The organism is Paenibacillus sp. FSL H7-0331, assembly GCF_001956045.1.
Window position 1 is genome coordinate 57,672 of record NZ_MRTH01000022.1, and the last position, 57,671, is coordinate 115,342.

Annotated in this window: 54 protein-coding genes and 2 riboswitches (1 of these 56 only partly in view); of the genes, 40 read left to right on the forward strand and 14 right to left on the reverse strand. The window is 44.8% G+C overall.

What is annotated here, in order from left to right; genetic code table 11:
• Nucleotides 1-366: 366 nt before the first annotated feature.
• From BK127_RS26905 to BK127_RS26930, 6 genes are all read left to right on the forward strand, one after another.
• Nucleotides 367-1,275, forward strand: a complete 909-nt coding sequence (locus tag BK127_RS26905) for an NUDIX hydrolase (protein WP_076234804.1) — start codon at nucleotides 367-369, stop codon at nucleotides 1,273-1,275.
• A gap of 20 nt (nucleotides 1,276-1,295) precedes the next feature.
• Nucleotides 1,296-1,778 carry a riboflavin biosynthesis intermediates N-glycosidase gene (locus BK127_RS26910; protein ID WP_076234807.1) on the forward strand — a complete coding sequence of 161 codons (483 nt, stop codon included), beginning with the start codon at nucleotides 1,296-1,298 and terminating at the stop codon, nucleotides 1,776-1,778.
• A gap of 30 nt (nucleotides 1,779-1,808) precedes the next feature.
• Nucleotides 1,809-2,270 (forward strand): macro domain-containing protein, encoded by a 462-nt coding sequence (locus BK127_RS26915; RefSeq protein WP_076234955.1) that lies wholly within the window; start codon nucleotides 1,809-1,811, stop codon nucleotides 2,268-2,270.
• On the forward strand, nucleotides 2,236-2,493 hold the full coding sequence (locus BK127_RS26920) for a TIGR02452 family protein (RefSeq protein ID WP_076234809.1): 258 nt from the start codon (nucleotides 2,236-2,238) through the stop codon (nucleotides 2,491-2,493). Before BK127_RS26915 ends, BK127_RS26920 begins: the two co-directional genes overlap by 35 nt.
• 103 nt (nucleotides 2,494-2,596) lie before the next feature.
• A complete protein-coding gene (locus BK127_RS26925) occupies nucleotides 2,597-3,019 on the forward strand; it encodes a hypothetical protein (protein WP_256711469.1) in 423 nt (140 codons plus the stop codon).
• 11 nt (nucleotides 3,020-3,030) lie between these two features.
• Nucleotides 3,031-7,974, forward strand: coding sequence for a DUF4132 domain-containing protein (locus BK127_RS26930; RefSeq protein ID WP_076234812.1), 4,944 nt, complete (start codon nucleotides 3,031-3,033; stop codon nucleotides 7,972-7,974).
• 253 nt (nucleotides 7,975-8,227) lie between these two features.
• Here the strand turns inward: BK127_RS26930 and BK127_RS26935 are convergent, their stop codons facing one another.
• On the reverse strand, nucleotides 8,228-8,731 hold the full coding sequence (locus BK127_RS26935; RefSeq protein WP_179097615.1) for a C40 family peptidase: 504 nt from the start codon (nucleotides 8,729-8,731) through the stop codon (nucleotides 8,228-8,230).
• 363 nt (nucleotides 8,732-9,094) lie between these two features.
• On the opposite strand from BK127_RS26935, the gene BK127_RS26940 reads away from it, so the two are divergent.
• The 5 genes from BK127_RS26940 (at nucleotide 9,095) to BK127_RS26960 (ending at nucleotide 14,073) form a co-directional block, all read left to right on the forward strand.
• Nucleotides 9,095-10,558, forward strand: coding sequence for a hypothetical protein (locus tag BK127_RS26940; protein WP_144026570.1), 1,464 nt, complete (start codon nucleotides 9,095-9,097; stop codon nucleotides 10,556-10,558).
• 44 nt (nucleotides 10,559-10,602) lie between these two features.
• Nucleotides 10,603-11,259 (forward strand): GNAT family N-acetyltransferase, encoded by a 657-nt coding sequence (locus BK127_RS26945; RefSeq protein ID WP_076234817.1) that lies wholly within the window; start codon nucleotides 10,603-10,605, stop codon nucleotides 11,257-11,259.
• Between the two features lie 59 nt (nucleotides 11,260-11,318).
• Nucleotides 11,319-11,882, forward strand: coding sequence for an LOG family protein (locus tag BK127_RS26950; RefSeq protein ID WP_076234820.1), 564 nt, complete (start codon nucleotides 11,319-11,321; stop codon nucleotides 11,880-11,882).
• 86 nt (nucleotides 11,883-11,968) lie between these two features.
• A riboswitch (purine riboswitch) is annotated at nucleotides 11,969-12,068 on the forward strand.
• 74 nt (nucleotides 12,069-12,142) lie between these two features.
• The gene (locus BK127_RS26955) at nucleotides 12,143-13,096 is read left to right on the forward strand and encodes an EamA family transporter (RefSeq protein ID WP_076234823.1); all 954 of its coding nucleotides are present in this window, start codon (nucleotides 12,143-12,145) and stop codon (nucleotides 13,094-13,096) included.
• Nucleotides 13,097-13,275: 179 nt separating this feature from the next.
• A complete protein-coding gene (locus tag BK127_RS26960; RefSeq protein WP_076234826.1) occupies nucleotides 13,276-14,073 on the forward strand; it encodes a protein-glutamine gamma-glutamyltransferase in 798 nt (265 codons plus the stop codon).
• Nucleotides 14,074-14,210: 137 nt separating this feature from the next.
• On the opposite strand, the gene BK127_RS26965 is transcribed toward BK127_RS26960, so the two are convergent.
• The gene (locus tag BK127_RS26965) at nucleotides 14,211-15,272 is read right to left on the reverse strand and encodes a copper amine oxidase N-terminal domain-containing protein (protein ID WP_076234828.1); all 1,062 of its coding nucleotides are present in this window, start codon (nucleotides 15,270-15,272) and stop codon (nucleotides 14,211-14,213) included.
• 359 nt (nucleotides 15,273-15,631) lie between these two features.
• Between BK127_RS26965 and blaOXA the strand changes: the two genes are divergently transcribed.
• From blaOXA to BK127_RS26985, 4 genes are all read left to right on the forward strand, one after another.
• A complete protein-coding gene (gene blaOXA / locus BK127_RS26970) occupies nucleotides 15,632-16,417 on the forward strand; it encodes a class D beta-lactamase (protein WP_256711474.1) in 786 nt (261 codons plus the stop codon).
• A 24-nt stretch (nucleotides 16,418-16,441) separates the two neighbouring features.
• On the forward strand, nucleotides 16,442-17,170 hold the full coding sequence (locus BK127_RS26975) for an FHA domain-containing protein (protein WP_076234831.1): 729 nt from the start codon (nucleotides 16,442-16,444) through the stop codon (nucleotides 17,168-17,170).
• Between the two features lie 23 nt (nucleotides 17,171-17,193).
• On the forward strand, nucleotides 17,194-17,601 hold the full coding sequence (locus BK127_RS26980; protein ID WP_076234833.1) for an NUDIX hydrolase: 408 nt from the start codon (nucleotides 17,194-17,196) through the stop codon (nucleotides 17,599-17,601).
• A gap of 278 nt (nucleotides 17,602-17,879) precedes the next feature.
• Nucleotides 17,880-18,209, forward strand: a complete 330-nt coding sequence (locus BK127_RS26985; protein WP_083689614.1) for a hypothetical protein — start codon at nucleotides 17,880-17,882, stop codon at nucleotides 18,207-18,209.
• 52 nt (nucleotides 18,210-18,261) lie between these two features.
• Here BK127_RS26985 and BK127_RS26990 read toward each other — a convergent pair whose 3' ends face one another.
• Nucleotides 18,262-18,879 (reverse strand): SCO family protein, encoded by a 618-nt coding sequence (locus BK127_RS26990; protein WP_083689615.1) that lies wholly within the window; start codon nucleotides 18,877-18,879, stop codon nucleotides 18,262-18,264.
• Between the two features lie 21 nt (nucleotides 18,880-18,900).
• Nucleotides 18,901-19,266 (reverse strand): c-type cytochrome, encoded by a 366-nt coding sequence (locus tag BK127_RS26995; protein ID WP_076234839.1) that lies wholly within the window; start codon nucleotides 19,264-19,266, stop codon nucleotides 18,901-18,903.
• Nucleotides 19,267-19,487: 221 nt separating this feature from the next.
• Between BK127_RS26995 and BK127_RS27000 the strand changes: the two genes are divergently transcribed.
• The gene (locus tag BK127_RS27000; protein WP_076234842.1) at nucleotides 19,488-20,150 is read left to right on the forward strand and encodes a response regulator; all 663 of its coding nucleotides are present in this window, start codon (nucleotides 19,488-19,490) and stop codon (nucleotides 20,148-20,150) included.
• 49 nt (nucleotides 20,151-20,199) lie between these two features.
• Here BK127_RS27000 and cydC read toward each other — a convergent pair whose 3' ends face one another.
• The 5 genes from cydC to BK127_RS27025 form a co-directional block, all read right to left on the reverse strand.
• Nucleotides 20,200-21,999 (reverse strand): thiol reductant ABC exporter subunit CydC, encoded by a 1,800-nt coding sequence (gene cydC, locus BK127_RS27005; protein ID WP_256711470.1) that lies wholly within the window; start codon nucleotides 21,997-21,999, stop codon nucleotides 20,200-20,202.
• Complete coding sequence (gene cydD / locus BK127_RS27010; protein ID WP_305954327.1) at nucleotides 21,996-23,690, reverse strand: thiol reductant ABC exporter subunit CydD; 1,695 nt, start codon at nucleotides 23,688-23,690, stop codon at nucleotides 21,996-21,998. The genes cydC and cydD overlap by 4 nt, the downstream gene beginning before the upstream one ends.
• Nucleotides 23,691-23,731: 41 nt before the next feature.
• Nucleotides 23,732-24,748: a cytochrome d ubiquinol oxidase subunit II gene (cydB, locus tag BK127_RS27015; RefSeq protein WP_076234848.1), complete on the reverse strand. Its 1,017-nt coding sequence runs from the start codon at nucleotides 24,746-24,748 to the stop codon at nucleotides 23,732-23,734.
• Nucleotides 24,732-26,135: a cytochrome ubiquinol oxidase subunit I gene (locus BK127_RS27020; protein WP_076234850.1), complete on the reverse strand. Its 1,404-nt coding sequence runs from the start codon at nucleotides 26,133-26,135 to the stop codon at nucleotides 24,732-24,734. Before BK127_RS27020 ends, cydB begins: the two co-directional genes overlap by 17 nt.
• Nucleotides 26,136-26,317: 182 nt before the next feature.
• The gene (locus BK127_RS27025) at nucleotides 26,318-27,034 is read right to left on the reverse strand and encodes a response regulator transcription factor (RefSeq protein ID WP_076234853.1); all 717 of its coding nucleotides are present in this window, start codon (nucleotides 27,032-27,034) and stop codon (nucleotides 26,318-26,320) included.
• Nucleotides 27,035-27,257: 223 nt separating this feature from the next.
• Nucleotides 27,258-27,390: riboswitch (cyclic di-AMP (ydaO/yuaA leader) on the forward strand.
• Between the two features lie 8 nt (nucleotides 27,391-27,398).
• On the opposite strand from BK127_RS27025, the gene BK127_RS27035 reads away from it, so the two are divergent.
• On the forward strand, nucleotides 27,399-28,037 hold the full coding sequence (locus BK127_RS27035; protein ID WP_076234967.1) for a CAP domain-containing protein: 639 nt from the start codon (nucleotides 27,399-27,401) through the stop codon (nucleotides 28,035-28,037).
• A 106-nt stretch (nucleotides 28,038-28,143) separates the two neighbouring features.
• Here the strand turns inward: BK127_RS27035 and BK127_RS44545 are convergent, their stop codons facing one another.
• On the reverse strand, nucleotides 28,144-28,269 hold the full coding sequence (locus tag BK127_RS44545) for a YjcZ family sporulation protein (protein WP_218639044.1): 126 nt from the start codon (nucleotides 28,267-28,269) through the stop codon (nucleotides 28,144-28,146).
• Nucleotides 28,270-28,619: 350 nt separating this feature from the next.
• On the opposite strand from BK127_RS44545, the gene BK127_RS27040 reads away from it, so the two are divergent.
• From BK127_RS27040 to BK127_RS27095, 12 genes are all read left to right on the forward strand, one after another.
• Entirely contained in the window at nucleotides 28,620-30,662 is a 2,043-nt protein-coding gene (locus BK127_RS27040; protein ID WP_076234858.1) for a penicillin-binding transpeptidase domain-containing protein, read from the forward strand.
• Between the two features lie 172 nt (nucleotides 30,663-30,834).
• Entirely contained in the window at nucleotides 30,835-31,602 is a 768-nt protein-coding gene (locus BK127_RS27045) for a hypothetical protein (protein WP_076234861.1), read from the forward strand.
• Nucleotides 31,603-31,683: 81 nt separating this feature from the next.
• Nucleotides 31,684-32,274 (forward strand): chloramphenicol phosphotransferase CPT family protein, encoded by a 591-nt coding sequence (locus tag BK127_RS27050; RefSeq protein WP_076234864.1) that lies wholly within the window; start codon nucleotides 31,684-31,686, stop codon nucleotides 32,272-32,274.
• A gap of 1 nt (nucleotide 32,275) precedes the next feature.
• On the forward strand, nucleotides 32,276-32,869 hold the full coding sequence (locus BK127_RS27055) for a kinase (RefSeq protein WP_076234866.1): 594 nt from the start codon (nucleotides 32,276-32,278) through the stop codon (nucleotides 32,867-32,869).
• A 296-nt stretch (nucleotides 32,870-33,165) separates the two neighbouring features.
• The gene (locus BK127_RS27060) at nucleotides 33,166-33,978 is read left to right on the forward strand and encodes a TrmB family transcriptional regulator (protein WP_076234869.1); all 813 of its coding nucleotides are present in this window, start codon (nucleotides 33,166-33,168) and stop codon (nucleotides 33,976-33,978) included.
• Between the two features lie 77 nt (nucleotides 33,979-34,055).
• The gene (locus tag BK127_RS27065; RefSeq protein ID WP_076234872.1) at nucleotides 34,056-34,730 is read left to right on the forward strand and encodes a class I SAM-dependent methyltransferase; all 675 of its coding nucleotides are present in this window, start codon (nucleotides 34,056-34,058) and stop codon (nucleotides 34,728-34,730) included.
• A 64-nt stretch (nucleotides 34,731-34,794) separates the two neighbouring features.
• Nucleotides 34,795-36,372, forward strand: a complete 1,578-nt coding sequence (locus tag BK127_RS27070; RefSeq protein WP_076234875.1) for an ABC transporter substrate-binding protein — start codon at nucleotides 34,795-34,797, stop codon at nucleotides 36,370-36,372.
• 1 nt (nucleotide 36,373) lies between these two features.
• Complete coding sequence (locus BK127_RS27075; protein ID WP_076234878.1) at nucleotides 36,374-37,318, forward strand: ABC transporter permease; 945 nt, start codon at nucleotides 36,374-36,376, stop codon at nucleotides 37,316-37,318.
• 23 nt (nucleotides 37,319-37,341) lie between these two features.
• Nucleotides 37,342-38,181 (forward strand): ABC transporter permease, encoded by an 840-nt coding sequence (locus tag BK127_RS27080; RefSeq protein WP_179097616.1) that lies wholly within the window; start codon nucleotides 37,342-37,344, stop codon nucleotides 38,179-38,181.
• The gene (locus BK127_RS27085) at nucleotides 38,153-39,013 is read left to right on the forward strand and encodes an ABC transporter ATP-binding protein (RefSeq protein WP_076234883.1); all 861 of its coding nucleotides are present in this window, start codon (nucleotides 38,153-38,155) and stop codon (nucleotides 39,011-39,013) included. The genes BK127_RS27080 and BK127_RS27085 overlap by 29 nt, the downstream gene beginning before the upstream one ends.
• A gap of 43 nt (nucleotides 39,014-39,056) precedes the next feature.
• On the forward strand, nucleotides 39,057-39,842 hold the full coding sequence (locus BK127_RS27090; protein ID WP_076234886.1) for an ATP-binding cassette domain-containing protein: 786 nt from the start codon (nucleotides 39,057-39,059) through the stop codon (nucleotides 39,840-39,842).
• Nucleotides 39,843-40,126: 284 nt separating this feature from the next.
• Nucleotides 40,127-41,695: an MDR family MFS transporter gene (locus tag BK127_RS27095; RefSeq protein ID WP_256711471.1), complete on the forward strand. Its 1,569-nt coding sequence runs from the start codon at nucleotides 40,127-40,129 to the stop codon at nucleotides 41,693-41,695.
• Between the two features lie 171 nt (nucleotides 41,696-41,866).
• On the opposite strand, the gene BK127_RS27100 is transcribed toward BK127_RS27095, so the two are convergent.
• The 3 genes from BK127_RS27100 to BK127_RS27110 form a co-directional block, all read right to left on the reverse strand.
• The gene (locus BK127_RS27100) at nucleotides 41,867-42,382 is read right to left on the reverse strand and encodes an SRPBCC domain-containing protein (protein WP_076234888.1); all 516 of its coding nucleotides are present in this window, start codon (nucleotides 42,380-42,382) and stop codon (nucleotides 41,867-41,869) included.
• A gap of 56 nt (nucleotides 42,383-42,438) precedes the next feature.
• Nucleotides 42,439-42,825: a DoxX family protein gene (locus tag BK127_RS27105; RefSeq protein WP_076234890.1), complete on the reverse strand. Its 387-nt coding sequence runs from the start codon at nucleotides 42,823-42,825 to the stop codon at nucleotides 42,439-42,441.
• A 164-nt stretch (nucleotides 42,826-42,989) separates the two neighbouring features.
• Nucleotides 42,990-43,325 carry an ArsR/SmtB family transcription factor gene (locus BK127_RS27110; RefSeq protein WP_076234892.1) on the reverse strand — a complete coding sequence of 112 codons (336 nt, stop codon included), beginning with the start codon at nucleotides 43,323-43,325 and terminating at the stop codon, nucleotides 42,990-42,992.
• A 102-nt stretch (nucleotides 43,326-43,427) separates the two neighbouring features.
• Here BK127_RS27110 and BK127_RS27115 point away from each other — a divergent pair, with 102 nt between their 5' ends.
• Nucleotides 43,428-43,682: a hypothetical protein gene (locus BK127_RS27115; RefSeq protein WP_083689617.1), complete on the forward strand. Its 255-nt coding sequence runs from the start codon at nucleotides 43,428-43,430 to the stop codon at nucleotides 43,680-43,682.
• Nucleotides 43,683-43,815: 133 nt separating this feature from the next.
• Here BK127_RS27115 and BK127_RS27120 read toward each other — a convergent pair whose 3' ends face one another.
• Nucleotides 43,816-44,859, reverse strand: a complete 1,044-nt coding sequence (locus BK127_RS27120; RefSeq protein WP_076234897.1) for a glycoside hydrolase family 113 protein — start codon at nucleotides 44,857-44,859, stop codon at nucleotides 43,816-43,818.
• 202 nt (nucleotides 44,860-45,061) lie between these two features.
• On the opposite strand from BK127_RS27120, the gene BK127_RS27125 reads away from it, so the two are divergent.
• The 10 genes from BK127_RS27125 to BK127_RS27170 form a co-directional block, all read left to right on the forward strand.
• Complete coding sequence (locus tag BK127_RS27125) at nucleotides 45,062-46,903, forward strand: sensor histidine kinase (RefSeq protein ID WP_076234899.1); 1,842 nt, start codon at nucleotides 45,062-45,064, stop codon at nucleotides 46,901-46,903.
• Nucleotides 46,890-48,500, forward strand: coding sequence for a response regulator (locus tag BK127_RS27130; protein ID WP_256711475.1), 1,611 nt, complete (start codon nucleotides 46,890-46,892; stop codon nucleotides 48,498-48,500). The genes BK127_RS27125 and BK127_RS27130 overlap by 14 nt, the downstream gene beginning before the upstream one ends.
• A 167-nt stretch (nucleotides 48,501-48,667) precedes the next feature.
• Nucleotides 48,668-50,050, forward strand: coding sequence for an ABC transporter substrate-binding protein (locus tag BK127_RS27135; protein WP_179097618.1), 1,383 nt, complete (start codon nucleotides 48,668-48,670; stop codon nucleotides 50,048-50,050).
• A 28-nt stretch (nucleotides 50,051-50,078) separates the two neighbouring features.
• Complete coding sequence (locus tag BK127_RS27140; RefSeq protein WP_076234905.1) at nucleotides 50,079-51,020, forward strand: carbohydrate ABC transporter permease; 942 nt, start codon at nucleotides 50,079-50,081, stop codon at nucleotides 51,018-51,020.
• Nucleotides 51,021-51,058: 38 nt separating this feature from the next.
• The gene (locus BK127_RS27145) at nucleotides 51,059-51,901 is read left to right on the forward strand and encodes a carbohydrate ABC transporter permease (RefSeq protein WP_076234907.1); all 843 of its coding nucleotides are present in this window, start codon (nucleotides 51,059-51,061) and stop codon (nucleotides 51,899-51,901) included.
• 40 nt (nucleotides 51,902-51,941) lie between these two features.
• Nucleotides 51,942-52,859, forward strand: a complete 918-nt coding sequence (locus BK127_RS27150) for a dihydrodipicolinate synthase family protein (RefSeq protein WP_076234909.1) — start codon at nucleotides 51,942-51,944, stop codon at nucleotides 52,857-52,859.
• 50 nt (nucleotides 52,860-52,909) lie between these two features.
• Nucleotides 52,910-53,887, forward strand: coding sequence for an aldo/keto reductase (locus tag BK127_RS27155; protein ID WP_076234911.1), 978 nt, complete (start codon nucleotides 52,910-52,912; stop codon nucleotides 53,885-53,887).
• 17 nt (nucleotides 53,888-53,904) lie between these two features.
• Complete coding sequence (locus tag BK127_RS27160) at nucleotides 53,905-54,822, forward strand: dihydrodipicolinate synthase family protein (RefSeq protein ID WP_076234913.1); 918 nt, start codon at nucleotides 53,905-53,907, stop codon at nucleotides 54,820-54,822.
• 262 nt (nucleotides 54,823-55,084) lie between these two features.
• Nucleotides 55,085-56,830 (forward strand): sensor histidine kinase, encoded by a 1,746-nt coding sequence (locus BK127_RS27165; protein WP_076234915.1) that lies wholly within the window; start codon nucleotides 55,085-55,087, stop codon nucleotides 56,828-56,830.
• Between the two features lies 1 nt (nucleotide 56,831).
• A protein-coding gene (locus BK127_RS27170; RefSeq protein WP_076234917.1) for a response regulator transcription factor crosses the window boundary here: on the forward strand, nucleotides 56,832-57,671 show its 5' portion. 735 nt of this gene lie beyond the right edge of the window; only the first 840 of its 1,575 coding nucleotides appear in the window; the start codon lies at nucleotides 56,832-56,834; the stop codon falls past the right edge of the window.

The following is a 57,671-nucleotide window of genomic DNA, read 5'->3' on the forward strand; positions in this document are numbered from 1 at the left end:
GTTCGTTTTCTCCTTTATTCGTCGGATTGTCCACTCAATCCCATGAACAGTTTTGATCATCAACATCTACTCATCTTTATCTGAAAGCGCTGTCATGGAGAAGGGAGGATGTATACCCTCCTAACCTCTAGTCTATCACGTGCCCTCGGATTCCCGCTAGACAATTCCAGATCCAGTGGCACAACTGCTCAATTAGATACAGGTGGGAATGGTATGCCAAACAGCCGTGATAATTTAAGGTTGGTGCCTTCGAGAATTATCAGTATGTTTATTTGGAATGTATTGACATTAGGTAATGGAGTTGGTATATAATAATAAGTAGATAATAACACTTTGATAATATCAATATATAAACGGGGGATTACTATGACTGAACCTTCATCCATCCGTGACCGGAATGGTCTGACCGAGCAAGAATACTTACAGGCTTATGATGCAAGTATATATGAGCGACCTTCTGTTACTGTGGATATGCTCATTTTCACCGTCATGAATAAAGAGCAGGATAATTACAGGAAGCTCCCTGAGAAATCTTTACAGCTTCTGCTTATTAAAAGAGGAGAACACCCCTTTATAGGTCAATGGGCTTTGCCTGGAGGCTTTGTATCTGTACACGAGCGAGTAGAGGATGCAGCTCTAAGGGAATTGAAGAGTGAAACCAACATCGAGAACATTTACATGGAGCAATTGTTTACGTGGGGTGATGTCGAACGTGATCCAAGGACGCGTGTTATTAGCTGCTCGTATATGGCGCTTGTGGACCGTACGTCTTTAGATATTCAGGCGGGAGATGATGCTGCTGACGCTAAATGGTTCGAGGTGGCATACCATGTTTTTCAAGAGAAGAAAACTAACCTGGATCATGGTTATGAACTTGAAAAGCTTTTGAAAATAACGCTTCGAAATGGTTTAGAGACTGTGTCCGCAACCGTAAAAATTGTAGAGGTTGTGAGCGGCCGATCAACAAGAGTAAGCCGTGAGGTTGTAGACTCACAAGGAATCGCTTTCGACCACGCGAAAATCATCGAATATGCTATAGAAAGGCTGCGAAACAAGATTGAGTATACAGACATCGCTTTTAATCTTATGCCGCCATTATTTACATTATCCGAGCTTCAGCAAGTCTATGAGGTGTTACTTGGAAAAGAACTCTTAGCGGCAGCATTTCGGAGAAAAATGGCATCCATGGTCATCGAAACAAATGAATTTACGAAGGATGCAGGGCACCGTCCCTCCAAGTTGTACCGATTTAATCCAAATTGGAATCGAAATTAAATAAGTTAGGATTGATTAATATGGAGAAATTCACCTTTTTTTACCGGACGGAGTCACCCTTTTCACAGTGGCACCCGGCAGAATTTGTTGTAAGTAGAGTACCATTCAACTGCTCAGAGCAGTTCATGATGTACCAAAAGGCTAGACTATTTAAGGATGAAGAGATGGCAGAGAAAATTCTGCTAGCCAAGTCACCAGTTGAACAGAAACAACTTGGAAGAATGATTAGAAAGTTTCATAAAGAGGAGTGGGAAATGCACTGCAAGCAATTTGTGTATGAAGGAAACTATGCGAAATTTACTCAAAATCAACATCTGCTGGAAAGATTACTGGAAACTAAAGGAACAACATTAGTTGAAGCAAGCCCTACGGATCGAATATGGGGTGTAGGTTTGTTGGAGAGTAGTCCAAAAATTAGGAACCGTAAGACATGGAGAGGAACAAATTGGTTAGGAGAAGTGTTGACAAATCTGAGGGAGGACCTCATCTTGCAGATGGAATAGTAGTGTGATAAAGAAAGCGAAGTGATGATAATGACGGTTCGTATTATTAAAAAAGATATACTGCGTGCATCAGAAAACATTATTGCTCATCAAGTAAATTGTCAAGCAGTGATGAGTTCAGGTGTAGCTAAACAGATTAAACAACTTTATCCCAAGGTGTATACAGAATATTTACAGTTTTGCCTTCAAAATAAAGAGAGTCTACTCGGAAAAATTCAATTAGTTGAAATTGGTCGGGGAACTAATAAATATGTAGCAAATCTATTCGGACAGCAAGACTTCGGTGGTGATGGTAAGAAATATACAAACGATGATGCTCTGAGAAATGCTCTGAATGAACTGTGTAAGTTCGCCCAAACCAATCATTACTCAATTGCACTTCCATATCGTATCGGTTGTGATCGTGGGGGCGGAGACTGGAACGTAGTCTCAAAAATGATAAATGATATATTCAAAGATGAGGAAGTTACACTTTATAAATTTACACCCTAGTATTCTTTCAGTCGCAGCCCTCCATGGAAATAAATCAATTATACTCGGAGCTTATGGCTGCGGAGTCTTCAAAAATGATCCCAATGACGTTGCGCAACTATTTAAGCAGGTGCTCATTGAAGAGGGATACCATACTATGTTTGATAAGATTGTTTTTGCAATTATAGACAAATCAGATGCTAAACGTACCTTGAATATTTTTAAAAAGCATTTAATAGGCTAATTGTGATAGATGTATATATAGAATAAAAATCATTACAATTGTTTCTAACTGGAAGGCATTGGGTAAGGGTATTAAGAGTAATGTCACGTATTGGGGGCGCTTTGTGTTGATCGTGTTCATAACGGTAAAAAGCCTGGGCAAAAAAAATACAGTATTGGACAAAAAAGAGTGGCAGCTAAGTGGGGTACCCGAGAGCTTACGATCCTTGCTTGTCGATGTGGTCACCACCAATGTCAGGCAGTTTAATGACCGCGAAGCCGGGGTGACGTTGGTTCCGTATTTGACTCAGGGTGAAATCGACGTACAGAGCCGTACGGGGAAAGTTGGCTTTGGAGCTATATATAACGAACAGAAGGCTAATTTGGAGGAAGCCGTGAAGACGGCTATTTCCGCTTATGAGGATGGCTTGTATAAGGTGTTTATTAACGGCGTTGAAATCGAGCTGTTGGATGAACCCTTGGTCGTGCAGGAAAGAGACGATATCGCATTGATCCGGTTTACGATGTTGGCAGGAAGATTATGGTAGGGGGCGATTGAATGGATAGAGAAGAGCAGCAGCTTTATTTTACAAGGCTGGAGGAACGGGTGCAGGAATTGGAATTGACCGATACCCAGCGTCAATTAGCCGTTATACTCGTTAAGAGTGCCAGATCCGGTTATAACGACGATGAGTCCAACAAACAAATTTACGCACTTTTACATACAATTTCGAATGGGCAAGACAGCCTTATATACGAACCGCTCGAAGTGATCATGCAGCTGCTGGTTGATGAATACCAGGCAAATATTTTCCGATATATAGTCAGGCATGCGGTTGAATTTCCATACAGCAGCGGATATAGCAGAAGACCCTTTCGCTCAGCCGAGCTCAGTGTACATAAGGACCGGATCCTTCTCAAATTTATATCCTTGCTTCATTTACAAAGCTGCGAATTTTCAGTCATCGATTATTTGACCAAACCGAACTATTTGTCGGAGCACGAGTTCTGGGTTCCACTTTGGGCTATCGGCGATACCGTGGCTTATGAAATCGATCACCATAATGAAGCGGTTCTTCAAGCCTTAAAGGAGATTATCTACGGCGATAATAATACAGCGCTGCTGTCTGCGCCTATGATATCCGGTGTGTTTTTAAGCCATAGTGAGGAAGCTTACCGGATGATCGGGGAGCTGCTGGTCGCTGCGCGGCTTCAAGAGGGACTAAGGCAAAGCATTGTTGAAAAAATGGATGAAGGCACCTTGAGTGCTATGGTATATATGCTGAAAGTGATCTCCGAGCATAATCTAATCCGCTACAGTTCAGTAGTCCGCGCACTGGATGTATGGACGGGATTGGGGCTTGAAGCTGCAGACAACCGTGTCGCTAAGCAGTGTTTGGAATACGCGGTACTGTGTCTGGGTGACAAGTTGCAGCGGGATGAGTGGCTGCAGAGCAGTAATGTGATCCAAATTTACATGAGTCTGTGGGCGACAGCCGTACATGAGGAAAAGGAACTTGACGAAAAAATCCGTTATCTGATGCAGGATAAGGAAACATATCGGAAGGTTGTCGCTCAATATGTGTTGGCGCAGAGTCAGAATACAGAAGTGAAGTTCGATATCGCCCATGAATGGCTTGAAGTACAGGACCCAGAGCTGCAATACTGGATTATATCTAACTATTCCTATAGCTATGGTTACACCTGGCAGCTCCAAGATGGAGAAAATATTCGGAAAATTCAGGTGCAGCGTAACCCTCTGTTAGAAAATAAGACGGTAAGAAGGCAGCAGTTCGAGCAGTTGGCAGCGATGGCCAAGGCTATGCCGCAGAAAGTAATTCATGTGACCTCAAGGGTATTCGATTGGATGGCCGTTACGCATACTGTCGATTCCATAGTCAAAAAGATGATGTATTTAACCGCTTACGATATGGATGAGGAATGGATTGCAGAGCTAATCGCACTTAAGGATACCACAAGTCCCGACCTTAGAGGGGATCTGCTTAAAGACTTCACGAATGATCCTATGAATCCTGTGCAGCGCGAATTTATTCTTGCAAGTCTGGCTGATAAAAGCATGAGCAATCGCGAAATTGCGCTTAGACAAGCGGCCAAGTTCGATTTGAATGATAATGAAATCGAACAAATGTCAGGAATATTGAAGCTGAAGACAGGAACACTCAGGCAGAGCGCGATCCAAATCCTGCTGAAGCAGCCTGCCGAGAAGCTGGAAAGTGCGGTAGACCTCCTGCTGAATAGTCGTGATGAGCTCCAGCGCCTGGCCGCATTGGAGATGCTGACAGAATTGAAAGCAGAGGCGGCTCATGTGGGGCTATACACGCGTCTGAAAGAAAAAACTTCACTCATCAAAGCACCTACGGACAAAGAGAGGCTTCTGTTGAATAAGCTGGAGCAAGCGGATGCGTACACCGAAGCTAATGGTTATGGCCTGTTTGATCCTGCCATCAGTACGGAATCGTTGACTACGGTGAAACAGGTACCACTCTCCCAACTGGCTGCTGTAAAAAACCTGTTTACATTGTCCTTGCAGCAGATGGAACAATTTCTTCAAGGATTGAGTGACCTGATTCATGATCATCGTCATTATGAATATGAGTTCGAGGATTATTCGAATGCCAAGCAAGCAGTTCTCCTGGGTACAAATTTGAGCACCTTAAAGTGGAGGTACGAAGAGGATGATCTGACTCCTTCTATCGAACGTTATCCAATTGCCCAAGTATGGAAAGATTATTGGCAAGCCAGTGGATTTGGCACCGCAGAGCTGATCCAGCTTGAATTTTATCGCAGAGCAGATGAGCTGTACCGCTATTATTCTGGTGGATTAAGAAGCTGGGAGGCCAATTATTATGAAGCTCCTGAAGGTTGGCGGACCGAGTTCCTGGAACACTTGTATCCCATGGAAATCGTCAAGGAAATGATCGATTTCTATAAGCGTATTCCCTACGCGGATCAGGTCAAGCAGCTTGTAGGAGCCTACCTGGATGATTGCCCCAAATCAGAGAAGTTTAAGGTCGCCGATCAAGTAGCGAATCTGATCGTGGGTGCTTTTCCAGAGGAACGTTTGAAGGAAGAGAAGGAAGTGAAGCTGCTCGATCTGTATACCGCTATCTGGCACCGCTGGCAGCACGCGTATGTATATGATGATGCATCGTTTATCGCATTTTTTCGCCTACACTATATGTTGTATCACATCCATGAGTACGAGTATAACCACTTATCGATTGAGGATTTTGCTCGCGCGTACGAGCTGTCGGTTATTGATGATAACATCGTATTCAGGGAGCTGCTGATAAGGCCGAGAAGCGACAATCATATCAACAGAATTACCCATCCTAACTTTAAAATTGTTGAGAAGCATCCATCCTTGACTGTATTTAAGGAGCAAGTGCTGGAGCGTATTCTGGAGATCGAGTTGAACCGGGGCGATCTGTCGACAGAGGTTACACGGCTTGCCAATAGTATCCGACATATGGAAGGCATGGACTATTTTATCCGTATTTTATCTGGGCTTGATAAGGAAAGCTTCGTACGTGGATATATATATAGTTATGGTCGCGATGTCACGAAAAAAGAAACGTTCAGCAACCTGCTCAAAGTATGCCATCCGCAAGCTGGAGAAGACAAGGTTCTGCTGAAGCAGCTGCTGGAGAACAGGAAGATTTCCGAACAAAGACTGCTGGAAGCAGCGATGTATGCGCCGCAGTGGGTCGAGATCGTGTCCGATTATTTGGGATGGAGCGGTCTTCGGAGCGCAGCCTGGTATTTTCACGCCCATATTAATGAATCCTTTTCTGCAGAAAAGGAAACGATTGTGGCGCATTATTCGCCTATTTCACCGCAGGATTTCAATGATGGAGCCTTCGATATTCGTTGGTTTCAGGAGGCTTACGAAGAGCTGGGAGCACAGAAGTTCCAGATTCTGTACCAATGCGCCAAATATATATCTGCCGGATCGAATCACAGGCGCTCACAGCTGTTTGCCGATGCCGTGCTTGGCAGTCTGAAGCTTGAGGAGATGAAGAACTCCATCAAGGATAAGCGAAATAAAGACCATCTGCTAACCTACAGTCTGATTCCTCTCGGTAAGAATCGTGACCGCGATATTCGGGAGCGTTATGAATTTATTCATCAATTTTTGAAGGAAAGCAAAACTTTCGGTGCGCAGCGAAGAGTCAGCGAAGCGAAGACGGCAAACATTGCTCTGGATAATCTGGCGAGAAATGGCGGCTATGCGGATGTGATTCGAATGACATGGGACATGGAAGGCAGAAAGCTTGATGATCTGCTGCATTATTTGGAACCCAAGGAACTTGACGATCTGACTGCACAGCTGGTCATTCAAGATAACGGTAAGTCCGAAATTCGCTTTACACGTAAAGGGAAGGAGCTTAAATCGCTACCGGCTAGCTATAAGAATCATGAATATATAACGGCTCTTAAGGAAACAAAATCCGAGCTTACGGATCAATACAAGAGAGCGAAGGCAGAGTTGGAACGTTCGATGGAGGCAGGCAGTGTCTTTACCTTAAACGAAATCAGTTTGTTAATGCGAAATCCGGTGATTGCTCCATTGGTGAGTGCGTTGGTGTTAAAGGCGGGTGAACATCTGGGTTATTTCTCCAATCATGAACTGTTAGGGGTTAACGGGGAACGGTATACGATTGGTGACGAGGACCAGCTGCTGATCGCACATCCGCTGCATTTTGCCGAAAGTGGTTTGTGGAGCCCGTACCAAAAGGATTTGTTCGACCGTCAGCTGAAGCAGCCGTTTAAGCAGATTTTTAGAGAATTGTATGTGCCTAATGCCGATGAGCTCGCGAGCGGAACGCTTTCCCGCAGATACGCAGGGCATCAGGTGCAGCCACGTAAAACCGTAGCTCTGCTCAAAAGCCGGATGTGGACAGTCAGCTATGAGGAAGGCTTGCAAAAAGTATATTACAAAGAAAACGTGGTTGCGAGTATTTACGCATTGGCGGATTGGTTCTCACCATCGGATGTGGAATGTCCGACTTTGGAGACGGTTCGTTTCTTCGACAGAAAAACGTACGAGAGCTTGAACCTCAGCCAGGTACCGCCTATTATTTTCTCGGAAGTTATGCGTGATGTGGATTTGGTTGTAAGTGTGGCCCATGTGGGTGGCGTTGATCCGGAAGCGAGTCTGACCACGATACATATGCGTACAGCTATCGTGCGTGAGTCGCTGCGTTTATTGAAGATAGATAATGTGGAGCTGGAAGGAAATCATGCACGTATTACTGGTAAGCTGGGCGAATACAGTGTTCACCTTGGTAGTGGCATTGTGCATAAACAGGCAGCAGGCGCATTGGCGATCATCCCGGTTCATTCACAGCATAGAGGCAAGCTATTCTTGCCATTCATGGATGAAGACCCTAAAACTGCGGAAATTTTGTCCAAAATCGTTCTGCTGGCTCAGGATACCAAAATTAAGGACCCACAGATTTTATTACAGCTTCAGGCTTAGGTCAGTGATTTAACGGAAAAATAAAAGGCAGGGACATCTGTAGCAGCTACTAAGCGCACAAATGTCCCTTTTTATGATCGTAATGGATTCAATTGTATTGTATGTATCACTCGTACAGCTCACCTAATGAGGTATACCGAGACGTTCGAGTTTGCATTGACGAATACAATTGTATCCGGAATTTTCAATACGCGAAGCCTAACGGTTCATGCTACAAGAGCTGGTTAACATCATTAAATAATTGTATATGTTATTATAGAACACGGCGTGCTGTTACGTAAGTCTTGTCCCATGTACTGCCAGAAAAATTGGAAATCGTAACCCCTACGCCGACTTTATAAGTATGAAGTAATTTATTATTGCCCATATAGATGCTGACATGGTTGATTTTACCGTCTCTGTTTGTGTCAGAGAATATTAAATCACCTGGCTTAAGCTGGCTTTTTGAGACATATTTTCCTACTTTGGATTGCTGCACTGAAGAACGAGGTAAATTAATCCCGTTTTTCTTATATACATATTGTGTAAATGAAGAGCAGTCGAATGCCGAAGTGATGCCCGAGGATGCTCCGAATTTATAAGGGACTCCTAAGTATTTTTTGCCTGTGGCAAATATCTTGTTAGCCGTGGAAGTGCTGGAAGCTGTAGCTGCATATGCCGATTGTGGTGTGACGACGAGACTACCTGAAAAAAAGATTGAGAGACTGAGACCAATACCGACAATAGTTTTACCGTAGCGTTTATTCATGCTGTTCATGTTTCCTCCTAAGGTAAGTTTTGGACGGGTGATTTACCCAAAACCACCATACCACAAATAAAACTTCCACTATTTACTAGAGACCTCTGAAAGTCTTGCCCCGCATGGTATAGATCCTCTTTATTAGAAATTAATGAGAAAATTTTAATCTAAATCCCCTTGACGAAATATTTCCCATGGAAAACAAATCTTTTTGTTAATGAGTTCGAGCTGTTGTTTGATGCTTGAGCGTCAAGAATAAGAGAAATGGCACCTATACAGAAACAATGAATTGATGTATGCTTTTTAAGGAAATATATCCCATTAGATCGATTGAATCTATCATGTGCTGTAGTTGCTATATTGATGCTTGGGGTGAACAAGATGTTCGATTTTCACAAAATCAGAAGAACAAGCGTTAATTCGCAGCAGTCGACGTCAACGCGGCGATCACAGGTACCATCAACAATAGATCATTTGCAGCAGACCATTGGTAATCGTGCGTTAGGCCGTATGATACAGTCCCACGAGTCAGTAGAGAGAACAGGTTCAACAACTGCTATGGATATGCCGGTAGGTGGAATAACCGTACAACGAATGATTGACAAAACTAACGGACAACTGGTACATATCGACTGGGATCACATAGCGGAAGATGAACTTCAAATCGTGCTCAATCATGTTCATGATGGTAACTACGAACTGGAGGCGGGAGATCAGGAACGGCTGCGTGGTGTCATTTCCCGTCATGCACAGGTCAATTCAGAGACACAGACGAATAGGGAGGAAGAGGAAAAAGAAGCTTCATCCGAAGATGAAGAGCACCTTGTTGATGATGCATACATGGATTTTATCCATCATACGATTGATGAAAATGAGGAAGCGGAGAAGGAAGATCCCAATTACGATTTTGAGAAAGAATTCAGTCCGGAGCAGCAGGAAATCTATGATAAGTTCCACCCGATGTATGAAGCAAGAATGGAGGAAAAGGGCAAGAGGTTTCCTGGGAAATCGGCACAGGGCAATATGCTCGAGCATAACTTCTCTGCGTTCAGCAGCAATATGGGCTTCCAGGAAATCGATGGTAATGCGGCTGCGAAGAATATTCCCGGCATCGATCATTTTGTCGATATGCCCTCGTATCTGTTTGTGCAGGATAAGCTTCATTTATCCGCTCATACGGCAAAACCCGAGACTTATCGTAAGCACTATAAGAATCGGCCCAAAATGGCCAAAAACTTCCTTAAATCGATGGCCAGCGATGGTAAGAGAGGTGAGAGTCTGCGGACAACGATGAAATCGATTGTCGACAACCCGGACTGGACCCATAAGGAAAGTGCTGCGTCGATCCATGGCGGAGTTGAGAAGCACCGCAAGGAATATAAAGAAGCGGTTGATGACGATGAAGCACAGACGCTGCCAAGCATAGAAGATAATAAAGAGCTTGTTGATCAAATCACGAGCAATATCGCTTTTTCCATCCCATCCGATATGTGGGAGAAGCTGAAAGCGGACGAAACGATCTCAAAGGAGGAGATGAGTGCCTATCTCCGGCTTGATCTGAGTACGAGTGATTTCAAAAAAATCCTGGATCGTATGCAGGATGTAGTTGCACCCTGGAATGAAGTTGGGGCCAATTCTGACGATGAAGCTTATATCGGCTCGGATGACGAGGAAGAGGAAAAAGAAGCTCGGGGTCAGGAGGAGGAAGAGGGTTCATCGGATGAAGAGGAAGAGTTAGGCGAGCGACCGATTGGGCGTGGCAGGAAACGTCCTCAACGGTTGACAAGACTAACTAACAACAAGACCAAACACCGCAAATACGATTCGGAAGATAGCAGCGAATAGGTCGGAAAGGCGTGAAATGAATCTTACTCAATGACAATGAATTAATGAACATACAAGCGGCGACTTTGTACGTACTCAATGAGAAAAACAAAATAATCGGTATCAATGAACGTAATCAGACTAGCGTAACGGCAGTTTTTATTGGTAGAACGAGGGAATCCATTAGTACTTATTTTCATACCGATCTGCCACAATCCATTGTTGAAGAGATTCAACAACACACATTGGAGTCCATTCATGTCTTGAATCTATGTAGGATAATTGAGAAATACAAGCCAGTAAAAGACATATGGATAGGACCCGCTTTTACATTTAACCAGGACAACATGTTCATTTCTGAAAGTGAAATTACTCTTATTGATGAATCCAATAAGAATTTGTTGCTCCAGCATTTTAGTGAACTATTAGGTGAGCTGGAAGAACGAATGCCTATAGCAGCATATATCATCAATGATGAAGCTGTTTCTGTTTGTTGTAGTGCACGTATATCAAGCCAAGCAGCAGAAGCGGGTTTGATGACGATAGAACCCTATAGGGGAAAGGGAATTGGACAGAAAGTTGTACATAAATGGAGTGATGAAATTTTTAAACAAGGACTACTCCCTATTTATAGTACTTCATGGGACAACTTGAGTTCACAGCGAGTAGCCCAGAAATTGGGGTTAATTCAATTTGGAATGGATTTTAGTATAAGAGTTTAATGTCTATATAGTAGGATAGGATATTATAAATAATTTTAGAGAGAAGCGGAGACAAGGTTATGAAAACATTAGCTGTGTATTGTGGTTCAAGTACAGGCATTGACCCTATTTATATGGAGGAAGCAAGGAAATTGGGTCAAGCTTTGGCTGCGAATGGGCTGGATCTTGTATACGGAGGCGCAGCAGTTGGCTGTATGGGTGCTGTAGCTGATGCGGTTATGGAATCTGGTGGCAAGGTGATAGGGGTCATACCCAAAAAGCTGGCTAATGTTGAGATTGCACATGAGCATCTTACAGAACTGCATATCGTCGATACTATGCATGAAAGAAAGGCTCTAATGGCACAGTATGCGGATGGTTTTATCGCACTTCCGGGTGGAACAGGCACTTTGGAAGAATGGTTTGAAGTCTTTACATGGGCACAGCTAGGGTACCATAACAAACCATGTGCCTTGTTGAATATTAATAATTATTACACACCGATTTTATCGCTTTTTGATCATATGATTGAACAAGGATTTGTAAAAGAAGCGTATAAAAATTTAATAGTTATTGACAATGACCCTACATTATTAATCGAACAGCTCAAGAACTTTAAAGCAGAGTATATAAACAAGTGGTAAGTCTGCACCATAGGATTAACCTTAGTTACATGCGTTCTCCTATTGACAATAGCTAACGCAGCATGTAATATTCAATGTATTGTTTAACTCATCACTCATTATTCATTCGTATAACCTCACGACATTAGGGTGAGGGTCTCTACAGGAAGCCTTAACTTCCTAACTACGAATATAGGACATCTTCGATGATTCTATATTCGTAGTTAGGAAGTTTTTTGCTTTCTCGTGGATTGCGTGAAGCAAGGGAGGACATCATAGAAATGAAATATTTGTTATCTGTTTTAATGGGTGCCATCTGTTACGGCATTCTTTCAACAATTGTTGTTACTGCTTACGGAGAAGGCTACGAGCTTGGAGAAGTGGTAGGCAGCCAACTGCTGGTCGGTTGTATTCTGGCCTGGGGATTCATGCTGCTCACGAAGTGGCGGGAAAAAAGCAGGCTGGGATCGAGATCAGGAAAAGCCTCCACTGCTAACCCCAAGCTGACTTGGAAGCAGCGATTGTTCCTTATGGCTGCCGGAACTCCTACGGCTATAACGGGACTGCTGTATTACGAATCCTTAAGGTACATCCCGAATTCTTTGGCTATCATTTTACTATTCCAGTTTACCTGGATTGGTGTACTGATTCACGCTATAAGCCATCGAAAACGTCCAAATGGGATTGTGCTTCTCACGCTAGTTATCTTGTTCGGCGGCACGTTGCTGGCTGCTGGCATCGTAGAGCAGGGGATGTCCAGATTTAACTGGATCGGTGTCGCTTTGGGGCTGCTATCCGCGGTGAGCTATTCATTGTTCATTTTGCTTAGCGGTAAAGCGATACCTTCCGTACATCCGGCATACCGCAGCGGTTGGATGATCACAGGTGGCATGCTGCTTGTGTTTATTTTGTTCCCTCCTTATTTTCTGATCAACGGACTTCTATTGGGGAATCTGCTTCTATTCGGATTTATGCTCGGGCTATTCGGTGCTTTCCTGCCACCCGTACTGTTTGCAGTTGGAGTTCCTCATATCGGAGAAGGTATGACTGGCATTCTCGGTGCTTCTGAGCTTCCTGTTGCGGTCTTTTTATCTGCCGTCGTCCTGCATGAACATGTAAGTGTACTTCAGTGGATTGGTGTTGCATTAGTTATGCTTGGTGTTGCACTTCCCGAGGTATTCAAAAGAATCAGGCGACAGGGCGACAATTATACCGTTTCCAGCCTCGATTCCTAATGATCATGATCGTCTTGATTAAGGCAAGTTCCTTTACATAGGAGCTTGCCTTCTTTGTGTGATTATTCAACGGTTTCGACCGTTGTGCCACCAACTCGCGCTTCATTAAGCACGTATTAAGCGAACTCCCATAAAATAGAACAAACGCCTAACTAATGATGTGATAGGAGGAAAAGCCCATGATCATAATCGCGGGTAACAGCGAGACTGACTTCGATGATAGTAAGCTTTCCGCGTTGGAAAGAAGCATGTACCAGGCAATGAAAGGCAGTTCCTTCCAATATCGATACGATTCCGTCGCGGGTCTTTTGTTTGAACTGGGGGTGCGTTCCCATATCGTAGAATCCGCACGCCTGCTCAATGAGAGCGGTGTCCAATTTTCCGACTTTGAACATTCCCGATGTAATCCTGTATATTGGGATCGTATCGAAAACGGAGGGTTTCAACTGAAAAGTGGAGTAACCCCTCATGAGGGGATAAGAGATATTTTTAACAATGGACGCTTGTATGCGTTTGAGTGTGCAACGGCTGTGACTATCGTATTGTATAAAGCGGTATTGGAATCCATCGGTCCCCAACAATTTGATATGCTGTTCTCAGATCTTATGTTATATGATTGGCACTTCAACAGTAATTTACGCTTGAATGACAGGATGAATCCAATGGAAGCTGTGGCGGGAGATATTCTTTATTTTCAAAACCCTGATTTTGATCCAGCGACTCCTTGGTGGAGAGGGGAAAACGCCATCCTGCTGGGGCAGGATCTCTATTACGGACACGGTCTTGGAATCAAGACTAGTGATGAAATCGTTGAGGGCCTGAACAAATCCAGAAAGCCTGGGAGCTTTCAATCCGCATCCTTGGCGGATCGGTTCGATCAGCTAGACTTTTCCTATCTTTGGCGGATTATCACCAGCGATCGTAGAAAGCTAATTATCGCAAAGGTAGGAGCGAGATCTTATATATTGAATACCTGAATAGTGAAAAAGCTGGCCCGAGCTACGCTGATCGATGTATTTCGCACATCAAGGCTTCAGAAGCTTTTGTATGTGAAATGACGATGCAGCGGCTGTGGACCAGCTTTATTTAGCAAGATACGAGTGACTTAACCAACTCAGTTCTCTACAACGATTTTGACTGCTTGGCCGATTGGAGGCAAACTTTTCGTCAAGGTAGGGCCATAGAATGCATACACTTTATCGCCCTGTTTCAACTGATCTAAGGCAATGGGTTGATTATCTTTCGTGCCAATAATCGGCGTGGAGCTTGAAACGTTCAGTACGATCGTCTCGAAGGAGCTGTCGTTAAGCTTATCGCCTTTGATCACAAGACGCGTTGTGCCGCCATCGGAAGCGGTTATTTCTTCAATCACTCCCGTGGTGCCTAAGGTTTGTTGAGCGGGACGTGTATCTGTTACGATAATTTTCTTGGCATTAGTCATCGGCGGCATGCTCATAGCCATCACCAGACTGTGCTCAGCAGTAATGGACATGCCAAGCTGCAGGTCAGCAAGCTTTAGCTTCTGGTTATCTGCAGATACGATTTCCGTCTCATCGGAAATGTTCAGTCGAACACCGTGAGCGTAACCATTGAGGCCGATTTCTCCACCTTTTTCACTATAAGTGATGCTCGTGATGGTTCCTTGCTTGGTTGTAGCCGAAGCGGCTTCTTCACTGCCCTGATTGTTGGAACTGATCGTAATCGTACCCGATGGGCTGGCCATAACTTGCAGCTTCATCACCTTCTCGAAGTAGGACAACGGTACATAGGTTTTCTCGTTCGTTAGCTCAGGAGTCACCTCGAGCGGAATGTACATTTTGGCAAAGCTGTATTTGTCTTGTCCAATTTGAAGGGACATCCACTGATTGTCTTTGACGAGCTCCAGTGACTGCGTGTCCTGCGTCCAGGTCAGCTTGTAGCCAAGAGCTTCGGCAGCAGCGCGGATGGGTACCATAATTTGATTATTGGGTCCAACATATAGTGAAGCTTCTTCTGGTGCAAATCCTTTTCCATTGATAACGAGATTAAATTTCAGACCCCCGTAGGAATCCTGCGGAATGGAAGCAGAAATCGGCATTGGTTTCACGGGTGCTGGCTCATTTGGAGCTGCGGATACGACGTTGGCTGCTATAAGGAAGCCAGCAATGACAGAGCCTAATACTTTAAATTGTTTCATGATGTGGTAATACCTCCTGTTGAGTGTTTGAGTAGGATAGGAACCATGAAGCTCCTTGTTTGGTCGTTCTCTATAATTGTTAACGTGCAGGTAGTCTGAAATGTTGCAAGTGATTGGAAATCACACTCTGCTTCCAAACTGTACAGTTTGACGAAATTGTCAGCAAGTTGCTATCGATTGTCTATTTCATATGGTTCCTCATTCCATTATATTCATTCCATTAGGCACTTACACGGATATCAACTTCATTAACTATCAGTATAGGGGGGGAATCATTTTTGAAAAAAAACAAACATGTTGTCGCGACGGGTCTGCTGATTTTCTGGGCATTAGTTGCTGGGTGTTCCAGTCCAACTGCTGTGGATACGAATTTGAAACAGGAAGAAGCGGATCAAGGAAACAAGCCGCAGACCGAACCGTTGGACATTTCTAACATGCAGGTTGACAAGTACTTTCCCCATAATAAGGGAACCTTTGTTATGCGGGATATGCTTACGAATCAAACGTTTATATATAACGAAGAACGGGCTCGGAAACCTCAGCCTCCGGAGTCAACTTTTAAAATTGTTAATGCTTTAATCGGGCTGCAGGTTGGAGTGGTCCAAGACGAATATGAGGTAAAACGCTGGGATGGGGTGAAGAGATCCAGAGGGGAATGGAATAAAGATCATACCTTGGGATCGGCTATGCGAGCTTCGGCGGTGTGGTATTATCAGGCTATGGCACGAGATATTGGCAAGGAACGTATGCAGGAATGGTTAAATAAGCTCAACTACGGTAACAAAGACATTTCCGCAGGCATTGATACATTTTGGTTGAATAGCTCGTTACAAATTTCACCTTTGGAAGAAATGGAGTTCCTCAGTCGTTTGGTTCAGGAAAAGCTTCCTTTTGACAAAAAACATATGAAGACAGTCAAACGCATGCTGATTCAAGAGGAAGGCGATAACTATACACTTTTCGGAAAAACGGGAACAAGGAATAATCCTCCAGCAGGATGGTTTGTAGGTTTTGTCGAAAGTAATTATCACACGTATGTTTTTGCCGCCAATATAGATGGACAAGGAACGGTTGCACCGCAAAAGATAAAGGATCTGGCGACCGATATATTAAAGGAATACAGGATTATTGAGCCTAATAAGTAAGGGTTCGTAAAGGAGTTAAGCAAAATGTTCGATCAAGATGTGTATATGACTATCAATCAGGGCGAAACTGCCAAGCAGGATAATCCGTGTTATCTGGTCAAACAGGAGACGGTTATCGGGCGTGTGTGGGAACGGGTGGTCCCGGACATCCATTTTGCCAGCTCTTATATATCCAGAAGGCATGCTGTCGTTGTTGTTGAAAATGATCGTTTCTTTATTATCGATCTAATGAGCAAGCATGGAACCCGGGTTAATCATACGGTCATTGGTAATAACAAACCTTTTTTGCTCCATGATGGCGATATCATCAGCCTGGCTAGAGGAGTTGCGGAGCTTACTTTTCATAATAATAACGAAAAGCGTGTCGGGGATACACAGGAATTTCCGCTTCCGACCGAGGATAACAGGGAAGAACATGATGGCCTGCTTGTTAATATGGACCGAAGGGAGATTATCATTGACGGTGTGCAAATTTACTTATCCAGTAAGGATACCGAGCTATTTGGCCTGCTGTATCAAATGGCTAACACCGCTGTCAGCTATGATGAAATCCGGATGAACATATGGCCTGAAAGAGCTGCGAATGGAATCGATGATGTTCCTGATGTGGGTCGCGAGGAAGTCAATACCTTGGTGTATCGATTGCGTAAGAAACTGGCTAAATACGGCAAATATATTATTTCCGTGCCCCGCTACGGGTACATGCTGGATTTGCAGCAGATGCTGCCCAAGCTGCGCGGCTATAAAGAATAACATTTGAAAGGACTGTTCACTATATGATTCCTCCCAAACACATTGTATCTGCTGCGACAATCGTGATTAATGATAATAATGAAATATTGCTTATCAAGGGGCCAAGAAGAGGCTGGGAAATGCCAGGAGGACAAGTTGAAGAAGGAGAGTCATTACACAACGCTGCAATCAGAGAAACTAAGGAAGAATCAGGAGTTGTTGTTGAGATCATAAGATTTTGTGGAGTATTTCAAAATGTAGAGAGATCAATTGTCAATACATTGTTTTTAGCAAGACCAATTGGAGGACAGTTAACAATAACGAATGAAAGCTTAGATACTAGATATTTTCCAATAGAGGAAGGGTTGAGTATGGTGACGTGGAAGAATTTTAGGCAGCGGATTGAATATTGTTTAAGAGCTGAGTTACAACCATTTTATATAGAATTTTAATTACAATTATTATGAGGCAAGTTGATAACGCATTCAACTGCACCTGAAAATGAAATTGACTTCCAATTTTCAACAATTCATATATTTCATTATCGGAAATAGCTCTTTGTAGTCATACAACTTATCGGTTGTATCTTGTAAAGTAGTAAGGTGCAAGTAATTCGGCAAAGGAAGGTGCAGCATATGCAGAAAACGACAGTTTGTCCACAGTACCCGGATAGCTGGGTCTATGGTTTGGGTTATGAAGCGACAGAGGCTGAGCTGGGGATCACTGATTAATGAATACTTATTTCAAGCGATATGTTGTTGGAGCCAGTATCCTCGTCGCTGCAATTGTGATCTCAATGATCGTCCAGGTTGAAGTTACTCCTCCCGATCATACACGACTTATTCTGGAGCGATCCAACCGAGTCTTTATTTCACCTCCGTGTTTTAATCAGGCAGTGGTTTCGAACAATCTGTCCGACTCAACCTTGAAAAAGGCAAAGGAGCTTGAATACATTGCGGATTCAGCCTGTACCGAACAATCAATTACAGCTGTTCATAAATCTATATTACTTGCATGTCTGGAACAAATCGGACTCAAAGAGAGCAGCTGGAACTGGTAAGTCCAAGCAGAGGATCGGAACGATTCTCTGCTATATTCTGGTGTGGAAGAAACTATTTCGATGTTGATGAGGTTAGCTGTCGGATCGATTGTAATATTTCCTGGTTATCCATTTGTTCGCCCATCGCGAATATTTTACGTATGTTGCCGCTGCCATCAATCAAAAATAAGGACGTAACCGTGTGCATGAACTGGCCATCGGGCATTTTCTGTACAAGCACGCCAAAACTTTTAGCAACATCGGCTGTTTCCGCTTCTGTTCCGGTCAGAAGGGTCCAACCGCTGTAGTCCATTCGCATACGATCTCCATACTGTTGGAACACTTCGGGAGTATCCTTGACAGGGTCGAAGGTGACCGACAAGAATTGCACCTGGTCTCCCCACTGGTTGTTCTTTTTAAGGTCCTCCTGCAGCTTCACCATATTGTAGGTCGTCAGGGGACAAATGTCCGGACAGCTGGTGAACATAAATTCGACTAAACGCACCTTGCCGTTGGAATCGCTCATATTAAATTTGTGCCCATCCAGTTTGTTCAATGTAAAATTAGGGGCCTGTTTGATCACAGGCAATGTGGAACTTCGATTGATCCAGAAAAATACGGAAACGACCATACCCGCCAGCATGAGCGTTACCAACAGCTTGAATCCATATTTATGAACAAATGGTTGCATACGAGCCTCTTTCCAGATCGATTATTTTTTCTCTGCCAACCAGCGGGCAACATTGGCGATGTCTTCATCCTTCAGTGAGCTTTTAAATGCTGGCATGCCGCCCCGGCCGTTTTGTACTAATTTAAAAAGCTGTTGATCCGTCATTTTACCGCCAATCTTTTGAAGATTTGGCCCCATTTTCCCTTCCAGATCGGTTCCATGACAGGCGATGCACGATTGCTTGTAAATAGTCTCGGCCGCCTGTGCATTCATTGGAGCTTCTGGCATCTTGGGAGCGGTCACCTCTTGTTTGGCCCCACCCTGACGACTATTAATATCCGTGAACAGTACCCCCACACCTAACAAACATGCAATTCCTAAAATTCCTGCCATCGTCCATTTATACATAGTTGACTCCTCCTTAGAGTTTGGATGCTCAAAGTTTTTCACGGGTAGCTTAGCATGTTGTTGGAATGCTTGTATATAGCACTTTGGAGTCATGTTCCTATTGCTGACCATACCTTCATACTATTAAATGGCCCTTCTGAGTCATAGGTTTTTCCAAGGAAATATGTTTAGATGAAGTAGGAGTAGGATGACACGATTATGAATTGGAAAGAGGAAAAGGTATGATTCAACCCATTCGTATCATGCTGGTTGATGACCACGAGCACGCACGTCAAGCTATGCGGGAAATCATTCAGGTGGATTCGAGATTCGATATAGTCTGTGAGGCCTTGAACGGAGAGGAAGCAGTGGCTCTGGCCGAAGTATGGATGCCTGACCTCATTTTGATGGATATTAACATGCCGAAGCTGGATGGTCTTGGAGCTACCAAGCTGATCAAAGAAAGATTTCCGTACGTGAAAATCGTGATGGTTACCGTTTCCGATGACATTACTGATTTGTTTGAGGCTATCAAAAAAGGAGCACAAGGTTATTTGCTCAAAAATTTGCATCCAACCTCCTGGCATGAATATCTTCATGCTGTCGCAATCGACGAAGCGCCGATGTCCCGTGAGGTAGCGCTGCGGCTGCTTAAAGAGTTTTCAACCTTCAATCGAACGAATAGAACGCTCACCGAGCCATCTCCGTTAACCGGACGGGAAAAGGAAATATTGGAATGTGTGGCCAAGGGGAGCGGCAACCGCGATATCGCAGTAACTTTGGGTATTTCGGAGCATACTGTCAAAAATCACCTAAAAAATATTTTGCACAAGCTTCATTTGGAAAACCGGGTTCAACTGATGAGGTATGCATACGATAAGGGCTGGTTTAAGGGAAGGTTCTAAAAGAAAATAAGCGAGACCGACCCAATGACCAGGTCTGGGATGATCCCGCTTAAGCGTATAAAGAGGGTTTGTCAAGAGCGTACAGCTTCCTGTATCTTTGGCTACTTTCAATGAGCTGATGATGGGTTCCGCGCATCGTAATTTCCCCATCCTCCATACATATAATTTCGTCCATACGTTCGATTCCAACCAGATGATGGGTTACCCAAACAATCGATTTCCCTTCCAAAGCATGAAATACAGTGGAGAGCAGATCCTTCTCTGTTCTAGGGTCCAGACCCAGAGTTGGTTCATCCAGAAGAACAACAGGGCATGGCTGCAGCAAAATGCGAGCAAGTGCTACGCGCTGGCGTTCGCCCCCGGAAAAGCGTTTGCCTGCTTCATGCATCATTGTCCGTTCGCCCAAGGGCAGCTCTTGAAGAAGACTTGTCAGCTTTGCCTGTTCCATTACCTGCTGCAGCTGCTGGTTATTGGCTGTTTTATTGCTAAGTCGAATATTATTAGTTACTGTTGTATCGAATAAGTATGGATTCTGGTTGAGAACAGCGATATATCGCTGCAAGGGTTGGGCTAAGCTATTGATTTCAAGTCCGTTTACGGTGACGATACCGTTGTTGGGCGATATAGACCCAAGCAGCAGCTTGAGCAAGGTGGATTTACCGGCTCCACTGCGACCGATGATAGCGATTTTCTTGCCCTGTGGAATGTCGAGACTTAGATCCTTCACTATCCATGCATCTGCCTGATCATATCGAAAGCTGATGTTGTTCAACTGAATATGAATAGTGTCCAGGCTCGCAGGCTGCCCATTCACCGATTGTACGGTCCCATTCACGTCAGCAGAAGATGGAGGCATGCTCTCGTCAATAGCTTGAAGACGTACCAATGAATTCTTATATTGGGGAAGCTTATCTGCTAATGACATTACAGACAGAAAAATATCCATAACCGGGTATACGACCAGTACCAAAGCAGCCAACCATGTAACGGGAATGTGGTGCCCGTTAACCTGGTTATTGGCCCATATCACAACGGATAACAGAGCAATCCCTGCGATACATTGACCGATAAAGGTTCTCCAGCGTTCCCACCGCCGTATTGCTTGATCGGCATCGGTTGCGAATCGTTCATCCACCTCGTAGCTCTCGATAAAATCGCTTTGTCTGCCGCTTCCGGTCCAATCTGCCATGCCCACAATGGCATCGGTTAGTTTCTGATACAGCTGACCACGGCGATGCTGCAGTTGCTTCTGTCGCTTATTCGTGAGCAGTAACGAAATCAAGGGCATGGCAAACAGAAGAGACCCCAAATATATCATGATCAGGAAGGCAAAGCTCATGTCCATCGTCCCGAGAAGAGCAATAATGACGCCATATAAAATCAGCGCAGCTGCACTTGGAAATAAGGTGCGCAAATACAAATGCTGAAGCTGCTCAATATCATCGGCTAATAGTCCGAGGAGATCGCCCGTGCGGAATTTAGCGAAGAAATTCAACGCATGTGGCTCAATCATCCGGTACAACCTCACGCGCATTAAGGACAGAATGCGCAATACGGCATGGTGACCAGCCAAACGCTCGACATAATGGAGAACGGCCTTGCTGATTCCAAAAGTACGGACAGCAACAATCGGGACATAAACCATTAAAATATTTTCTGGCCGCAGCGCCGCTTTCGAGATCAGGTAGCCGGAAGTAAAGGTTAATGCAGCAGATGCAGCAAGTGTGGAAACACCTAATCCGATGATTAATAAAAATGACCCGACAAAAGGCCGCAAATAAGGGGACAGCCATCGTTCCTTTGTAGCATCTTGCTTAACATTACCTTGCTTCATTGAACTTTGCTTCATAGTACCTCCTCCAGCTGGGACAGCATCATTCTGTAGTATAAGCCCTGCTGGGCAAGCAATTGCTTGTGAGTCCCGACCTCAGCCAGCCTACCATGCTCCAGTACAAGGATTTGATCCATATCTGGCATCCAGTGCAGCCTGTGGGTGGCTAGCACAACGAGCTTGTTGTCAAACAAGGGCAGCATGGTTTCTTTGAGCTCGTACTCAGTTTCAATGTCCAAATGCGCAGTGGGTTCATCCAATAAAAGCACAGGTCTATGGCTCAAAAAAGCTCTTGCGAGTGCGACACGCTGCGCCTGTCCGCCGCTCAGCTGCCGTCCACCGCCGCCAATTAGCTCATGCAGGCCATTGGGCAAGCGATCGATACAGCCTTTTAAACCAGCTTGGATGGCCGCCTGCTCAACCTCTTCCCATGTAGCCTCGGGCCTATAGAACCGAATATTATCTATCATGGAACTGCTGAACAAATAGGGATGCTGCGGCATATAGACCGTTTCCATGCGCCACGCCTCATGATTGAGTCCGTCTGCCAAATTGCAGCCATTCCAAGAGAGTTGCCCGGTAGAAGGGGTCAATAAACCGCCTATGACTTCAATCAAGGTCGATTTTCCTGCACCTGTCTCACCGATGACGGCAACCTTACGGTAGCCGCTAATTTCCAAAGAAATTGCTTCGAGAGAGCAGGGGGACGCCTCATTGTGCTTTACTCCAACCGACGAAAGGGTCAGACGGCTTGCTTGATTCCAGGCAGCGGACACTTGTTCCTTTGAGTCCATGGAGGGCAGTGCCTGGGATGGAAGCTGTAGAATGGACGTCATAGCTGAACCGGCTTCTTTGCCATTCAGAGTGGCATGGTAATCCGACCCAAGCAACCGAACAGGAAGAAAGTATTCAGGTGCCAGGATTAATACGGTGAGTGCAGGTGCCAGTAAGATAGATCCGTTCACAAGCCGTAATCCCAGACTTACGGCAACTGACGCCACGGACAGCATTGTAATAAAGTCAAGGGCGAAGGAGGATAAAAAAGCTGTTCGGAGTGTTCGCATCGTTGCCGTTGTGAACCGATCACTAACTTTGGTTATGGTTAAAGCATGGTCATGGCTTATTCCAAGAAATTTTAAAGTTTCCATACCTCGTAGTGAATCCACAAAATGGTTCGATAATCCCCGGTAGGAGTCCTGCTGCTTCTCCACCTGACTTTTAGCTGCAAGCCCAATCAAAATCATAAATACGATCACAATAGGCATCGTTACAGCTAGTATTATTCCACTTGGAGCATCCTGTAACGCTATATAAATAAGAAGGACAGCCGGTACAATCGATACGCCGACCATGCGCGGAATGACGAGCTCCACATAGCTGCGAAATTGTGTCATGCCTTCAAGTACAAGTGTTGTCAGGCTGCCTGTACCTCGAACTGCCGCAAACCTTGGACCCAATTGAAAAAGCTTATTAATCAAGCTTTGTCTCATCGTAGTGCTTGTCACTGCGGCATAACGCTGCGCAGTCCGCTGCTGCAGGAAAGCCATCAGATGGCGGACTATATAAGCAATAGCGAATATCAGGAACTTGCCTGCTTGGGTTTCTATGGGAGTACCTGCGAACAATTCAGAGATGACCTCAGCCAATGCTTGGGCAGCGACGATGATACAGCAGCATTGAATCAGTGTGAAAACCGTTATGATGCTCAAGACAGCCCTTATTCCCTTGAACAGCATGAGCTCGCGGCCCATCAGTATTCCAGATGATCCTTTTCATGAATACGCTTATGGAAAACAAAGTAGCTCCAAATCTGATAGCCGAGGACAAAGGGCAGAAGCGATAAAGAAACTATGGCCATAATCTTAAGCGAATAAGCTCCTGATGCGGCATTATGAATCGTTAAGCTGAACGCGCTATCGATAGAGCTGATCATGACACGTGGGAATAGGCCAATAAAAACCGAAGCGACGGACAATCCTATGACAGCTCCAGTCATCCCGAATGCCCATCCATCCTTCTTGAGGCTTATAAACAAGCCGGAGAGTAAGTAAGCTAATGAGCCGAGCGCAGCAGTTAAAGCTAACAAAGCGCCGTGCTGCTCGAACAGATCGGTCATGCCGTAGGTCATGATGGCGAACACAATGAGCAATATCGCAGCAAACGGAAGCAATTTTTTCGCCAGTCCACGTGCCCGTACCTGCAGATCACCCGTGGTGCGCAAAGTGATGAACAATAGTCCGTGCAGCTGGCAAAGCGCCACGACACAAATCCCGCCAAGCAGTGTATAGCCGTTAACGATGTCAAGAAAACCTGCCCTCATCTCCATATCGCTGCCGATTGGAACGCCCTTGATCATACCCGAAAAGGCAACGCCCAGCAGGAGAGGCGGGAGGAGACTGCCCAAAAAAATGACGATATCCCATGTTCGTTTCCACTTGTAGCTGTCCAGCTTGCCTCTGAATTCGAAGGCGACTCCGCGTCCAATCAAGGCGAGAAGCACGAGGACAAGTGCAGTATAATAGCCGCTGAACATCGTCGCGTACCAGTGGGGGAAAGCCGCGAACATAGCTCCTCCTGCTGTAATCAGCCACACCTCATTGCCGTCCCAGAATGGACCGATGGAGTTAATTAATACGCGGCGCTCCATATCGGTGCGGGCAAGCAGTGAGGTGGACATCCCGACTCCAAAATCAAACCCCTCCAGGAAAAAGAAACCTATGAATAATACCGCAACCAGTACAAACCATAGCTCATTTAATGACAGCATGATACCCCTCCTCATAAGGATCATTTGATTCATGAGCCGACTTGGCCGAATCAAAAGGTCCCTTTTTAATAATACGAACAAATAACACAACCATTATTATGGCAAGCACCGAATAAATGGCAGTAAATGAGATCAAGGAAAATAGTACCTGGCCGGCGGTTACGCTTGGGGAAATCCCGTCTTCGGTCCGCATGAGCCCAAAGACCGTCCACGGTTGGCGTCCAATCTCGGTCATAATCCACCCTGCGGTATTGGCGATAAACGGCAGGGATATACCGGCTATCATTAATCGCATAAACCAGGCAGCAGGCTTTGTCATTTTATTGCGTATCCACAAATAAACGGCATACATCCCGAGAACTATCATCGTTGATCCGGCAGCCACCATAATTCGGAAGCTCCAGAAGGTCGTGCGTACCGGCGGAATATAGTTTCCTGGTCCGTACTGTTCTGTGTATTGAGCCTGCAGCTCTTGCATACCCTTCACTTCACCATGAAATTGGCTGTGTGACAAATAGCTGAGCAAATAAGGGATTTTGATTTCGCCGCTGTTGGTCTGTTTGTCCGGGTCAATATTCGCAATAACCGTCCAGGCAGCAGGGTCTCCGCTTTTGCCCCATAAGCCTTCGCTGGCAGCCATTTTCATTGGCTGGGTTTTGACCAGATATTGGGCTTGCTGGTGACCAAACAAGGCAACGCCAATGGAGGCAATCATGCCTACTAATGCAGCAATTTGAAACGATTTGCGGAAGAATGACATGTCCTGCCCTTTAAGCAGCTTCCATGCGCTGATGCCTGTAACCAGAAAAGCTCCGGTTGCAAATGCTCCAAGCAAGGTATGCGGGAACTCGACCCATAATTGTCCGTTTCCTAAGAGGGCAAATATGTCATTCATCTCAGCCCTTCCATTAGCGATGGTAAAGCCGACAGGGCGCTGCATGAATGAATTGGCGGCCAATATCCAGAACGCTGACATTGACGTGCCCAGCGTAACCAGCCAGATGCAGAGCAGATGAAGCTTGGGCGAGAGGCGATCCCAACCAAAGATCCATAGTCCAATGAAGGTAGATTCCATAAAGAAAGCAAGCAATGCCTCAATGGCTAGCGGAGCTCCAAACACATCACCTACGAAGCGGGAGTAATTGGACCAGTTCATGCCGAACTGGAACTCCTGCAATATACCTGTGACAATCCCGATGGCAAAATTGATCAAAAAGAGCTTACCCCAGAATTGAGCCATCTTCTTGTACTCTTCCCGTCCTTTAACCACATAGATGGTTTCCATAATAGCAATAAGCAGAGCGAGACCAATGGAAACAGGGACAAAGAAAAAATGAAAAATAGTTGTTGAAGCAAACTGCGTGCGTGCAAGCATGATTAAATCCATAGTCACTGTCCTCACTTTCTTCAAAAGATTGGGTTTCAGATTTCGCGAATTTCTTGCTCTAATCATGCCAGATTCCTTGTAAAAGGTATGTGATTTAAATCACATAGTAGCTTACACAAAAAGGGGAAAGAAGACAACGCTATGAATGTCTCGCCCCAATTGTTCACTATGCAGAAGCCGTTTTAAATATTCGAAGCCTTCAGACGATAACCGATACCCCAGACAGTCCCAATCATGGCAGCAGCAGCAGGGGACACAGCCTGTAATTTTTCGCGAACTCGCTTAACATGAGAATCTACAGTGCGATGATCCCCATGATCTTCATAGCCCCACACATCACGAAAAAGCTTGTCTCTTGTGCAGGTTATTCCTTCGTTCATCACTAAATATCGCAGCAGCTCATACTCCCGGAGAGTTAAGGATATCTCGCGTCCATCTGCCAGTACTCTGCGGGCATCATGCTCGATAAGAAGATGGGGCAGCATAAATCTGTTTCCGGGTGATTGGGTGGCAGACCAGAATTTGCCGGGTTGTGTCCGTTTAAGGATAGCTTGAATTCGGCATGTGAATTCCCTTGGACTAAAAGGTTTGGTCACATAATCATCAACCCCAGCTTTGAAGGCATGGATCGTATCGTCTTCATTATCCTTGGCGGTAAGCATAAGCAGGGGAGTAGTTTTTACTTGCTTGACCATTTGACAAATTTCTAGCCCGCTCAGACCAGGCATCATCCAATCCAACACAATGATGTCATAATCGTTATCCACCGCTTTATGCAAAGCATCGTTGCCATTGTCGGATTCCTCAACACAAGCTCCGTCTTTCTCCAGATACATGCGTACGATTGTGCGTATACGTTCTTCGTCATCGGCGACCAATACTCTGTATTTGCTTGTCATCTATTATCACCTCACCTGCCTTTTATTGTATCTATCATTTTTCACAAAGGCATGACTACATTGAGCTATTTCAATAACGGAAAGGTGAACAAAGCATGAAGGCTTTGTGAATTCAAATATGATGGAAAACTTTGTGCAGTGATCATTAGCAAATCCCATGTTAAAATGAAACTCTCTTAAACCATTTCTAGCTTTAAGCTGTGCAAATTGGTATTTTGAGAGAATCATAAACAGGCCGAAGCTTCCACAAGAGGCATGGGGGACCCAATCTTTGGGGTGAAGCCTATTCATGGCCGGGCGCTTGCTCTTTGACCCGAACCCGTCAGCTAACCTCGTAGGCCTTAAAAAAGAGAGGATGTTTGCAATGTTTTTGAAGAAGTCCGTATTAACCGGTTTACTTGCCTTGGGCACGATTATTGGAGCCACGGCTGTTTCGGCTGCACCGTATTCGGTAACAGGCAACGATACGATGTGGACGATAGCCAAGAAGTATGGGATTAGCTTAAGCTCCCTTGTTCAAGCCAATCCACAGGTAACCAATACCAATAATATTTGGCCAGGACTGGTATTGAATATCCCTGGAACAAGCTCAAGTGCACCAGCTCCGCAGGGAACAGGCAACTCAACAGTCACCTCCACCTTTGCGAGTCAAGTGGTAACTTTGGTCAATCAGGAACGTACAAAAGCAGGCTTGAAGACGTTGGCAAGCGACAGTGCTTTGTCGGCTATGGCATTGGATAAAGCGAAGGATATGTATAACAATCATTATTTTGATCATACCTCTCCTACCTATGGCTCCCCCTTTAACATGATGAAATCGTATGGTATCCGATATACGTATGCAGGTGAAAATATTGCTATGGGTCAGAAGACTCCACAGGATGTGATGACTGCCTGGATGAACAGCGCAGGGCATCGACAAAATATTTTGAGCCCTAATTATACGAAAATTGGCGTAGCTTATTATAACGGCGAGTGGGTTCAGGAGTTTATTGCGAATTAAGCTTGTATGCAGGCGTCGCTCTGAAAAAAGACAGTAACCGATTAAGGAATCCATTTCCCTTCGGGTTACTGTCTTTTTGACTATATCAGGATATTAACAGTTCATGTTAGATGAATGTTCTCAAAATAATAACAAGCAGAATGAATAAAACAAGAATTACACCTGTGCTAGTTCCCAGACCCAAACCTGCACAGCTTCCACAACCTACGCCAGCTCCGCCTAAATATCCCATATTTCCAGCCTCCTTCCGTATGACCTTCTGTATGTTATGATGGTCAGAGGCTGATGGATTGTACTTATACAAAATGTGCGCTTGTAGGGGAGGAACTTGTCGTTCCTGAATTGATAGATTTACATATGCTATGTTGTGGGAGAAGCCGCCAACTGTTCCCATGCTAACCCATAGATCACTCCGAAATAGACGATTGCCTTCACGGGATCGTCTATTTTCCTTTTATGAAATGAAAATGTCAGTAAGTTGTGATCGTTTGTCTATGTAACTGATTGCCATATTTCATTATATTAGTACGGTAAGCCGCATTTACGGACAATAGATAACTTATATGCAAAGGGGGATTATCCTTGAAAACATCCAAATGGTTGATCGTGGGATTTCTGCTGCTGCTGCTACTCATTACCGGCTGCCGGAACGAAGCATCCAAACCTAAAGCGATGACGTCCGAGCAGGTTTTCGATTCTTATATGGCCGCGTGGCAAAAGGGACAATATGAAGACATGTATGCGATGCTGTCGTCAGATTCCCAAACCAGACTATCGCTAGAGCTGTTCGTTAAGCGCTACTCCTCCATTTATGAAGGAATCGGGATGAGTCAGCTGCACATCGAAAGGACAACTCTCCCAGCTCCTACCAAGCCAACTCCCGCGCCAGAGGATAAAGCTACTTATACTTACCATGCTTCGCTTATGACGATTGCAGGTCCCATTGAATTTAATTATCAAGCAAAGTTAATCAAGGATAACTCAACCATGTATTGGAAGGTAGACTGGAATCCTTCACTTATTTTCCCCGCTATGAAGGACAATGATAAGGTAACTGTACGTACCACTAAGGCGATGAGGGGTGAAATATATGATAGGAATGGGGAAGGGCTGGCGATTAATGGCAGCTTGATCATTCTTGGATTAGCCGCGGATCGTTTAGGCCCGGATGCTGAAAAGACGGTTCAATCGGTTGCTCAATATTTGGGATTATCAACGGATGAGGTTAACAAAAAGCTAAAGGCTTCCTGGGTAAAACCCGGTAATTTTGTTCCAATTGGTTCTACCGACGGTAAGGGAGTCATGGCTTTTCAAGGCATAGAGGGCGTCTCCTTTCAGCAAAAAAAGATCCGCACCTACCCACTTGCCGAAGCGGCCGCCCATTTGACTGGCTACGTTCAAGGGATTAACGCAGAAGAACTGGCCAAGCTAAAGGATCAAGGCTACGGTCCTGATGACCAGTTGGGCAAGGCAGGGCTGGAGCAGCTGTTCGATAAAAGCTTAAAGGGCCAGGACGGAGTGCGAATCGTGATCATTGATGAGAATGGGGCTACTCGTGAAACGTTGGCATCTAAGGAGACGGTAGCGGGAGAGAATGTCCAAACCACAATCGATAGCGGACTGCAAAGGGCGATCTACGAGCAGTATCAAGGAGATGCGGGTTCTGCCTCTGCTTTACAGCCGCAGAGCGGTGAAATATTGGCATTGGTCAGCAGCCCTGCGTATGATCCTAATCTGTTTGTATCGGGGCTTTCGGCTGAGCAATGGAACAAGTGGAATGGGGATCCTAATATTCCGCTCCTTAACCGTTTTACAAAGCTGTATTCACCGGGCTCGATTTTTAAAACCGTTACAGCGGCCGTAGGCTTGAACGCAGGTGTGTCCTCTCCAGATCTCGTCAGAAATATTCAAGGCTTATACTGGACAAAGGATGCATCATGGGGCAATTATTATGTAACACGTGACCGGGATGTGCCCAATGAAAATTTACGCGATGCGCTGGTTTTCTCGGATAATATATTTTTTGCTCAGGAAGCGCTTGCGATGGGAAAAGATACATTCTACAATGGCGCTTACAAATTCGGTTTTGGAGAGCCGCTGCCGCTTCCGTACCCATTCCCGCGATCCAGTCTGGCCAATCAGGGGATCAAGAGCGACATTCAGCTTGCCGATTCGGCTTACGGACAAGGAGAAGTCCAGATGAGTCCGCTTCATGTAGCGTTGTCCTATACGCCTATAATTAACCAAGGCAATGTGGTTGCACCGTTATTGGTGAAATCAGCTTCCAACCCGGCAGACACCATATGGAAGCGGGATGTTATTAGACCAGAGGTTGCCGAGATTGTGCGTCAGGATCTCGTGGAGGCCGTCCGGAACCCGAAGGGTTTTGCTCATGGTGCTTACATATCAGGCATGAACATCGCAGGTAAGACAGGTACAGCGGAATTAAAGCAAAAGAAGGGCGAGGACGGGTTGGAGAATGGCTGGTTTATCGAGTTCGATGCCACTCTTAATCAATTGCTGCTGACGATGATGGTTGAGGATGTGAAGAAGCGGGGTGGCAGTGGTTATGTGGTAGCCAAAGCGAAAAAGGTATTTCTCAAATATGGGAAAACAACATGGTGAATGGGTCGGGATATTACGGAAGTGCTACACAATAGTTCCATACATTTTCGTGCGCGAAAACCATTTCCCTCGATAACGCTAAGAGGTTGGCGAAAATTGGTTCTCATAAGGTATAATAGAAAAATATTCCATAGCAAAGGACCATAGACCATGACTCGAAGGAGGAGATAAGATGCTTAGGAGAAAATGTCTGGCCGCTTATTTCGCTTCATGGACGATCGTACTCTTGGTGTCGTTCCCATTCATGGCTGTGGGAGGGTCAGCTTGGTATGCGGCTAGCAACTATGCATCGTGGGCCTCTGTCATTGCCATGTATGCGGTACCAAGTATATTTCTTTACGGCATTCTTGTTTCATCACTTACGGAAGTAGCAATTAGAAAAGTGAAGGTAATGGGTCCGGGCGAATGGTTAATATCCGGTCTTATCCACGTTGTCCTTGGGTTCTTATTTGGTATTATATTTCAATCTTCTTTATTTAGCATCATGGGCGGCACAGCGGCGATTCTTTTTTTCGGTTTTGACAGGTTGATCCTCCGTTTCTTGCCACTTGTCAAGCGGGGAACGCGCGTATTACTGATAACTGCACCTCTTGTTCTTTTTGGGATTTTTGTGGGTACTTTACACGTGTCTTCACCGCCGAAGCCACCGTTTACCGCCGTGGATGCAGTCAATTTTGCGACTTCCGGCAGCGGGACCACCATCGACAGGTTCCCCAAACAAGTCGGAATGCAGAAATTACAGGTCGACGGCTATGATGTTGAAAGAGAAACGGCGATCGAGGAAACTGACGTAAAGGAACAGTACATAGTTCATTTCATTGAGCGTTGGAGTAAAGAAGGAGTAACTGGAGAACAGCAGATGCTCTATGAAGTCAGCCGTGGGACGATGGGAGGGAAAGGGGGAAGTGGAACAGAACCTCCTTACCTGCGTACACAATAGGAAGAATAATGTATTCATGACTGTGCTTAATGATTATGAGCTTATTTACTGATGTGAATGAGTAAGAGATAGGAGGTCACTTTGGTTAAAATCGGAACCATCATTTTTCTGAACGGCACTTCTAGTGCAGGGAAAACAAGTATTTCTAAAGAGCTTATTCAGCTGCTTGACGAAGATTTTATTTACCTATCCGTCGATAATGCGATTGCTGGTGTCAATGACATGTTGATGAGTATGTTTGGCGATCACATGTCCAGAGAAGAAATAGAAACAATTGAAAGAGAAGAAATGATAGAAAATCCAGTCATATCGCTTTTTCATCATTATATGATGGCTTTTTCAAGGGTAGGCAAGAATATGATTGTTGATCATGTACTGATTGAGCCAAGCTGGTTGGAGGAATGTGTCCAATTATTACATAACACACAAGCCTTTTTTATCGGTGTTCACTGTCCGCTTGATGAACTGGAACGTAGGGAACAAGAACGAGGAGATAGATCCATTGGACTCGCCAAAGCCCAATTTGATATCGTGCACCACCATCACAGATATGATCTTGAAGTCGATTCGCATGATAACTCAATCCGGGAATGTGCAATTATGATCAAAGAATTTATTTTAACCAATCAACCACGAGCTTTCAAAGAGCTTCATTTTCTGAGGAGCGGGTAGTTTGGAGGATCATATAACGAGCTTATTTAAATGTATACCCAAGTTAAAGACAGGCAATCGATTTATTGTAGGAATAGACGGACTAAGTCGTTCGGGAAAAACGACACTCGTAGAGAAGTTTAGTCGGAAATTGACCGGGGAGCACATCGAGGTTTGCATCTTTCATATAGACGATTATATTGTGGAACGTAGCAAACGTTACGATACAGGCTCTGAAGAGTGGTTTGAATATTATTACTTACAGTGGGACACTGAATGGTTAAAGCGAAATTTGTTCAAGAAACTAAAGGAAACTAGCCAGCTCAAGCTCCCCATATACGATAATGAATCTGATACACATCGCATACAGAACATAATAATTCCCGAGACATGTGTTATTGTCATAGAAGGAGTTTTTCTGCAACGTGAGGAGTGGAGAGGTTTATACGATTATATCGCTTATCTGGATTGCCCACGGAGTAAAAGATTATTACGTGAAAGTGAACTCACCCAAAGGAACATGGAAAAGATGAGAAACCGATATTGGAAGGCAGAAGATTATTATTTACAGACAGTCCTCCCAACAAAACAAGCTCATTTGGTTCTAAACAATTAATGGAGCAGCCATATGTCATTAGGACAAGATTATTGCAAGAAAGCACTTACTTAGGGTAGGTGCTTTTTTATTTTATAAACATAAAAAAATATATAATTCGATGAATGTGGGAATTTCCGTATTTAGGAATACAGTGTCTACTTGCGCAATCACCCGAAAATAAGCAATAAACTGAGAAATATGAAGCTACTAGCAGGAATATCCAGATAAACAAGCAAAAATAGGTAAAAACAGGCTTTGATAAAGATTCTCATTCTCATAGTAGTTAGATATAATACTACCTGTGAGGTGTTACGATGGATTCCGTTACCGAATTATTGTGCCATTTTGGTTTTAGCAAAAATGAAGCACGGGTGTATGTGGCATTGATGCAGGAAACTTCGGCGACTGGTTATCAAATCAGCAAAAGCACGGGCATATCGCGGGCTGAAGTATACCGGGTACTGGGCAACCTTGCAGATAAAGGCGCAGTTGTGTGGCAGCAGACGGAACCCGCTTTGTACATGGCGGTTGAGCCAGAATCTTATCTGGATCGTCTTGAATCCCAATTCAACCACAATCTTCAGAAGGTGCGCGAAGAATTGAAGGAGATCAATCGGCAAACAAGCAACGATACGATCGTGTATATCAAGGGATACGATCATATATTGCACAAGGCCAAAGAGATGATCGCTTCCACACGGTACGAGCTATATATCCGCTGCGGTGCGACACTCGCTGCTCTGCTGCAGGATGATTTGAAAAAGCTGTCCGACAGGGGGGTGAAGGTACGAATACTAGCGTATGGTGATTTTTCGATGGAAGGTATCCAAGTCGTGACGCATCCGCTTCGTCATGATGAAGTTCATCGCCATAGGGTATCACAGCTGCTGCTGATCAGCGATATCCGTAAAATGCTCGTAGGTCAGCTGGAGCCTGAGAGTTCAGGTACGGTAATGGGTACATACAGTGAAAGCCCGGAAATTATACATATCATGCGGGAAATGATGCGATCAGGCTTCCATTTGACGATTTTGGCGAACGAAAGCGATGTCCTCTCCCGATTTATGGGGGAACACGAGCTGTTCAAGGAAATCTATAAGGATGGTTCGATCCTGAGGTACGAATAGCCTGTCGACGTGGTCGGCAGCCATTTTTTTGCTTCTACATTGAGAATAATAATCATTATCTTGGAGGAGAGATACTTATGCATGCATCCGAATTGAACGAAATTGAAGTAAAAAATCTGGTGAAAAAGCATTGGAACGGCCGTGCCGCTGAATTCGACCAGGGGCCGAGCCACGGTTTGTTAAATGAGGAACAGCATCAGGCATGGGTAGCCGTGTTAAGCCAGTTAGCTGGGAGCGAACCATTAAAGGTGCTCGATCTGGGCTGCGGTACAGGGTTTCTTTCTTTACTGCTGGCTAATATGGGACATGACGTTACAGGTCTTGATTTTGCCGAAGAAATGCTGCAGCTGGCTCGTGCAAAAGCGGATCAAGCTGGTTTGCCTATCAACTTCCTGTCGGGAGATGCTGAGCATACAGGTCTACCAGAAGGTGAATATGACCTGATCGTTGCGCGTCACTTAATCTGGACGCTGCCCCATCCTGCTGACGCTGTGGAGGAATGGACACGTTTACTTAAACCACAGGGACGTATCGCTTTGGTAGAAGGGCAGTGGGAGAATCAGGATGTGAAGGAGGAATACGAACAGATTCGCAGCCGGCTTCCGTTCTATGGCGGTCAACCGAGTGAACAGCTTGCTTCGTTTTTCCGCTCTAAAGGTTTGAATGAGGTTGCCATCCAGCCGCTGATGGAAGCGGCGCTGTGGGGCGGCATGCCTAAGCATCCACGTTATCTCGTTATTGCCCAGCGCTAGTAACAGTCGCCGGTCCTTGTGACCGGCATAATCCAATCATACATAATCGGGGGAATCAGCAATCATGGTATTTTCACATAAAAGAAACCGTTGGACCACGGCTTGCATGGCCTTGCTGCTCGTGGTATTGACCGCTTGCACGCAACAACCTGCGGCCCAACCAGCTACTACAGCCGTACCTCAGCAAAGTGATAAAGGGGCGGTGAGTACAGACAAGACCAAGGATCAGCTCGTTATTGTGCAAACGAATGAAACCAGAGATTTTACAACAATTGACCCTTATCAAAAAGATATAACGCTTCCGCGGACATTGATTTTCGATACGCTGCTGGTCAGAGGTCAGGATGGCAAGTTGGCTCCGTCGCTTGCGGAAAGCTACGAGTTCAAAGATAACAACTGGAGAATCAAGGTTAAAAAGGGAATTACGTTCCATAATGGCGATACCCTGAATGCTCAATCGGTCAAGGCGACTATCGATAAATTGATGTCCCCAGAGGTTCCCAAGAGCACATTCAAAACGCTGCTCGATGGTGTGACGGGAACGAACATTGTTGACGAGTACACGGTCGATATTATAACATCCTCGCCCAACTACGCTTTGATTAATTTTATGGTTGATCTGCCAATTCTATCGGCTAAACAGCTTGCGAACGGTGACGAGTACAAAACACAGCTGGTAGGAACCGGCCCCTATGTATTAAGCGATTGGAAGCGTGGAGAAGTCGCTACGCTGAAGGAAGCTCCGAACTACTGGGGAAAACGCCCGCCGTTCAAGTCCGTTGTTATCAAAAATGTTACGGACGAAGCTACACGTATGGCAGAGCTGCTGAGCGGTAATGCAGATATCGCTTCTGATCTTTCATCCACATCAATCAAGCGCGTTCAAGGGCAGTCCGGCTATCAGATTGTATCCGAGCCCGGATTCCGTGTAACCTGGCAAAGCTATTTCTTTAAAGCTCCGTTTGATAATGCCAAGGTCCGTGAAGCTCTTTATTATGGAATCGACAAAGGAACATTGGCCAAAAATATGTACGGCGAATTTGCTTCACCAGCTGTTGCTCCAGTTACTAAAGCAGGCTCCGGCTTCGTAGAAGCGTATCCTTTAAGTGACTACAATCCGGAAAAAGCCAAGTCTTTGCTGGCCGAATCCGGTGTCGCCATGCCGATATCCGTTAACCTGGATGTTACGCAGCGAGATATTGATACAGCACAGGTGCTGCAGGCACAGCTGAAAAAGATCGGAATCGAAGCGAAAATTAATTTAATGGAAATCGGACCGATGCTAGATCCCAAACGCTACGAGCAAAGCAATGCTGGATCGATTCTACTATTCTCGGGCTACGATAACCCTGACCGTGAGCTGTATCGTATTCTGGTAGCGGCGTTTAGCCAAAAATCACTCTACAAAACATTCGGCTACCAGCTGGATTCGCAGGTCGAGCAATGGATCAAGGATTATGCCGCTGAACCGGATGAGAAAAAACGATTGGCCTTATCCAAGCAAATTCTCGATAAGTCGAAACAAGGTTCCCCTGTCAACTGGCTGATGTTCCCTCCTAATATTTACGGATTGTCTGGTAATATCGACTGGAAGCCGGATGGAACAGGCAGAATCGATATTCATCAAATCAAGGTGAAATAGGATGCATCAGGGAATGAAAGCGGCCGTACAACGTCTTGTTGTCGGCCTTTCCATCTTGCTTACGGTATCCAGTATTTTATTCTTTGTATCCAGCGCGATGGGCGATCCCATTCATTCTCTGCTTCCCCATGACGCCACGGAGGCAGAGAAGGATTTGCTGCGCAAAACGCTGGGTCTGGATGCTCCGGCGCTGGTAAGGTTCGGCTTGTATATCCTGAAGACGATAACGCTTCAATTCGGCAATTCTTATAAGCTCGGTGAACCCGTGTTGGATATTGCTCTTCCTTACTTATGGGCAACGATGAAGCTAATCGTGCTCGTGCTGCCTATTGGTATTGTCGGTGGGATCGGTGTCGGCTTTCTCGGCCTCTATTTACCGACTAAGCTGGACAGTCAATTGAATAAAGCACTGCTGATGCTGCACTCGATACCGGGTTTTGTTCCCTGCATCCTGGCTATTGAGCTGTTCAGTGTACATCTAAAGTGGTTCCCTCCCTCGGGAAGTCAGGGAATACAATCGCTGGTGCTGCCGGTGCTGCTGCTTGCGGGTGCAGAAGCCATCAAGATTGGTCTGTTGTTCCGCTCCAAGCTGCAGGAGGTAGCCAAAGAAAAATTTGTTGTAACCGCGAGAGCTAAAAACGTAAGCACCTTCCGCTTTAGTGTTCACTATTTGCTGCGTCCAGCTCTGTCACTCATCTTTTCCTTTGTATCGATACAGGTGGGAGTTCTGCTTAGCAGCACGATCGTTGTAGAAACGATTTTTTCTTATCCGGGCATCGGCAATTTGACGGTGGGAGCTATCGCCAGTCACGATCTCCCACTTATACAGGCATGCTTGGTTTTTACAACGCTTTTGTTTATAGTCTCGCGATTTTTGCTGGATATGCTTCATCCGCTCATTGACCCCAGGGTTAAACAAAATCAGGTGTGGGAGCGAAAAGAATAGTGAACACTTCAAACCGCTACTGGATGATACTGCTATCCGCAGCTGTCGTATTTATCGTATTGTCTCTCATCTATATGCAATGGTTCGCACATGATCCGACCACACCGTTCGAGGGTCCAAAGCTGGATCCGCCCTCGGCCGATTTTTGGCTCGGTACCGATCACCTTGGCAGGGATGTGAGCAGCCGGCTTATATATGCGACCTATCTGACACTTGGACTGGCGCTGCTCGCGGTACTGCTGGCTATGACGGCAGGTACGCTGCTCGGCATGCTGGCCGGGTATAACGTAGTGCCTTTGCTGACACCGCTAATTTTGTTTGTCGGGCAAATTTCAATCGTATTTCCGGTTCGTATGCTGCCGCTGCTCATTATTACGATATTTGGCAACGGACCGCTGGGAATGGTTCTATCGATGGCTTTTTCCATCTGGGGTCAATTTTTTTGGCTTATTCATGACGAAACGAAAGCACTGCGGGGAAGGGGATTTATTCGGGCAGGCTTTATGCTCGGCAGCAGCAAGTGGGGCATAGTTCGTCTGCATATTTTACCTCATCTGCTGCCCACCGTCGTGCTGCTATCCACCATCTGCTTCCGTACGGCGATTGGTGTGATCTCTACGTTAAGCTTTCTTGGGATTGGTATCAGTCCGCCGACACCGACATGGGGATCGATGATTGCGGATGGACATCCTTATATTATACAGGCCTGGTGGACGATCGTATTTCCGACATTGGCGTTGGCTTGCTCGATATTAATGGTCAATAGCATAGGCAGCAAGCTCGAACAAAGATGGAAGCATGCCGATACATCGAAACTGGAAAGGCGGGAACTCGGTGAGCTCAATACCACAACCTCTATTTGAAATCAGCGGGCTTCACACAGGCATTACGAGACCTGAAAACGGTCGGTGTCTATTACAAGATGTCAGCTTTCATATTGACCAAGGAGAAACGGTAGCCGTAGTTGGTGAGAGCGGCTGCGGCAAGAGCACACTGGCATTATCGATTATGGGTTTGCTGGAAGCACCGCTTGGTATTCAATCCGGCCGTATTCGTCTGCAGGACCGGGATCTGCTGCAAATATCCAAGAGGGAAATGAAGCGAGTACGTGGGACCGAGATTGCGATTGTGTTTCAGGACCCGATGAGTGCATTTCACCCTATGATCCCGCTTGGTGCCCAACTGATGGAATGCTTAAAAACTGGCGACCGATGGGTCCGAATCTCCCGTTGTCTTGATATGTTAGATCGTGTAGGCCTGCCTGATCCTGGAAAGCAGATGAAAAGCTACTCCTTCGAGCTGAGTGGAGGTATGCTGCAGCGGGTGATGATCGCGATGGCGCTGCTCAATGGGCCCAAGCTGTTAATCGCAGATGAGCCGACGACTGCCCTTGACGTTACCGTACAGGCAAGTATTTTACGTTTGCTTAAGGACATACAGCAGGAATTTGGTATGGGTATGCTGTTCATCTCTCACGATTTGGGTGTTGTCTCTGAATTGGCGGATCGCATCGTTGTGATGCGCCAAGGGCAGGTTGTCGAGTACGGGGAGGCTTCCTGGCTGTTAGACCATCCGACCCATCCCTATACGCGTCATTTGCTTGAGATGGTGCCCGTATTGGGACGCTCGCTTCCAGCAAAGGTGCTGACCTACGATCAGCATGTGCTGCAGACTGAGGTCGTTGAGGCTATTTAATTAAGCTGGCGAGGCTGGCGTATACAGAAGGTGGCGGATACAAATGCTGGCTGCAAAGCATATACACAAACAATATATACAGCGTCACTGGTTCGGGCCTTCGTCGGTGACGGAAGCGGTTAACAAAGTTACGCTTGAGCTGCGTGCCGGGGAAACAGTAGGGCTGGTTGGAGAAAGCGGAAGCGGTAAAAGTACACTGGCTCGCTGCATGGCCATGCTTGAACCGATAACAGAAGGCAGTCTGACATGGAACGATAAGGATATAACACAAATATCATTCGAGGAGTCAAGAGAGCTTAGGCGTAACATCCAGCTTATATTTCAGGACCCTATTGATGCCTTGAATCCAAGGCTGACGATCGAACGGATTTTGACGGAGCCGCTATACCACTTCGCCATCGGCACCTTGCAGGATCGTAAGCATAAAGCGAGGCAGGCGATTGAACGTGTCGGCTTGAATAGTGATCACCTCAGCCGCTACCCGACGGAATTAAGCCGTGGGCAGTGTCAGCGTGTCAATATTGCCAGAGCGTTAATGATTGACCCACAAATTCTGATTTGTGACGAGATTATTTCTGCGCTCGATGTTTCCACAGGAGCACAAATCGTCCGCTTGCTGCTCGATTTGCAGCAGCAATTCGGATATGGATATTTATTCATTTCTCATGATCTGGCCAGGGTCATGCAGGTGAGTCACCGAATCGCCGTCATGTATAAAGGGGAAATCGTGGAAACACGTGCAAGCAGCGGGTTCCATCTGGAGGCGGAGCATCCGTACACGCGCAGCTTGCTGGCTGCGGTACCCAAGCTCCGCTCCTCTGCGTTCTAAAGCTTACAGCCCGTAAGCTCTATATTAACAATGTATATTATTAATGAGGTTAACAATATAGGTAGCATTTAATGACAGTGATACTAACTATAGACCGCCCAATTGGCGGTCTTTTTGCATGTTCAGAGACTCTGCTGGCAAGACTGTGGACAGTGGAAACATTCGCTATAACCAAATTTACCGTTGCTAACCATTCTCCTGTCATGTAAAAGTAGTTAAAGGCGAAAAGCTGCGTTCCGTTTATATTCGGTTTATACAAGTGCGATAAACTTCTTGCATAAGCCTTGGCCGTATGGCCGGAGCTCAAATTCTATGAGGTGATTCCTATCGAAAAAACGAAAACAAACAACAAAACCTTGATCCTGATCGGACTATTGATCGGGCTGATTTTTGCTGAGCTTGACGAGACGATTGTCTCCACGGCGATGCCGACGATCATCCGCGAATTGCATGGCTTGTCCTTGTATGGCTGGGTCGCAGGTGTCTACATGCTGACACTGACGATGTTTATGCCAATCCTTGGCAAGCTGGCCGATTTGTATGGTCGTAGGCGCATTTATCTGATATGTATCGGTCTGTTTATTGCAGGCTCGATTGTCAGCGGTATGGCATCGTCGATGACGATACTGCTGATCGGCCGAGGCATTCAAGGAATCGGGGCCGGAGGCTTGATGCCGCTCGCGCTGGTCATTATCGGCGAGGCCTATCCACTTGAACAACGGGCTAAGATCCAAAGTCTGTTCGGGCCAATGATGATTATTCCGCAGCTATTGGGACCGACTGTGGGTGGTTACATCGTCGGTAATATTGACTGGCACTGGGTATTTCTGATCAATATTCCAATCGGATTGCTCGCAGCGCTTTTTATAGCCAAGGGCATGCAAGAATCGATTGGAAACGAGAAGCGGTATATCGACTGGGCGGGTGCGTGCACGCTCATATTGGCGCTGCTTTCACTGCTTCTGACACCAGTACTGATCGATAATCAGGGCTACGCCTGGTCGTCGCCGATCATTATTGGACTGCTGAGCTTGTCAGCGCTGCTGTTCGCACTGTTGGTATGGATCGAAGCCAAAGCCAAGGAGCCGATCATCCCGCTGCATCTGTTCCGCAACCGTAATGTAGTCGTGTTATCACTGCTAGTATTTATCCTGATGCTCGGAATTATGGGTGGGATGGCCACATTCCCATTTTTTGCACAGCATGTTATGGGGCTGACGCCAACGGAAGCCGGTTATTTGATGCTGGCATTTATGGCAGGGGCAATTCCGGCAAGCATTGTGAACGGGTTTCTGATCACGCGGATAGCGTACCGCAGCCTGTTTATCGTATCATTTTTGCTGCCAATCGCTGGTTTCCTGATGCTGACGCAGATCGGCGTCGCGACAACCTGGATTTACATCGTCGGCGCATTTTTTGTACTCGGCGTCGGACTCGGCGCACTATTCGGCGGAGACAACCTGATTGTTCAGGAGTCGGTAGATGCCAAAGACAGCGGTATTGCCCTGTCAACAGTCCAGTTGTTCCAATCGCTTGGAGCGACCATCGGTCTCAGTATTTTTGGCAGCCTGCTGTCCAAGCACATTAAGGACGGAATCGCTGCACTTGACAGCCGACTTCCTGCTGATGCGGCGGCTAATATTGAGACGGGTAACATTCCCGCAGATCTGCCAACAGCTTTGCTGCACGATATCAAGCAGGTATTCAGTTATTCATTTCAGAATATGTTCGTGATCTCACTCGTATTTGCAATTGCCGCTTTTATTCTCTGCTGGTTTTTGAAGAAAGAGGTACTGTCTAAGAAAGCCGAAGAGGGGATGGAAACGGAAAGCGGAGCGAGCGCAGGTGGTTAAATCGGAAATAAGTTTTCAGAAAATGCTTGTATTTGGATCTTGCTCTGGATAACTGTGACAACAATATCCCCTCTTGGAACTTTTATACTTATACCATGATCCTTGCGTGTAATGGTTATAAGAAATGTTCAAAAGAGGGGATAGCTTTGCAATAGCTTAAGTAAATATCGTTTATAGAGTCGCAAGGTAATCGTCGAGTTGGCCGAAGGTTCCGGCAAAGCCTTGCTGCATAGATTCATGCATGGAATGGAAAAATTGGATTTCTTCCTCAGTAGCGTTAATTGGGCCTCCCCGCAAGGTTATTGTCGTTGTACCTTCTTCCTCAGTGAACGTGAACACATTATAAATTTCCAATGGAAAGGTTTGGGTTTGGCTAAAGGGCGCTCGGACAATATTACCTTCCTCATCAGAAAATGAATTGACGAACACAATCCTTTCAGGGGAAACGATTTCGTGATACACAAACTTACCCCACATTTCGTGGCCATCAGCGGCCTTCATACAGTAATGAAATATGCCGCCTGGACGGATATCCGCCTGAGCTACATGGATCGTAAACCCAGTGGGTCCCCACCAATGCTTCAGGTGATCTGCATCGGTCCATACCTTGAATACAAGCTCACGAGGTGCATTGAAGGTACGGGTAATGACCAAATCGTATTCAGGGTTTGTTTTTGGTTCGGACATGTTAATGCCTCCTAATTTGTGTTTGTATGGAAGTAAGGAATACCAAATATGTTGAGTTATTTGGCATGATTCCGTGAAGCTGCTCTTAGTCTTTTGTGATATAGAACATAGGAGCCAATAATGACCAGGTAACCGATCAGGAAAAACACTAACCCGCCTGGAGGATCGCCGACAGCTATTGTTGAGTACATGGCACCTGTCAGATCGATTACAAAACCGGCATAAGCCCATTCCTTAACCCTCGGAAAGCCAGGAACAAGGATCGCTACCACCCCTAGTAATTTGGCTACACCAAGGAAGGGCAGAAGATAAGCAGGATATCCTAAATGGGCAAATAGTTCAACTGCATCAGGAGCAGACAAGAGATCCGGAATAGCACCGACACCCATTAACGCTAACATCAATACAGTGAAAACCCAGTAAAATATGTTGATTCTTCTCATTGATTATCGGTTCCTCCTTGGCGTTATATACACAGGAATGCATTCAACACGCGAGTTATGATGAGCTCATGATCTTCTATGGATGTAAGGGTGCTGCTCGAAACTTGATCTTCTTCCATCATTTCATTCCTCCTATTTCTTAATAATTATACTGTTTGGCAGGACTACTGCTTGTCGTCATGATCCACTCCCTTTCTTTGCAGCTCCTGCAAGTAATCATCCAATCGATCGAATCTTTCCTCCCAGATGTGGCGGTAGGACTCCATCCACGTATCCAACTCCTTAAATGGTTCAGACCGCAGCTTGTAGATTCGCCGATTAGCGACCGCATTTACTTCAACAAGCCCGGCATCACAAAGCACACGGAGATGTTTGGATGTTTGCGGTTGGTTGAGACCGAGTTGATCGGCAACTTCCCCAACGGATAGGGGACCCTTACGTAAAAGTTCAACTATGTGTAATCGATTTGGCTCGGCAAGAGCACTAAAAGTAGAATTCATGATTTTAATATACTCTATAAGGAATATTCCTGTCAAGGAATGTTTGTAATTCATAAACAATGTATACAAATCGACAGAGCACAGCTCCGAAGGGAGGAAAACATGCTAATAAACCAGATCAGCAAGCTCATCAAGTCGGCGAATACTATCGGTCGAGGGAAATATAGAGCAGTTGATCCAGGCAATTCGGACAATAATGTCCAGAAATTTGTGAGGAGTCTGGAATTGTCCGACGAAGAGATCCTGAATAGATTTCAACTGACTTTAAACGGTAAACAGTTAACAGATGAACAAGCTCGTCATTTTATTGCTATTGTTCGTCAAGAAAAAGGCCGATATCAGGCAGAGCAGAATTAGAAGAAGGAAACCAAATGGTTTGTTTAAAGCAGATGGAATTGAGATCCGTTCCATGTGAAAAATAAATAATGAGAAAAAAGCCGTGCATTTTCTGCGGCTTTTTCTCATTCATGTAAGGAAGCTTGCATACAGGTTAAGACTTTGCGTAATATTCCGTAAGAGCTGTAAATGATTTTTTTATTTCCCAAGGCATGTCTGTATAAGTTGCTCCATATTGATCGGTATAGGTTTTTACCAAGCTGTAACTAGCCGTATCCAGATCGTACAAAGGCTTTTCGTTAAACGGGTACAGTGGCATAACAAAGGTGAACCAAAAAGCACCGTCTACTCGTTCTTCTGTAAATATATCCAGCAGTTCTCCAAGATAATTGACCTGCTCGTTTTCATCCCGAATATACGCGCCATTAAGCTGATTGGGTATTTGACTTCGATCAACGATGGCCCAACCGTATCCGCCTTTGTCTTCAGCACCTTGGTATGTGCAGCAGCCGAACTCTAATACAACCACGGGTTTTCCGTATTGAAAGTAAGTTCTTAGCTTCTCGCGGTATGTATGTTTGTTAAGCTTCTCACGATAATAATCAATACCAACGAAATCAAATTCATCCCAATTGACATTTTCCCAGGTTCCAGATGCGTAGGTAAGCTGCCCTTGAAAATGTTCTCTGACTACAGCGACAGCTTTTGATAGAAAACTATTTAGACGCTTATGGAAGGAGCCTTTCAGAAGGGTACTCTTTAGCAAACGCCACGGTTTCATAAAAGTTTGGATCCGATCAAAAGCAGTATCCCCATCAACAAGACCTTTCATAAAGAAGGTAAGCTCGCATCCTGTAACAAAAATAATGTGTGGTGATTGTCGCCGTAAGACTTCCGCGGCTTTAGCGCAATCAGCCAAGTAAGACAAAGTTTCTTGTTGATCGGCATCAACGAAAGCAGGGGACCACCATACATCTAATCCGTGCTGGATGGCGAATTCAGCAGCACAAGTCAGTCTTGCGATATCCTGTCCCGATATTCGGACCGCATTGCAATGCAAATCATGTTTGATGATTTGCATTTCGCGCTGCACAATAGCCGGGTCGAATACATCGCGAGACGATGATTGTTGGCCTCGAGTGAACGTCCCTACGTCATAATTAACGCCTTTACGATTCAACCTCTGGTTGTTGCTCATAGTCAACAGCTCCTTAGATCCACTTATCGTGAGGTATCCTGTATATGATATCCAATTTTCAGTGTGCCCAGTATCAGTTCAAAAGAGCTTGGATAAATAATTTGCCATGCGGTCTGTCTTCGGGATAAAATATGAGCATTAGTTGGACAGCGTATGCTGCACCGTCCAAAAAGCAGTAAAAGTTTATGAGGGAGTCGATGCCATGAGGCGAATACAGTTAAGCATAAAAAATAAATTGATCATTTATTTCCTGATCTCTATTCTTTTGCCAACAACGATTATTTCGATTATTTTTTATACGCGATCTTCTGAAATCATCACAGATAAGATTAACCTATCGATTGTCAAAAACTTAAGCTCCGTGGAATCCATTCTGCTGCAAAAGCTGGATTCGATCAACGATTTTTCTGTATTGATGGCGCTTAATCCCGAACTGCAGCACATTATAAGCTCACCTCAGCCAGACAATGCGGATGGTATTATTGATGAGATCGTGAAGCTGGACCGAATATTGGATAGTTATTATTTATCAGATTTTTCGGCATTAACGAAGACAGCGCTTTACCCCAAATTATTTGTAGTAAATCGACCTCAATACAAAAACGTAAACATTACAGATAAGGTTTTTGACATTAGCGCTGTAGAGAATCAAAAATGGTATTCGCAGCTTCCGAATCAGTTGACGATTGTTGGGACCGATCACATCACCATGTTCGGGAAAAAGATTCAAACCATGAAGATAGCCAAGAAATTAGTAGCCTTAAGAGCTGCTGATATGGCACCGTATGCAGCACTGCTGACTACCGATATCGACGCCAACTTTTTCGTTGACCTGCTGAAAAATTATAAAATTACACCTGGAAGCTCAATTTCATTGCTTAATGCTGATGGTGATGTGCTTCTTAGCAGTGATTTATCCCCTGATGGCCCCCACTCGGTTAAGGATTCAGAAGTGATCCGAAAGCTGGTAAAAGACATGCATGACCAAGCTGAACAATCTCATATGGATCACATAGATGGTAAACCGATGCTCATCTCAACTAATTATATTGTACCTCTGAAGTGGACGATTCTTTCCTTAACACCGTTGAATGAAGTTAATATTGAACAAAAAAAACTGAACCAAATCATGGTATTCGTCATTGTGATTTGTATGTTATTTGCCTTACTTACGGCGTTGGTCCTCTCAGGCAACATATCCAAGCCCATACTGGCCTTGGTGAAGTCGATGTCTACCATTGAGCATGGTAATTTTGATATTAAACTGAGATATCGCAAGAAGGATGAGTTCGGTATTTTATTTGAACAATACAAGCAGATGATGGAGAAGATCAAAGATCTGGTCGAAAGATTGTATGTGAGCGAGGTGAGTAAGAAGGAAGCGGAATTGCAAGCCAAGGACGCGGAGCTGAAGGCCTTACAGGCGCAGATTAATCCGCACTTTTTGTATAATGCCTTGGACTCTATTAATTTATATGCAATGAGATACAATGTTCCTAATATTAGTGATATGGTTAGTTCGTTATCCAACTTCTTCAGGTATGGTCTTAGCAAAGGGAAAAGCATTATCACGCTTAATGATGAGAAGAAGCATGTGGAGAGTTATCTGGAAATTCAAAAAATGCGTTTTGGCGGCAAGCTGAACTATACTCTGGACTTTCCCAACGATATTCTGCAATGTCTGACAGTTAAATTAATTTTACAACCACTGGTTGAAAATTCAATTATACATGGTATTCAAAAGGTGGAGGGTGAGGGCTGGATTCGCTTAAGCGTCGTCAAGCAGGGGGAGAAGCTCCAAATCAGTATTTCCGATAATGGTGCAGGCGCTAATGTGGAAGAGATGCATGAAATGCTGGACTTTGAAAGCCACACGTCCAAATCGTTTGGTACGAGAAATGTGAACGAGCGGATTAAACGATTATTTGGGATGAAGTATGGTGTGCGTTTTTATATCAATGAGGGCGGCGGTTTAACGTCGGTAGTAGAAATTCCAATTTTATGGACAATGGAGGGTTACCATGTTGAGGATGGTATTAGCTGATGATGATTTTATTGTAAGAGAAACCTTGAGGGAGGTTATCCCTTGGGAGGAATATGGAATCACGATTGTAGGAGAAGCCGAGCATGGGCAGCAAGCCTTCGATCTGTGCAGTGAGTTAGCTCCCGATATTTTATTTACAGATATCAAGATGCCTTTTATGGATGGCTTGGAAGTCGCTATGAATTTGAAGGAAGCAGGAAGCAAAACCAAAATTATCATTATAAGCGGCATCCAGGATTTTAACTATGCCAAAACTGCATTGGAAATTAACGCCGAAGGTTATATTCTCAAGCCGATCAAGATCAATGATATTCGAGAGGTGATCACGAAGGTTGTAAGCAATATCGATATGGAACGCAATATGCACCACAAGATTGAACAGCTCAAGCAGCAGCTGAATGGAAATTCCAGACTGATGAAAGAAAAGTTTTTAAGAGATTTGCTGTTAGGCGTTACCTTTAATGGACAGGAGATCCGAGATAAGCTGGATTACTTTCAATTACCGCTGCAAGCCGATACCTGCTTGATGGTGGCCGTTATGCAAATGGACAACTATTTGAAGCAGATTGAAAATAAGAAAGAAGCAGAGAAACAGCTAATGAGCTTTTCCATTCAAAATATTACAGACGAGATCTTCCGGAATTATGACGCTGGTATCGTTCATTGCTTGAATGAGAACGAATTTGTGCTTATCTTCAATGAAAAATCGCAGCACGACGACAAGCATATCCAAATCTGTGAGGAAATGATCCAGTCCTTATTTAAATATTTAAAAATCTCGGTCTCTATTGGAACCGGCAATCAGGTAGGAAGTATTGACCGCGTGTACGCTTCTTACAAAAATGCGGTCCATGCTGTTCAGCATAAATTTTATATGGGCTTGCGATCCATCATCCGAATTGAAGATATTACGAACAGGCATGCGAAACGTGAACTCGATTCCATGGATTATACGAACTTGTTCGAGGCCGAGAATCGATTGATCGGCTTTATTATGCTCGGTGATACGAATGGCGGGTTACAGCTGCTGGATACGATTTTTAATGGTTTTCTGAATTCCGATGTGGAGTCCATTAGAGGCTTTTGCATGGAATTAATCAGTGGAACCTACCGAAAAGTATATGAAATGGGTGAGGATTTGGAGCGGATTCTTCCTAATCGTAATCTGGTTCTGTTTAACATATTAAAGGCGGAGCATATCCAGGAAATGAAGCTGCTCATGACCTCGATTTTCGTAGAGGCAGCCAATTATTACACACAGAAGTATAACCAGAAGCATATGGATCTTGTGAATAAAATCAAAGCTATTATCAAAAGGCAGTATACGCAAAACTTGAGTCTATCGGAAATCGCTGACGAGGTTTTCATGTCGGTTACCTATATTTGTTCGGTTTTCAAAAGAGAAACGGGTGAGACCATCAATGAATATTTGAACCAGGTCAGGATGGAGGAAGCAGGACGTTTATTAAAAACAACCAAAATGAAAATATGGGAAATCGCAGAAGGGCTCGGCTACGATAACCACAATTACTTTAGTACGGCATTTAAGAAATATACGGGACTCCAACCCCAGCAATACCGTAATGAGCATAAATAATTAGAGTAGTCCTTAAGATATTAGAGTCTTTATCATAAGTTAATGCACTGACTTTAGAGCATCATTCCATTATGATCAATAGTGTAATCACAGCTCATTGTCTAAGCGCTTACACAAGGCTGGATTATCCATAAATAGAATAGGGCGGTGTTAGAATGGGCTTGAACATGAGCAAATGGACAGGCATGGTATTAATGACAGCCATGGGTACGACGTTGCTGGCAGGCTGCAGCTCCACTCCAGAGAAGACTACAGGAGCAGCGGGTGTGACCGGCACACCAGACAACAAAGTAGTGACGATTCGCTTGTGGCACAACGATAAGAGCGAATTTATGAAACGCAAAATGGATGAGTTTAACGCTACGATTGGCAAAGAGCAGGGTATCAACCTGGAGTTTCGTGCGATGGGTAATGATTATGCGGATGCGCTGAAGGTTGCGTTGGCCGCAGATCAGGGACCTGAGCTGTATAAGTTCGTGGGTACGGTTAAGGACCCGTTCATCAATGCAGGCTGGATGCTTCCGCTTGAGGATTTTGCCAAAGCTCCTGAATTTCTAAAGGACTATAAAGATATGATTATTCCGGAATATAACACTTACAAAGGGAAGACCTATTCGGTTCCATTCGTAGTGATTACGACCAAAATGCTGTATAACAAGCGGTTATTTGAAAAAGCGGGGATCAAAGAAGTTCCGCAAACCTGGGATGAGGTTGTTTCGGCTGCGAAGAAAATTACAGCTGCTGGTGAAGGTAAGGAATATGGCTTTGGTACACATCTCAAGGATGTAGGCGCGATGGGTGGCAAGTGGTCAAATGCCGTTATGTTTGCTCCATCGGTTGGACATATGGGATATGATTTCCAGAAGGGTCAATACCGATTTATCGATTTTAAACCGATTCTGGAAAAAATTGTTCAAATGAAGCAGGACAAGAGCATTTTTCCTGGAGCTGAGGGGATGGCGATTGATAATTTACGAGCTCAGTTTGCTGAGGGACGTATTGGTATGATGATGGGCGCGAGCTGGGAAGTTACTAACTTAACTGACGCCTTAAAGCCAAAGGATGATTGGGGCGTTGCGCATGTACCGGTGTTGGACACAGCAAAGCGCTATAAAGAATATGCCCAAATCGGCGATTACCTCGTCTTTGGAGCAGCTGCCAAAAAAAATCCGGAAAAGAGCTTTATTGTTTATGAATATGTACACAGTAAGAAGTTCCAAAGGGATATGCACGAAGAAGGCGTAGATTTTATGGCAAATGCCAAAGCAATCGAAGGAGCAAAAACACCTGATAAGAAGGGGTGGAAGGAATTTTCTGATTTAAGCACCTCTTATTTCACCAAAACACCACCGGATGGAGCGATCAAGCTGGAGGGTGACACGTATCAGAATACGATTGGCAAAATTTTATCAGGCTCCGTAACCGATATTGGTAAAGAACTGGAAGGTCTGGACAAACGATACAACGATGCTTTGACACGGGCGATCAAGGATGGTTTTGATCTCGGTCCATTTAAGGACGGAGCTTGGGACACCACATTGAAACGATGACAGATGTTTGGCAGGAAAGGAGCAGCTTATGAAGACCGCAACATTGAAATACCGCCAAAGGTATGAGCATTCCATCGTGGGCAGAGTGCTCGGTAAAGATTCATTTCAAGCCTATCTGATGCTGCTGCCGATGCTGATCGGATTTGCGTTCTTTACGATTTATCCCATGCTGTGGCTGATGAAATGGGCATTTTATGATTATGATGGCATAACGACGGCCAAATTCATCGGACTAGATAATTTTGTAAGAGCCTTTACAAGAGATCCCAAATATTGGGAAGCACTGCTGAATACATTCATTATCGTTTTTGCCAAGCTAGCGATCGAATTTCCGTTGGCCTTATTCCTGGCGGTGCTGCTCAATAAGGGGACGCGAATCAATTCGATGTTCCGTACCGCTTTCTTTATGCCGACGATTATTAGTACAGCGGTTATCGGTCTGATTTTCTTCCTCATGTTCGAGCCTTACCAAGGTATCGTGAACCAGGTGTTTATCAAAACTGGACTCATGGACACCTCGATTGAATGGTTTGGTACGAAGGCACTTGCTAACACCATCATTGTCATTGCCAGTGTTTGGCACAATTTCGGAATTAATATGGTGTTCTTTCTAATGGGTATGCAGACGATACCTAACGAATTGTATGAATGTGCTGAAATCGATGGGGTAACCCGTTGGCAAAAGTTCATCTATATTACACTGCCGATGCTGGCGCCTATCATGAAAGTCTTATTGATGCTGGCGATCATTGGAAGCATGAAGATGGCCGACTTGGTACTCGTACTCACGAATGGACAGCCTGGCGGACAAACAGAAGTGGTCATGACCTATGTATTCAAATACTTCTTCTCCTACGGAGTATCCGATTCGATGAACCAGTTCGGTTATGCCTCTTCGCTTTCAGTCATTACGGGCATGGTGCTTGCTGTGATAACCGGATTGTATTATAAGCTGACCAAAAATGATTAAACCGTTTATTAGGAACCGAGGAGGTGCATTTGCTTCACATGAATACCCATAAGGCCATCTCTTCCACGATACTGTACACGGGGCTAAGTATACTCTTTGTTCTGACGTTATTTCCTATCTTGTATACGATGCTCTCATCCTTCAAGACCAATCTGGAGGTGATGTCCTCGGGCAGTTTGCTTCCAACCAGCTTCAGTGTTAAAAACTATGTGGATGCTTGGAAGCTGGGACATTTCGATTTGTATACGTGGAATAGTATTTATATGACATTTTTCATTGTAGTCGGCACTATTGTAACTTCGACCATGGGTGGATATGTGTTTTCCAGAGGGAAATTTCCCGGCAAAAATCTGATTTTTGTCATACTCGTATCTACGATGTTCATTTCTGCAGGTACCCTGTATCTGTATCCGCAACTGATCGTGGCCAAATTATTCCATCTCAACACGTCGCTGTGGGGAGTTATCATTATCAATATATTGGGCTTTAACATTACTCAGCTGTACATTGCCCGCAAATATATCGATACGATTTCTCCGGAAATTGATGAAGCAGCCAAGATGGACGGATGCAGTTTTTTCAGAATATTTTGGAATATGATTTTTCCTCTGATCAAGCCTTTGATTGCAACGATTGGCCTATTATCCTTCATGAATGCATGGAACGATTACTTGCTTCCTATGGTATTCACAATTGGCAACCCGAATAATTCGCCACTTGTGGTCGGTGTCGTTGCACTTAAGAGTCGAGGAGAAACAGTAAGCTCGTGGAATTTGATGCTGGCTGGAACGACCATGTCGATCATCCCTATGCTGGTCGTATATTTATTCTTGAATCGTTTCTTTATAGCAGGATTGACGAGTGGAGCTATTAAAGGCTAGTAAACCATACAATAATGATAGAAATGGGAGGAAAAATATTATGGCAGCAACAATAACAGGGATTATTCCCGCACTGGTGACACCCTTCGACAAGTATGGCAATTTGGTAAAGGATTCAGCTGAAAAGCTGTTGGAAAAGTATGTAGAGGAACGCGCAGATGGCCTATACATGCTTGGTTACACAGGCGAAGGCAGGCTGATGTCGGTAGCTGAGAGAAAAGAGTGGACAGAGATCGTGCTTGGTATTAATAACGGAAGGATACCGGTTATTGTCCATGTCGGCTATTCCAATGAAGAAGAAGCACTCGACTTAACCCGTCATGCGACGAAAGCAGGAGCATTTGCTGTGTCTTCGGTACCTTTATCCAATTCAGCTACGCTGCAAGAAAACGTGTTGTATTTTAAAAACCTGGCTGAAGCTTCCGATCTTCCTTTTTATATTTACTGGAATCAGGAGATTATTGATAATGAGACAGGAAAACGTGCAACTGCGGTGAAGCTTGTGGAAACGATGTCACAGGTCAGGAATTTTGCCGGTATTAAATATACGGACAGCAACTTCTATTACTTGGAGCGCATCAGAAAATATATGCCGGAGCTGAATCTGCTCACCGGTGTCGATACAATGGTTCAAGCAGGAGCACTGTTAGGTGCAGATGGAGCGATAGGTGCGCTGCAAAGTGTGACCTGCGGACATATGCGCGTCATGTGGGATGAATACAAGGCAGGTAATCTGGAAAAAGCACAAAAGCTGCAAATACAGGCAAACAACGTTTATGAAATGCTGGATCGTCCGGATGTTGGCGTGATTCCAGGTATTAAAGTGATCATGGAGCACGATGGAATTCCTGGCTTGCCTAAACTGCCAACACCACCGCTTACTGATCCTGTTATTATTAAGCAATTATTAGAAGTGTATGAAAGCAATATCGTAAATAAAGTGACAGCCAACTCATAATTCGATGCTGGAGTTTCGTATCGATTATATATCAGCAGCAGGAGGAATTTATGAAGCCGCAACCGTTAGCACATTGGGGATTGAACACGAGCAGACTCGTATTTGGATGTATGGGATTGGGCGGGGACTGGACTAATGGGCCTATCACCAAAGAACATGTACATCAAGCTGAACAAGTAACCGAGGCCGCTTTAGAAGCAGGTATTAGTATGTTCGATCATGCAGATATTTATCGGAGTGGCAAGGCTGAGCTCGTATTCGGGCAAATGCTGAAAGCTCGTCCTTCTTTACGGGATAATATGATTATTCAGTCCAAATGCGGCATTCGCTTCGCGGACGGTGATGTTCCGGGACGTTATGATTTTTCAAAACAATATATCCTGAATTCCGTCGAGGGAATTCTGAAGCGTCTCGGAATCGAGACTTTGGATATATTGCTGCTTCATCGTCCAGATCCATTGATGGAGCCAGACGAAGTTGCCGAAGTGATCGAATCCTTGTATACGTCAGGCAAGGTTAAACGATTCGGTGTATCCAACATGAGCGCAGGACAAATCCGTTTCCTGCAGCAGGCTTCATCGCAACCGTTCATCGTCAATCAGCTCGAAATAAGCCTTGCGCATCTGCATTTCCTTGATCAGGGGGTTCATATCAATCAGGAAGCTGGAACCAGCGTCAATTTTGCTGATGGTTTGTTGGAGCATTGCCATACAGAGCACATTCAGGTTCAGGCTTGGAGTCCGCTGGCCAAGGGTATATTTTCAGGGCAGCCCATTGACGGAGCGTCGGAAGCTGTTCGTCAAACAGCAGCGTTAGTGGCAAAGCTGGCACAGCAGAAGGAAACGTCACAGGAGGCGATTGTACTTGGTTGGCTGATGAGGCATCCATCTCGAATCCAGCCTGTCATCGGTACGACCAATCTGCAGAGGATTGTTGCCTGCCGAGATGCTGATCGTCAAGCAGATCTAATGACACGGGAAGAATGGTATCAGCTCTATGTCAGTGCCCGTGGCGTAAAATTACCTTAATAAGAGAGGAACTAACCATGACTATCACTAAAGGTATATGGCCAACAATGGTTACTCCATTCAAGGCAACCAAACAAATAGATTACGATGGGTTGGAGCGGTTGATCGAATGGTATATAGCGAAAGGCGTACATGGATTGTTTGCCGTATGCCTATCAAGCGAAATGTATCATCTCTCGTTAGCCGAACGTGTGCAGCTAGCGAAGTTTGTTAAGGAACAAGCAGGCAGCAGGGTACCGGTAGTTGCATCTGGCCATATTTCTTATTCGATAGAGGACCAAATCGAGGAAATTAAACAAATATCGGCTACGGGTGTGGATGCCTTCGTATTAAATGTGAATCGTTTGGCTACTGCCTACGAATCTGCAGAGGTTTTTAAACAAAATGTCGAGACCATCCTGACTAATGTGCCGCATATTAAGTTTGGACTTTACGAATGCCCGGTTCCATACAAACGCTCCTTAACACCCGAATTACTGAAATGGTGTGCGGATACGAGCCGATTTTATTTCCTGAAGGATACTGAAGGTGTCCCGGCGCATATGAAAGCCAAGCTGGAAGCCGTGAAAGGCACACAGCTGCAAATCTTTAATGCAGAATCGGCAACACTATTAAGTTCCTTAGAACAAGGTGCGTCAGGTTATAGTGGAATTATGGCCAACTTCCAACCTGATTTATATGTCAGACTGTTTGATCTTTACGCAACGAATCCGGAGCAAGCGAGACGATTGCAAAATTATATCGGAATGTCTTCCGCCATGGGACGTGTGCTCTATCCGGCAGGCTCCAAATATTATCTGCAATTGGAAGGCTTGGAAATTTTATTGGATGGACGTACGGTCAGTAAGGAGCTTTTTAATGTATATATGAAGCAGGAGATTGAACAATTAAGATTGTCGGATAATGAATTGCGAAATCAGATTAAATCGATATAAATAGTCACATTAAATATGAAAAGGTTGATCTCACATTGTTGATGATCAGCCTTTTTTTTATTTTCATGTAGAGAAACCTGAAGTTGGGGACAATAATATACGATCCGGTATTTGCCAAAAAGGATTTGTTTTATTATTGCATAGATTACATTAAAATAATCCTTATTTCATCTGTAATTTTACATTATTTCTGTCATGAGGATTTGTTATAATGATCAGATGCTTTAGAAACTTACATGACTTGACGAGGCAGGTGACCTGAATGTATAAACGAAGCTTATTTATCAAATTGTTAGTTTGGTCACTTCTGGCCACGACCATTCCTTTTATATGCTCCAACTTAATTTCATACAGATCAACCTCAGCTACACTTCAGGCGAACATGATCGAGCTGAATCGGAAAACGATGAGTATTGGCATGGAAAACGTCAAAAAATATTTAGAGGAATTAAATCAATTATCGGTATCCTGGTACTACGATCAAAACCTGATGGAGTACCTTTGGCTGGAAAAAACGAATTTTCAGCAGGATATGTATATCGACCGTCAAGTGGCTTATTTAATGTACAGTCGGCCTGAAATTAAAGTAGTCAATTTTCATAGTGGGATAAGTGGACAAAAATATGCAAAGTTTAATTATTCAGTCTTGAGTATTCCCCAACAACTGCAGCTTCCATCCGATCACAAAGAATCATGGGATAACCTTCGTGCTTATGAGATGCAGCAGCTGAATGGCAACCGTTATTTAACCATTAATAAAAAGCTTATTGATTATCCGAAGCCTAATGTGCTGGGGCTGCTGTCCATGTATATTTCGTTAGACGAGATTGGACGTTTAAGCAGACAGCTATTCGATCCGGGTCAAGAGTCGCTATTTATGTTTATGAATGGCAGCGGAGAGCTTATGTATACGTCAAGAGAAGCATTGGATGCATCTGCTATACAGCAATCAGAGCTTGGTTTGAATATACAAGATGAGCAGCCGGGTTATCAATACGGTGAATATAACGGAAAAAAGGGAGTATTCATCATCGTTAACGATACGTTTTATGAGATGCCACTTACCATGATCAAATTTATTCCTTCGGATTTCATTAACCAGGCGGCCCAAAAAACGTTGGACCAATCTATTGCGATCCAGTTTATAGCGCTTGCATTCATTCTATTGTTTACATTCATCATATCCTACTCCACAATTACGCCAATTAAAAGGCTGATTCGCAATATGACCCGAGTGGAAATCGGACAGTTCGATGTCGAAGAATTCAAGACCCGAGAGGACGAAATCGGCATTCTCGAGCTTCGTTTTCAAACGATGGTTCGCAATTTGAAGGAAATGATTATTCGGGAGTACGAACAGCGCATTGAAATCTCAACGGCCCAGCTAAAAATGCTGCAGGCGCAAATCAATCCGCATTTTTTATATAATACACTGCAATCGATTGGTACCGTAGCACTCCGTCATGGGGTCGAGGAAATTAACGATAAAATATTTCAGCTCGGGTCAATCTTGAGGTACAGCATGGATTTCAATACGGAAACCGTTTACTTGCAGCAGGAAATCGAGCATATCGAGGATTACCTATCGCTTCAGGAAAACAGGTTCAAACACAAGCTATCATACACCATACACAGTGAGTCGGCCGCGCTGAAAGTGAGGGTTCCCAAAATGATTTTGCAGCCGCTCGTGGAGAACAGCATTATTCATGGCATCGAAAGCGGGACAGGCATGGGTACCATTCATTTGGACATGGCGCTGGATTCTGGATGGTTGACCATTCACATTACAGACAATGGAAAAGGGATGGATTATAACGAAATCGAACAGGTTCAGCTGCGCTTTAACGAACCTAACGTTTACAAACGAGAGGAAGGTGGCATTGGTCTCATCAATGTGCTGCAGCGATTACGGCTCAAATATGGAGATCAATTTAAGTGGCATATCACCAGTACACCCTATGACAAAACGGAAATTAGTTTGATTATTCCGATCCAGGAGGACCTATAGTATGAATGTATTAATTGTCGATGATGAAGAGCACGTTAGAGAGGCAATTGACCTGTCAGTCGATTGGGAGAAATTTGGTGTTACTGGCAGGTATATGGCTGAGAACGGGATAGAAGCGCTCGAATGCTTGAAGACCTATAAGCCTGCTGTCATGTTCTGTGATATGAGGATGCCTCAGATGAATGGGATTGAGCTGCTCCAAAAAATAAAGGAGGAAGGCTACGATACGCATGTTATTGTGATCAGCGGCTATGACGATTTTGAATACACCCGCGCAACGATCAAGGCCAAGGGAGTCGATTATATATTAAAGCCGTTTCGCAGAAAAGATGTAGAAGATGCTCTGCAAAAGGCCATTCAGGTTTGGAAGGAACACTCGGACTCGAAGCAAACCGAAATGGAAAGAGGATATATGGTACGGAAAGCGGATGCCCTGCTGGACGAAAAAAAGCTTGCCTCCTACTTCCGCGGGGAGATTCCTTTATCCCCATCCGTACGCAAAATATTTGAGAAAACGGGTCTGCCCGAGCAATCGATCAAAATCGCCCTCATACTCCCCAAAAACCGAAAACGTATTCTGGATCAGCGCTTTATGATGGATGACGATTTGTTCACGTATGCGGTCGGCAATATTGCCCAATATGCGCTGGGCAGCCACTTCGCCCATTATCTCTGTAGACTGGATGACTACCAATGGCTGCTGCTTATGGGTGGAGATACTTGGGGATCGAACGAGGATGATTACAAGTTTTATGTGGATCGGTTGATGCGGGCATGGAAACAAACGATTCAACTCGATGTAATGGTTGGCTCGAACAGAGGGTTTGCCGATTTAACACAC

Excerpts from the sequence above, each read along its gene's own strand:
- BK127_RS26910 (WP_076234807.1), top strand. The coding sequence starts at position 1,296 with ATGGAGAAATTCACCTTTTTTTACCGGACGGAGTCACCCTTTTCACAG.
- BK127_RS44545 (WP_218639044.1), bottom strand. The coding sequence starts at position 28,269 with ATGGGATATTTAGGCGGAGCTGGCGTAGGTTGTGGAAGCTGTGCAGGT.
- BK127_RS27115 (WP_083689617.1), top strand. The coding sequence starts at position 43,428 with ATGCTAATAAACCAGATCAGCAAGCTCATCAAGTCGGCGAATACTATC.
- BK127_RS27145 (WP_076234907.1), top strand. The coding sequence starts at position 51,059 with ATGAATACCCATAAGGCCATCTCTTCCACGATACTGTACACGGGGCTA.
- BK127_RS26960 (WP_076234826.1), top strand. The coding sequence starts at position 13,276 with ATGATCATAATCGCGGGTAACAGCGAGACTGACTTCGATGATAGTAAG.
- BK127_RS27070 (WP_076234875.1), top strand. The coding sequence starts at position 34,795 with ATGGTATTTTCACATAAAAGAAACCGTTGGACCACGGCTTGCATGGCC.
- BK127_RS26920 (WP_076234809.1), top strand. The coding sequence starts at position 2,236 with ATGAGGAAGTTACACTTTATAAATTTACACCCTAGTATTCTTTCAGTC.
- BK127_RS27075 (WP_076234878.1), top strand. The coding sequence starts at position 36,374 with ATGCATCAGGGAATGAAAGCGGCCGTACAACGTCTTGTTGTCGGCCTT.
- BK127_RS26945 (WP_076234817.1), top strand. The coding sequence starts at position 10,603 with ATGAACATACAAGCGGCGACTTTGTACGTACTCAATGAGAAAAACAAA.
- BK127_RS27150 (WP_076234909.1), top strand. The coding sequence starts at position 51,942 with ATGGCAGCAACAATAACAGGGATTATTCCCGCACTGGTGACACCCTTC.
- BK127_RS26955 (WP_076234823.1), top strand. The coding sequence starts at position 12,143 with ATGAAATATTTGTTATCTGTTTTAATGGGTGCCATCTGTTACGGCATT.
- BK127_RS27060 (WP_076234869.1), top strand. The coding sequence starts at position 33,166 with ATGGATTCCGTTACCGAATTATTGTGCCATTTTGGTTTTAGCAAAAAT.
- BK127_RS27065 (WP_076234872.1), top strand. The coding sequence starts at position 34,056 with ATGCATGCATCCGAATTGAACGAAATTGAAGTAAAAAATCTGGTGAAA.
- BK127_RS26975 (WP_076234831.1), top strand. The coding sequence starts at position 16,442 with ATGTTCGATCAAGATGTGTATATGACTATCAATCAGGGCGAAACTGCC.
- BK127_RS27120 (WP_076234897.1), bottom strand. The coding sequence starts at position 44,859 with ATGAGCAACAACCAGAGGTTGAATCGTAAAGGCGTTAATTATGACGTA.
- BK127_RS27105 (WP_076234890.1), bottom strand. The coding sequence starts at position 42,825 with ATGAGAAGAATCAACATATTTTACTGGGTTTTCACTGTATTGATGTTA.
- BK127_RS26965 (WP_076234828.1), bottom strand. The coding sequence starts at position 15,272 with ATGAAACAATTTAAAGTATTAGGCTCTGTCATTGCTGGCTTCCTTATA.
- BK127_RS27165 (WP_076234915.1), top strand. The coding sequence starts at position 55,085 with ATGTATAAACGAAGCTTATTTATCAAATTGTTAGTTTGGTCACTTCTG.
- BK127_RS26985 (WP_083689614.1), top strand. The coding sequence starts at position 17,880 with ATGAATACTTATTTCAAGCGATATGTTGTTGGAGCCAGTATCCTCGTC.
- BK127_RS26915 (WP_076234955.1), top strand. The coding sequence starts at position 1,809 with ATGACGGTTCGTATTATTAAAAAAGATATACTGCGTGCATCAGAAAAC.
- BK127_RS26940 (WP_144026570.1), top strand. The coding sequence starts at position 9,095 with ATGTTCGATTTTCACAAAATCAGAAGAACAAGCGTTAATTCGCAGCAG.
- BK127_RS27025 (WP_076234853.1), bottom strand. The coding sequence starts at position 27,034 with ATGACAAGCAAATACAGAGTATTGGTCGCCGATGACGAAGAACGTATA.
- BK127_RS27155 (WP_076234911.1), top strand. The coding sequence starts at position 52,910 with ATGAAGCCGCAACCGTTAGCACATTGGGGATTGAACACGAGCAGACTC.
- BK127_RS27090 (WP_076234886.1), top strand. The coding sequence starts at position 39,057 with ATGCTGGCTGCAAAGCATATACACAAACAATATATACAGCGTCACTGG.
- BK127_RS26905 (WP_076234804.1), top strand. The coding sequence starts at position 367 with ATGACTGAACCTTCATCCATCCGTGACCGGAATGGTCTGACCGAGCAA.
- BK127_RS27110 (WP_076234892.1), bottom strand. The coding sequence starts at position 43,325 with ATGAATTCTACTTTTAGTGCTCTTGCCGAGCCAAATCGATTACACATA.
- BK127_RS27080 (WP_179097616.1), top strand. The coding sequence starts at position 37,342 with ATGATACTGCTATCCGCAGCTGTCGTATTTATCGTATTGTCTCTCATC.
- BK127_RS26930 (WP_076234812.1), top strand. The coding sequence starts at position 3,031 with ATGGATAGAGAAGAGCAGCAGCTTTATTTTACAAGGCTGGAGGAACGG.
- BK127_RS26980 (WP_076234833.1), top strand. The coding sequence starts at position 17,194 with ATGATTCCTCCCAAACACATTGTATCTGCTGCGACAATCGTGATTAAT.
- BK127_RS27000 (WP_076234842.1), top strand. The coding sequence starts at position 19,488 with ATGATTCAACCCATTCGTATCATGCTGGTTGATGACCACGAGCACGCA.
- BK127_RS26935 (WP_179097615.1), bottom strand. The coding sequence starts at position 8,731 with ATGAACAGCATGAATAAACGCTACGGTAAAACTATTGTCGGTATTGGT.
- cydB (WP_076234848.1), bottom strand. The coding sequence starts at position 24,748 with ATGCTGTCATTAAATGAGCTATGGTTTGTACTGGTTGCGGTATTATTC.
- BK127_RS26990 (WP_083689615.1), bottom strand. The coding sequence starts at position 18,879 with ATGCAACCATTTGTTCATAAATATGGATTCAAGCTGTTGGTAACGCTC.
- BK127_RS27140 (WP_076234905.1), top strand. The coding sequence starts at position 50,079 with ATGAAGACCGCAACATTGAAATACCGCCAAAGGTATGAGCATTCCATC.
- BK127_RS26950 (WP_076234820.1), top strand. The coding sequence starts at position 11,319 with ATGAAAACATTAGCTGTGTATTGTGGTTCAAGTACAGGCATTGACCCT.
- BK127_RS26995 (WP_076234839.1), bottom strand. The coding sequence starts at position 19,266 with ATGTATAAATGGACGATGGCAGGAATTTTAGGAATTGCATGTTTGTTA.
- BK127_RS27130 (WP_256711475.1), top strand. The coding sequence starts at position 46,890 with ATGGTATTAGCTGATGATGATTTTATTGTAAGAGAAACCTTGAGGGAG.
- BK127_RS27100 (WP_076234888.1), bottom strand. The coding sequence starts at position 42,382 with ATGTCCGAACCAAAAACAAACCCTGAATACGATTTGGTCATTACCCGT.
- cydC (WP_256711470.1), bottom strand. The coding sequence starts at position 21,999 with ATGAAGCAAAGTTCAATGAAGCAAGGTAATGTTAAGCAAGATGCTACA.
- BK127_RS27045 (WP_076234861.1), top strand. The coding sequence starts at position 30,835 with ATGCTTAGGAGAAAATGTCTGGCCGCTTATTTCGCTTCATGGACGATC.
- BK127_RS27035 (WP_076234967.1), top strand. The coding sequence starts at position 27,399 with ATGTTTTTGAAGAAGTCCGTATTAACCGGTTTACTTGCCTTGGGCACG.
- BK127_RS27160 (WP_076234913.1), top strand. The coding sequence starts at position 53,905 with ATGACTATCACTAAAGGTATATGGCCAACAATGGTTACTCCATTCAAG.
- BK127_RS27135 (WP_179097618.1), top strand. The coding sequence starts at position 48,668 with ATGAGCAAATGGACAGGCATGGTATTAATGACAGCCATGGGTACGACG.
- BK127_RS27020 (WP_076234850.1), bottom strand. The coding sequence starts at position 26,135 with ATGGATTTAATCATGCTTGCACGCACGCAGTTTGCTTCAACAACTATT.
- BK127_RS27125 (WP_076234899.1), top strand. The coding sequence starts at position 45,062 with ATGAGGCGAATACAGTTAAGCATAAAAAATAAATTGATCATTTATTTC.